This window comes from Kribbella sp. NPDC056345 (assembly GCF_042262745.1).
Lineage (GTDB): Bacteria > Actinomycetota > Actinomycetes > Propionibacteriales > Kribbellaceae > Kribbella.
In genome coordinates, this window is sequence record NZ_JBHJQQ010000020.1 from 1 (window position 1) to 56,892 (window position 56,892).

General features: G+C 66.8%; 48 protein-coding genes and 1 pseudogene (1 of these 49 only partly in view). 18 read left to right on the forward strand and 31 right to left on the reverse strand.

Annotated features, from left to right (window positions below; genetic code table 11):
• Positions 1–529: 529 nt before the first annotated feature.
• Genes ACFCV3_RS39250 through ACFCV3_RS39260 form a run of 3 tightly spaced genes read right to left on the reverse strand, consistent with a single transcriptional unit; the run spans position 530 to position 3,452 of the window.
• Entirely contained in the window at positions 530–2,233 is a 1,704-nt protein-coding gene (locus ACFCV3_RS39250) for a hypothetical protein (RefSeq protein ID WP_376039622.1), read from the reverse strand.
• Entirely contained in the window at positions 2,233–2,454 is a 222-nt protein-coding gene (locus ACFCV3_RS39255; RefSeq protein WP_376039624.1) for a hypothetical protein, read from the reverse strand. The genes ACFCV3_RS39250 and ACFCV3_RS39255 overlap by 1 nt, the downstream gene beginning before the upstream one ends.
• Positions 2,455–2,507: 53 nt before the next feature.
• Positions 2,508–3,452, reverse strand: coding sequence for a glycoside hydrolase family 6 protein (locus ACFCV3_RS39260; protein ID WP_376039626.1), 945 nt, complete (start codon positions 3,450–3,452; stop codon positions 2,508–2,510).
• A gap of 181 nt (positions 3,453–3,633) precedes the next feature.
• Between ACFCV3_RS39260 and ACFCV3_RS39265 the strand changes: the two genes are divergently transcribed.
• Positions 3,634–4,434 (forward strand): glycoside hydrolase family protein, encoded by an 801-nt coding sequence (locus ACFCV3_RS39265; protein ID WP_376039627.1) that lies wholly within the window; start codon positions 3,634–3,636, stop codon positions 4,432–4,434.
• Positions 4,435–4,446: 12 nt separating this feature from the next.
• Here ACFCV3_RS39265 and ACFCV3_RS39270 read toward each other — a convergent pair whose 3' ends face one another.
• The 6 genes from ACFCV3_RS39270 to ACFCV3_RS39295 all read right to left on the reverse strand — a co-directional run bounded on the left by ACFCV3_RS39270 (position 4,447) and on the right by ACFCV3_RS39295 (position 10,922).
• A complete protein-coding gene (locus ACFCV3_RS39270; RefSeq protein ID WP_376039630.1) occupies positions 4,447–6,375 on the reverse strand; it encodes a glycosyl hydrolase family 8 in 1,929 nt (642 codons plus the stop codon).
• Between the two features lie 164 nt (positions 6,376–6,539).
• Positions 6,540–7,097, reverse strand: coding sequence for a vitamin K epoxide reductase family protein (locus ACFCV3_RS39275; RefSeq protein ID WP_376039633.1), 558 nt, complete (start codon positions 7,095–7,097; stop codon positions 6,540–6,542).
• On the reverse strand, positions 7,081–7,728 hold the full coding sequence (locus ACFCV3_RS39280) for a DsbA family protein (protein WP_376039635.1): 648 nt from the start codon (positions 7,726–7,728) through the stop codon (positions 7,081–7,083). Before ACFCV3_RS39280 ends, ACFCV3_RS39275 begins: the two co-directional genes overlap by 17 nt.
• A 61-nt stretch (positions 7,729–7,789) precedes the next feature.
• A complete protein-coding gene (locus ACFCV3_RS39285; protein WP_376039636.1) occupies positions 7,790–8,131 on the reverse strand; it encodes a hypothetical protein in 342 nt (113 codons plus the stop codon).
• 11 nt (positions 8,132–8,142) lie between these two features.
• On the reverse strand, positions 8,143–9,498 hold the full coding sequence (gabP, locus tag ACFCV3_RS39290) for a GABA permease (RefSeq protein WP_376039639.1): 1,356 nt from the start codon (positions 9,496–9,498) through the stop codon (positions 8,143–8,145).
• Between the two features lie 29 nt (positions 9,499–9,527).
• On the reverse strand, positions 9,528–10,922 hold the full coding sequence (locus tag ACFCV3_RS39295; RefSeq protein WP_376039641.1) for an FAD-dependent oxidoreductase: 1,395 nt from the start codon (positions 10,920–10,922) through the stop codon (positions 9,528–9,530).
• Between the two features lie 99 nt (positions 10,923–11,021).
• Here ACFCV3_RS39295 and ACFCV3_RS39300 point away from each other — a divergent pair, with 99 nt between their 5' ends.
• The gene (locus ACFCV3_RS39300) at positions 11,022–11,540 is read left to right on the forward strand and encodes a DUF6328 family protein (RefSeq protein ID WP_376039643.1); all 519 of its coding nucleotides are present in this window, start codon (positions 11,022–11,024) and stop codon (positions 11,538–11,540) included.
• Here ACFCV3_RS39300 and ACFCV3_RS39305 read toward each other — a convergent pair.
• Positions 11,502–13,175 carry an alpha-amylase family protein gene (locus ACFCV3_RS39305; RefSeq protein ID WP_376039645.1) on the reverse strand — a complete coding sequence of 558 codons (1,674 nt, stop codon included), beginning with the start codon at positions 13,173–13,175 and terminating at the stop codon, positions 11,502–11,504. The genes ACFCV3_RS39300 and ACFCV3_RS39305 overlap by 39 nt on opposite strands.
• Before the next feature lie 61 nt (positions 13,176–13,236).
• Here ACFCV3_RS39305 and ACFCV3_RS39310 point away from each other — a divergent pair, with 61 nt between their 5' ends.
• The 5 genes from ACFCV3_RS39310 to ACFCV3_RS39330 are packed head-to-tail and all read left to right on the forward strand — an operon-like array spanning position 13,237 to position 17,893.
• Positions 13,237–14,238: an SDR family oxidoreductase gene (locus tag ACFCV3_RS39310; RefSeq protein WP_376039648.1), complete on the forward strand. Its 1,002-nt coding sequence runs from the start codon at positions 13,237–13,239 to the stop codon at positions 14,236–14,238.
• A gap of 60 nt (positions 14,239–14,298) precedes the next feature.
• Positions 14,299–15,372, forward strand: coding sequence for a FecCD family ABC transporter permease (locus tag ACFCV3_RS39315; RefSeq protein WP_376039651.1), 1,074 nt, complete (start codon positions 14,299–14,301; stop codon positions 15,370–15,372).
• A 12-nt stretch (positions 15,373–15,384) separates the two neighbouring features.
• Positions 15,385–16,353, forward strand: a complete 969-nt coding sequence (locus tag ACFCV3_RS39320) for an ABC transporter substrate-binding protein (protein WP_376039655.1) — start codon at positions 15,385–15,387, stop codon at positions 16,351–16,353.
• 5 nt (positions 16,354–16,358) lie between these two features.
• Positions 16,359–17,129 carry an ABC transporter ATP-binding protein gene (locus ACFCV3_RS39325; RefSeq protein ID WP_376039658.1) on the forward strand — a complete coding sequence of 257 codons (771 nt, stop codon included), beginning with the start codon at positions 16,359–16,361 and terminating at the stop codon, positions 17,127–17,129.
• Positions 17,126–17,893, forward strand: a complete 768-nt coding sequence (locus ACFCV3_RS39330; RefSeq protein ID WP_376039661.1) for a class I SAM-dependent methyltransferase — start codon at positions 17,126–17,128, stop codon at positions 17,891–17,893. Before ACFCV3_RS39325 ends, ACFCV3_RS39330 begins: the two co-directional genes overlap by 4 nt.
• Here ACFCV3_RS39330 and ACFCV3_RS39335 read toward each other — a convergent pair.
• From ACFCV3_RS39335 to ACFCV3_RS39360, 6 genes are all read right to left on the reverse strand, one after another.
• Positions 17,878–19,263, reverse strand: coding sequence for an MATE family efflux transporter (locus ACFCV3_RS39335; protein WP_376039663.1), 1,386 nt, complete (start codon positions 19,261–19,263; stop codon positions 17,878–17,880). The genes ACFCV3_RS39330 and ACFCV3_RS39335 overlap by 16 nt on opposite strands.
• Complete coding sequence (locus ACFCV3_RS39340; RefSeq protein WP_376039666.1) at positions 19,260–20,318, reverse strand: PLP-dependent cysteine synthase family protein; 1,059 nt, start codon at positions 20,316–20,318, stop codon at positions 19,260–19,262. The genes ACFCV3_RS39335 and ACFCV3_RS39340 overlap by 4 nt, the downstream gene beginning before the upstream one ends.
• On the reverse strand, positions 20,315–21,664 hold the full coding sequence (locus ACFCV3_RS39345; protein WP_376039669.1) for an alanine racemase: 1,350 nt from the start codon (positions 21,662–21,664) through the stop codon (positions 20,315–20,317). Before ACFCV3_RS39345 ends, ACFCV3_RS39340 begins: the two co-directional genes overlap by 4 nt.
• Complete coding sequence (locus ACFCV3_RS39350) at positions 21,661–22,644, reverse strand: ornithine cyclodeaminase family protein (RefSeq protein ID WP_376039670.1); 984 nt, start codon at positions 22,642–22,644, stop codon at positions 21,661–21,663. The genes ACFCV3_RS39345 and ACFCV3_RS39350 overlap by 4 nt, the downstream gene beginning before the upstream one ends.
• A gap of 79 nt (positions 22,645–22,723) precedes the next feature.
• A complete protein-coding gene (locus ACFCV3_RS39355) occupies positions 22,724–23,527 on the reverse strand; it encodes a hypothetical protein (RefSeq protein WP_376039673.1) in 804 nt (267 codons plus the stop codon).
• Positions 23,528–23,589: 62 nt separating this feature from the next.
• Positions 23,590–29,193, reverse strand: a complete 5,604-nt coding sequence (locus tag ACFCV3_RS39360; protein WP_376039675.1) for an RHS repeat-associated core domain-containing protein — start codon at positions 29,191–29,193, stop codon at positions 23,590–23,592.
• Positions 29,194–29,371: 178 nt separating this feature from the next.
• Between ACFCV3_RS39360 and ACFCV3_RS39365 the strand changes: the two genes are divergently transcribed.
• From ACFCV3_RS39365 to ACFCV3_RS39380, 4 genes are read left to right on the forward strand one after another with little or no spacing between them, the layout of a single operon-like run.
• Positions 29,372–30,274, forward strand: coding sequence for a metal ABC transporter substrate-binding protein (locus ACFCV3_RS39365; protein WP_376039679.1), 903 nt, complete (start codon positions 29,372–29,374; stop codon positions 30,272–30,274).
• Positions 30,271–31,011 (forward strand): metal ABC transporter ATP-binding protein, encoded by a 741-nt coding sequence (locus ACFCV3_RS39370; RefSeq protein WP_376039682.1) that lies wholly within the window; start codon positions 30,271–30,273, stop codon positions 31,009–31,011. The genes ACFCV3_RS39365 and ACFCV3_RS39370 overlap by 4 nt, the downstream gene beginning before the upstream one ends.
• Positions 31,008–31,877 (forward strand): metal ABC transporter permease, encoded by an 870-nt coding sequence (locus ACFCV3_RS39375; protein ID WP_376039684.1) that lies wholly within the window; start codon positions 31,008–31,010, stop codon positions 31,875–31,877. Before ACFCV3_RS39370 ends, ACFCV3_RS39375 begins: the two co-directional genes overlap by 4 nt.
• A gap of 14 nt (positions 31,878–31,891) precedes the next feature.
• Positions 31,892–32,551: a metal-dependent transcriptional regulator gene (locus ACFCV3_RS39380; protein ID WP_376039687.1), complete on the forward strand. Its 660-nt coding sequence runs from the start codon at positions 31,892–31,894 to the stop codon at positions 32,549–32,551.
• Between the two features lie 2 nt (positions 32,552–32,553).
• On the opposite strand, the gene ACFCV3_RS39385 is transcribed toward ACFCV3_RS39380, so the two are convergent.
• The 9 genes and pseudogenes from ACFCV3_RS39385 to ACFCV3_RS39425 form a co-directional block, all read right to left on the reverse strand.
• The gene (locus tag ACFCV3_RS39385; protein ID WP_376039690.1) at positions 32,554–32,997 is read right to left on the reverse strand and encodes a hypothetical protein; all 444 of its coding nucleotides are present in this window, start codon (positions 32,995–32,997) and stop codon (positions 32,554–32,556) included.
• Positions 32,998–33,022: 25 nt separating this feature from the next.
• On the reverse strand, positions 33,023–33,889 hold the full coding sequence (locus tag ACFCV3_RS39390) for a hypothetical protein (protein ID WP_376039692.1): 867 nt from the start codon (positions 33,887–33,889) through the stop codon (positions 33,023–33,025).
• Between the two features lie 90 nt (positions 33,890–33,979).
• Complete coding sequence (locus ACFCV3_RS39395) at positions 33,980–37,312, reverse strand: sugar-binding protein (RefSeq protein WP_376039694.1); 3,333 nt, start codon at positions 37,310–37,312, stop codon at positions 33,980–33,982.
• Positions 37,313–37,407: 95 nt separating this feature from the next.
• The gene (locus ACFCV3_RS39400) at positions 37,408–39,396 is read right to left on the reverse strand and encodes an alpha-galactosidase (protein ID WP_376039696.1); all 1,989 of its coding nucleotides are present in this window, start codon (positions 39,394–39,396) and stop codon (positions 37,408–37,410) included.
• Between the two features lies 1 nt (position 39,397).
• Positions 39,398–39,751, reverse strand: coding sequence for an alpha-L-fucosidase C-terminal domain-containing protein (locus ACFCV3_RS39405; protein ID WP_376039859.1), 354 nt, complete (start codon positions 39,749–39,751; stop codon positions 39,398–39,400).
• Positions 39,746–40,837: pseudogene (locus ACFCV3_RS39410) on the reverse strand (alpha-L-fucosidase); the annotation flags it as partial. The pseudogene ACFCV3_RS39410 and the gene ACFCV3_RS39405, both read right to left, overlap by 6 nt.
• A gap of 13 nt (positions 40,838–40,850) precedes the next feature.
• Complete coding sequence (locus ACFCV3_RS39415; protein ID WP_376039699.1) at positions 40,851–42,536, reverse strand: ABC transporter substrate-binding protein; 1,686 nt, start codon at positions 42,534–42,536, stop codon at positions 40,851–40,853.
• Between the two features lie 34 nt (positions 42,537–42,570).
• A complete protein-coding gene (locus tag ACFCV3_RS39420; RefSeq protein WP_376039702.1) occupies positions 42,571–43,464 on the reverse strand; it encodes a carbohydrate ABC transporter permease in 894 nt (297 codons plus the stop codon).
• Positions 43,461–44,375, reverse strand: coding sequence for an ABC transporter permease (locus tag ACFCV3_RS39425; RefSeq protein ID WP_376039704.1), 915 nt, complete (start codon positions 44,373–44,375; stop codon positions 43,461–43,463). Before ACFCV3_RS39425 ends, ACFCV3_RS39420 begins: the two co-directional genes overlap by 4 nt.
• A 138-nt stretch (positions 44,376–44,513) precedes the next feature.
• Here ACFCV3_RS39425 and ACFCV3_RS39430 point away from each other — a divergent pair, with 138 nt between their 5' ends.
• Both ACFCV3_RS39430 and ACFCV3_RS39435 read left to right on the forward strand, forming a co-directional pair.
• Positions 44,514–45,815: an L-fuconate dehydratase gene (locus ACFCV3_RS39430; RefSeq protein ID WP_376039707.1), complete on the forward strand. Its 1,302-nt coding sequence runs from the start codon at positions 44,514–44,516 to the stop codon at positions 45,813–45,815.
• Positions 45,812–46,540: a FadR/GntR family transcriptional regulator gene (locus ACFCV3_RS39435; RefSeq protein ID WP_376039710.1), complete on the forward strand. Its 729-nt coding sequence runs from the start codon at positions 45,812–45,814 to the stop codon at positions 46,538–46,540. The genes ACFCV3_RS39430 and ACFCV3_RS39435 overlap by 4 nt, the downstream gene beginning before the upstream one ends.
• Here ACFCV3_RS39435 and ACFCV3_RS39440 read toward each other — a convergent pair.
• From ACFCV3_RS39440 to ACFCV3_RS39455, 4 genes are all read right to left on the reverse strand, one after another.
• Positions 46,537–47,142 (reverse strand): hypothetical protein, encoded by a 606-nt coding sequence (locus tag ACFCV3_RS39440; RefSeq protein ID WP_376039712.1) that lies wholly within the window; start codon positions 47,140–47,142, stop codon positions 46,537–46,539. The two genes, ACFCV3_RS39435 and ACFCV3_RS39440, sit on opposite strands and share 4 nt — an antisense overlap.
• 78 nt (positions 47,143–47,220) lie before the next feature.
• Positions 47,221–48,603 (reverse strand): hypothetical protein, encoded by a 1,383-nt coding sequence (locus ACFCV3_RS39445; RefSeq protein WP_376039715.1) that lies wholly within the window; start codon positions 48,601–48,603, stop codon positions 47,221–47,223.
• The gene (locus tag ACFCV3_RS39450; RefSeq protein WP_376039717.1) at positions 48,600–50,441 is read right to left on the reverse strand and encodes a BTAD domain-containing putative transcriptional regulator; all 1,842 of its coding nucleotides are present in this window, start codon (positions 50,439–50,441) and stop codon (positions 48,600–48,602) included. Before ACFCV3_RS39450 ends, ACFCV3_RS39445 begins: the two co-directional genes overlap by 4 nt.
• Before the next feature lie 110 nt (positions 50,442–50,551).
• Positions 50,552–51,154, reverse strand: a complete 603-nt coding sequence (locus tag ACFCV3_RS39455) for a TetR/AcrR family transcriptional regulator (RefSeq protein WP_376039720.1) — start codon at positions 51,152–51,154, stop codon at positions 50,552–50,554.
• A gap of 55 nt (positions 51,155–51,209) precedes the next feature.
• On the opposite strand from ACFCV3_RS39455, the gene ACFCV3_RS39460 reads away from it, so the two are divergent.
• Together ACFCV3_RS39460 and ACFCV3_RS39465 are read left to right on the forward strand one after the other, a co-directional pair.
• The gene (locus tag ACFCV3_RS39460; RefSeq protein WP_376039722.1) at positions 51,210–52,067 is read left to right on the forward strand and encodes an alpha/beta fold hydrolase; all 858 of its coding nucleotides are present in this window, start codon (positions 51,210–51,212) and stop codon (positions 52,065–52,067) included.
• A gap of 41 nt (positions 52,068–52,108) precedes the next feature.
• Positions 52,109–53,053 carry a hypothetical protein gene (locus ACFCV3_RS39465; protein WP_376039725.1) on the forward strand — a complete coding sequence of 315 codons (945 nt, stop codon included), beginning with the start codon at positions 52,109–52,111 and terminating at the stop codon, positions 53,051–53,053.
• On the opposite strand, the gene ACFCV3_RS39470 is transcribed toward ACFCV3_RS39465, so the two are convergent.
• A complete protein-coding gene (locus tag ACFCV3_RS39470) occupies positions 53,023–53,814 on the reverse strand; it encodes an endonuclease/exonuclease/phosphatase family protein (protein ID WP_376039728.1) in 792 nt (263 codons plus the stop codon). The genes ACFCV3_RS39465 and ACFCV3_RS39470 overlap by 31 nt on opposite strands.
• Positions 53,815–53,912: 98 nt before the next feature.
• Here ACFCV3_RS39470 and ACFCV3_RS39475 point away from each other — a divergent pair, with 98 nt between their 5' ends.
• The gene (locus ACFCV3_RS39475; protein ID WP_376039730.1) at positions 53,913–54,464 is read left to right on the forward strand and encodes a TetR/AcrR family transcriptional regulator; all 552 of its coding nucleotides are present in this window, start codon (positions 53,913–53,915) and stop codon (positions 54,462–54,464) included.
• Between the two features lie 31 nt (positions 54,465–54,495).
• Complete coding sequence (locus ACFCV3_RS39480) at positions 54,496–55,437, forward strand: DUF2207 domain-containing protein (RefSeq protein ID WP_376039732.1); 942 nt, start codon at positions 54,496–54,498, stop codon at positions 55,435–55,437.
• Here the strand turns inward: ACFCV3_RS39480 and ACFCV3_RS39485 are convergent.
• Positions 55,434–55,949: a hypothetical protein gene (locus tag ACFCV3_RS39485; protein WP_376039734.1), complete on the reverse strand. Its 516-nt coding sequence runs from the start codon at positions 55,947–55,949 to the stop codon at positions 55,434–55,436. The genes ACFCV3_RS39480 and ACFCV3_RS39485 overlap by 4 nt on opposite strands.
• Positions 55,950–56,083: 134 nt before the next feature.
• On the opposite strand from ACFCV3_RS39485, the gene ACFCV3_RS39490 reads away from it, so the two are divergent.
• Positions 56,084–56,892: the 5' portion of a glycoside hydrolase family 43 protein gene (locus tag ACFCV3_RS39490; RefSeq protein ID WP_376039737.1), read on the forward strand. Its footprint extends 556 nt past the window's final position; the window shows 809 of its 1,365 coding nt (coding positions 1–809); the start codon lies at positions 56,084–56,086; its stop codon lies off the right edge, out of view.

Below are 56,892 nucleotides of genomic sequence, written 5' to 3' on the forward strand. Positions count from 1 at the left end.
TGTGTTAAGCACGCCGCCAGCGTTCGTCCTGAGCCAGGATCAAACTCTCCGTTGAAAAATATAGACAACCTAGCCGAAGCTAGAGAGTCAACAACTTTGAACTGACCCTTTGAACATCAGAGACAATCAAACTGACTGAATCCAGAAATTACATTCAAAGGAATCCGAACACAGACAAAACAAAACCCGCACCCACAAGTCGAAGACCAGGGGCTAGGAGGATCGCCTAATGCCTGTGTACGGGGTTAATGCTAAATTTCGGCATTGACTTTCGGCACGCTGTTGAGTTCTCAAGAATCGGACGCACACCGCGCTGCAAACTCTCGTTTTCAGCTCCGGGGCAACCCACCAAACATTACTGTTTCGTTCGCAGCCGGTCAAATCGGCCACTTTCGTCCCAGTCACCCCGTGTTTCAGCGACCGACCCGAGTCCGAAGACACGATCCGGCCACGAAAGCCTTAGAGGATGGTCAGGAGGTCCGGCCGCTTCCGCGTCCTGCACTCGCTCCCAACAAGAAGAACATTACTGTCATTCACCGCGACGATGCAAATCGGGGTCCCCTACCGATCGCGGTACGGCGGCCGGCGCGTTGAACCGTGGGTTTGCAGCGACCGTGACGCGTTGAACCGCCGCGGGAGTCGGGTTGAGGCCGGCAGTCATGGCCTGGGTCAGTTCGCTGGTATTGCGCTCATGGTCGTTCGTTGCCTTCACCACCATGGTGAGGCCTTTGACCACCTTCGGATCGGGTGCTGGGTTCTCGAGGACCTGTTGCAGGGCCGCTCGCGCCTCGGTGCGCATCTCGTTCCTGGTCTCGGGGCTGACGAGGTGCATCCAAGCGGTCAGCGATGGGGTCGCCTTCGAGATGTTGAGCGGAGTCTCCTGCCATGGCTGCGAACTGCTCGCGGCCAGCACGACAGGGGTCATGCACTCCGGCATGCTGTGCTCCCCACTGACCACCATGTCCGCGACGGCGAAGGCCATCAGGTCCTGGGCCTCGTCGAGTGCGAGCCGGTCTTCGTGCACGAGCATCGTCGCCGCCGTCATATAGAGCGTCGAGCTGCTCGATCGGCCGCCGACGAACCGGTCCGGCATCGCATTCGTGACGTCGTAGTACCAGTTGGGGTCGTTGACATCGACCGTGCCAGGCACGGGCAGGTTGGCGTCGTACGGCGCGGGCTCCGGATGCGCGGCCTCCGTGAACATCGCGTCGCCACCGAGCCGCCGGTACGGCGGTATGTTCACGTCCCACCCTGCTTCGTTGAAGTTCAGGCGGGTCCTGGTCGGTCCGAGGGTCCGGGCGTAACCACGCTCCGGATCCTCCACGTTCGTATAGAGGTCGCGGATCCGCTCGAACAAGACATCGTCGACCGCCAGCCGCGGCCCACGGTTCCGAGCCTCGGGAGTACCAGCGCCAGGCACATGCATACCGGCCCCTTCGTTCACCCGGGTCCGTCCCTGGTGGTAGCCGAAGGTCTCGAACGACGCGCTCCACGCACCCGCGTCCTGCCCATCGATCGTCAGCGAACCGGTCGACTCGTTCTTCTGGAGTTCGACCGTCGCCCCGACGGACAGCCCGCGATTGCCAACCGGCCCCTCGAGCACCGTCCCGCGCATCGTCAGGTTGCCCGCGCCATCGTCGACGACCCCGGTCACCCGCAGTCGGAGCTCGTCGGCCTCTGCCTGTACCCGGACCACGTGATCGATCCAGCCTGCAGCGGCGTCGGCCGTCGTACCGGAGTCGAAGGTGCCGGTATGCCGGGAGATCGCTCCGTCGGGCAGCATCGCGTACATGGTGTCGCGCTGGTAGGTGATGCCGAGCTGCTGCTGCGGGTCGTCGCGCGGCGGGCGCTCCCGAGCGGCGGCGATCGCGTTGAGCTCGTCCTGGTTCGTGCCGGTGACCTGATAGCCGTCAGCCTGCAGGAACCACACCGGCTGCGCGCGCTCGACCTCGGGAACGAAGGCGTCCATCTCACGCTGGAAGGCCTCCCACCCCGCTCGTTGCGGCGGGTTGCCCGCGTCCCGGCCGGCCAGCTCAGCGCGCCAGTTGCGTTTCATCACCTGGAGGTAGCTCGCCGCACCGGCGATCTCGGCCGCCTCGTCGCTCCCGGGATGGAGTCCGTATGCGAGCTCCGGCGCGTGGCTGCGCTCGAGTGCCGCCAGCCGTTCCGCGGGCGTCCGATGCTGCGCGAGGATCCTCGCGACGGCCGCGTCCTGCTCCCCCGCGTCCTGCATTACGCCTCGTCGAGTGCCCGGCGGACCTCGCGTTCGACGTAGTCCCAGGCGTAGTTCGCGGCGATCTGGTCGGTGTAGTACTCGGCCAGTGCCTCCTCGGTCAGCTTGCGGACCAGGGCTTCACCCTCCAGTACGGCGAGGTCGGCGCGCCGCGATTGCAGCTTGGCCAGCGTGCTCGCCCGGATGGCGTCGTACCGGTCCTGTTCGTTCGCGTACTGCATCACAGCCCCTTCCGCATGCGCGGAGTCTAGGGTCGGAAGGGGCCGTGATCGGGTCAGGTGCCGTCGATCAGGCGGGTGGCGAGGTCGGGGTTGAACTGGCCGGCCGGGGTCGTGGGTGCGGTTCCGCAGGGGCCGTCCGAGACACCGGGGGTCTTCACCCACAGGAGCAGCTCGGCGCCGCCGCCGGTCTGTGCGGTCACACCGAGTTTGCGGCCGGCTGGGTTGCACCAGCCGTCGCCGTGGCCCTTGCCGTTGCGGCTGGTGTCGATCACGAACGGTTTCGCCGTACCGAGGTAGCTGTTCACCGAGTTCGCGTAGGTGATCGACTCACTCGTCCAGTAGAAGTTCGAGACGTTGACGGCGAACCCGCGGATGTTGCCGATACCAGCCTGTCCCAGCCGGTAGGCGATGGTCGAGGCCGCGGTCCAGCCGGCGTTGCCTGCGTCGAGGTAGGCGTAGGTGTTCGGTGCCTTCTGCTGCAGCATCTGGGTGGCGTAGAGGAGCATGCCGAGGCGTTCGTCGCGCTGGGCCTGGGTCATGCAGTCCAGGCCGTTGAGCGCATCCGGTTCGATGATCACCACGGCGGGTTTGGTGCCGATCCCGGCCGCGAAGCTCGAGATCCAGGTCCGGTACGCACTCACGCTGCCGGCGCCGCCGCCGGAGTGCCCGGCGCAGATGTCGCGGCCGGGGATGTTGTAGGCGACCAGGACCGGCAGTTTGTCCTGGCCATCGGCTGCTCCGGTGTAGTTCGCGACGGTGGTGCCGATGTTGGCGTCGTTGCCGAACCAGCGGGCGATCGGCTTCGACCCGATCGAGCTCTGGATCCGCACGGCCCGGGGATCACCTGAGTTGTTGCGTGCCCAGGCGGCGGGTAACGAGTCGGGGTTGACGTAGAAACCACTGGTCAGACTGATCGGACTTGCCGCGCGAGCAGGTACCGACGGCAACAGAACCACTGCTGCGGCGACCGCAGCCACCAGGGACTTGAGAACGAACATTCCGGAGCCCTCTCTGAGCGAAGGGAAGCACTTCTGGAAGCGCTCCCAGCGTAAAACCGCTTCTAGTGCTCGACAACAGCCAACAACTCCCCAGACTTCTTGGAAGCGCTACCACCGGTCGCCGCAGGGTGTCTGCCAAGCTGGAGGGAACCGCCCCCGGTATTCGATCGGAGTTCTACCGATGCGAAAACTCGTCCTGTTGTTTCTGCCTGTCCTGCTGTCGTTCACGCTCGCCGCTCCGTCGCAGGCCGCGACGAGCAAGAAGGGCGTCAGCACCAACAATGTCTCCGGTGCCTCGCAGGCCTTGAGCGCTGTCGGCGCGAGCTGGTTCTACTCCTGGGCCACAAATCCCCAGGGTGTTGCGAAGCCGGCCGGAGTCGAGTTCGTCCCGATGATCTGGGGACGCGGCTCGGTCAACTCCGCCGCCCTCAACGACGCAAAGGCCAACGGCAGCACGCTGCTCGGCTTCAACGAACCTGACATGGCCGGCCAGGCCAACATGTCCGTCGACGAGGCGCTGAATCTGTGGCCGCAGCTTCAGGCGACCGGGATGCGGCTCGGCGCACCGGCAGTCGCGTACGGCGGCGACGTACCAGGCGGCTGGCTGGACCGCTTCATGGCCGGCGCGGCCCAGCGCGGCTACCGCGTCGACTTCATTCCCATCCACTGGTACGGCTCGGACTTCTCCACCGCGGCCACCGGACATCTTGAGAACTACGTGAACGCGGTTCGAGCCCGCTACAACAAGCCGGTCTGGGTGACCGAGTATGCGCTGGTCGACTGGTCGACCGGTACGGCGCGCTTCCCGAGCGAGGCCCAGCAGGTCGACTTCATCAAGAGGTCGACCGCGATGCTGGCGGGGAAGAGCTTCGTCGAGCGCTTCGCGTGGTTCACGCTCTCGACTCAGGTCTTCCCCACCGGCTTGTACAACGGCGCTACCCCGAACGCCTCCGGTACTGCCTACCGAACTGCCCAGGGCTGATCGCCGTCGGGATCAGGGCACCCAGTGGTTGTGGGTCGCGGTGATCATGACCTGGAGCTGGATGCTGGCGGCGTAGTAGCTGCTGGTGTCGACCGGGGTCACGAGCATCTTGTTCCACAGCGCGTCCAGCCAGGCCTGGCTGCCGGAGTCCGTCATGGCCGGGATGGTGAACGGTGCGAAGAAGGCGGCGTCGCTGCCGGACTGGATCGCGGTGCCGTTCAACTGGTAACCGGTAGCGATGTTGTTCGCATTGCCGCCGGTCTTCGACTTGATCCAGCTGTTGAGCTTGCGGGCGGAGGTGAGGGAGGCGCTGTCGCCGCTGGTCACCGCGTCGGCGCCGATCCGCCACGGGTCACGGCAGGCGTTCCACCAGAACTGTCCGTCCTTCGGGTCCTCCAGAACCTTGCCGGTGGCCGGCCGCGGGCTGGAGTTGGTGTTGATGACGAAGTCGGGCAGCAGGCCGGTGCTGGCCGCGTAGTTGTTCTGCAAAGAGGTGGTCACGCTCTGGTGCTTGGCCCGGATCGTGTCCCAGGCCGAGTCCCCGGTGGCCGTCCGGAAGGCACGGAAGTGGTCGGCCATCCAGTCCGACGTACGGGACATGTTCCAGTGCTCGCCGCCGGCGCTGCTCCAGTCGCCGAAGGTCAGCATGTTGGTACTCGGGTTCAGCTCGCTCGCCTTGATCGCGTTGATGTGCCGGATCGCGAGCTGCTTGTAGTTGTAGGTACCGGAGCTGCCCCACTGCTTGTCGGCGAGCAGGAGGCCGTAGGCAACGTCCATGTCGCCGTCCGTCGCGCTGTCGGAGCCGTTGACGCTCTGACAGGACGTGTTCTGCTCGGCGGCCAGCAGATCGGGGTTGATCACCGACGGGTGGGCCAGCATGTACTTGACCAGTCCGTCGAAGATCGTCTTGGCCGCCGGGTCGGCACCGGCCATCGTCGCGGTGATGACCATCCCGTACCCCTGAGCCTCGGCGACGTACGGGTGATCGGCGTCCGGCGAGATGATCTGGTACCAGCCGTTGCCGCAGTTCTGCTTGACGAAGGCGGCCTTCCAGCGCTGGTAGTAGTCGATCACCTTCTGGTCGAGGGTGGCCTGGCTCCCCGTCGGCTTGAGGATTCCGGCGGCGTACGGGAACCGGTGGCTGCCGAACGGAACAGCAGGTCCGCTGCCACCGGCTTGAGTGGTGGCCGTGATGGCGTTGCTCGCGGCAGACAAGTTGCCGGCGGCATCACGTGCCTTGACGGTGTACGTGTAGCTGGTCGACGCCGTACGGCCGGTGTCGGTGAAGGTGGTACCGGCACTGGTGGTGACCTCGGTGCCGTTGCGGTACACGACGTACCCGGTCACACCGACGTTGTCCGTCGACGCGTTCCACGCCAGCGACACACTGCTCGACGTGGTCCCCGTCGCCGCGAGACCGGTCGGCGTACTCGGCGGGGTGGTGTCGCCCGGGTCGCTGCCGGTCGTGCCGTAGACCTCGAGATCGAACAGCGAGTACCCGTACGTCGTCCCGCGCGCGGTGCCGTGGACGCGAACGTACCGGCCGCTGCCCGACACCGTCAGGTCGTCGATCGCGCCGTTCCCGGTCGTGGTCGAGAAGACGTCGGTCCACCCCGTCGAACCGTCGGCCGAGGTCTGGATCTTGTACGACTTCCCGTACGCCGCCTCCCAGTTCAGCTTGACCCGCGTGATGCTCGCGGTGCTCCCCAGGTCGACCCGGATCCACTCGGGATCATGTCCTTCGGCGCTGGCCCACCGGGTGGACGAGTTGCCGTCCACGGCCTTGGCCGCCTCGAAACCGCTCCCCTCGATCGACGATGCGGTCGCGGGCTTTCCCTGCGAGAGCAGGGTCTCGGCGGCCGAGGCGGACAGGGCGTTTGGCACGAACAAAGCAGAGGCGACAACCGCGGCAGCGGTCAGCCCACGTAGTAGATAAGACATCAGCGGTGTCCTCCGGGCGGTGAAAAGGAAGCTGCAACAGTTAGGAAAGTTTCCTAACTGTTGTCCGCAAAGTAGAGCCCTCCCCGACGAAACGCAAGATGTCGGACCCGGATCAATCGCTTGTTTCGCACCCGGCCATTAGTTGTCGGCCGCTGCCTGTGAAATTACAGCAGGGTTTTCCAGTAGGGCCAGAACTGTTCGGTGATGAGGGTGAGGACTGTGACGGCCCAGATTGCCAGTGGAACCGGGTGATAGCGGGTGAAGCGGTTCAGGTTGTGGAGGGTGACGTACCAGAAGATCGGGATCGTCACGGCCCAGACGGCCATGCAGTAGGGGCACAGGGCCTGGATGCGGTAGAGGCTCTGGAAGATCAGCCAGTGCACGAAGACCGCGCCGAGGGTGGTGCCGATCTGCAGCCCGATCCAGAACCAGCGGCGGAACGCCGCACCCGCGAGGAGTGCGGCGCCGACGGTGGTGACGACCGCGAAGCCGGCGATGCCGAGGAGCGGATTGGGGAATCCGAAGACCTCGGCCTGCGGTTTGGTCATCACCGAGCCGCAGGACAGCACCGGGTTGATGCTGCAGGACGGTACGTAGGTGGGATCGCGCAGCAGCGCGATCTTCTCCACCGTCAGTACGCCGGCCGCCAGCAGCCCGATCGCCCCGCCGATCAGCAGCAGCCACGGCAACAGCCGCGGGAAGGGGCTACTTGAGGGCGGCATCGATACTCGCAACCAGGTCCTGCGCGGACTGCGGCTGGAGCTTCTGCCCGTTCAGGAAGAAGGTCGGCGTACCGGTGACACCGAGCGCCTCGCCGTCGGCGACGTCCTTCTTGATCCGCTCGAGCGTCGCCGGGTCCTGATAGGCCTTGTCGTACGCCGCCAGGTCGAGCCCGAGGTCCTTCGCATAACCCCGGAAGCGCTCGTCGGCCGGGACCTGCTGCTCGCCCCATTCCGACTGGGTCTCGTACATCTTCTGGTACATCTGCTCGAACTTGCCCTGCCCGGCCGCCGCCTCGACGGCGCGCGCAGCCCGTTCGGCGTTGAAGTGCGACGGGATCGGGAAGTACCGCACCACAAAGGTGACCTTGCCGGCGTAATCCTTGCGGAGCTGCTCGACGGCCGGGTAGGCCGCGCGGCACGACTCGCATTCGAAGTCCAGGAACTCGACAAAGGTCGCTTTGCCGTCGGCCGCCGGGCCGAGTTTGTGGCTGTCCGGGCGGACCAGCCGCTCGTTCGTGACGTTGGGCTGGGCTTCGGAACCGCCGGAGTTCACCGCCAGCAGTACGCCGACCGCGACCGCGAAGGCGGCCACGATACCGATGGAGATTCGGGCAGGGGTGGATAGCTTCATCTACTGCAACCTCGCTTGATCTGATCCGGGGAATGGGCTGAGCGCACTGCGTCAGCGCAGATCAGGTCCGAAGTACACAGAGTTGTGTCAGGCGAGGGGTGGTCCAGTGAGCAGGGACCAGGAGCGGCACCACACCACCACGCACAAGCGCACGCAGCAGGTCACCGAAACGCTGCCGCCGACGTAACACCAGCCACGCCGACAACAGCAACAGCGAACCCGCCAGGATGGCCGCGCACGGAGCCGGGTGGTCGTGACCGACCGGGTCCGCCGTCTTCGGCGACACCGTCATCGCGGTGGTCAGCGTCGACTGGCTCGCCACGGTCTCCGCCGTGAACGAGTGCAGAACGAACACGCCGAGCAGCGCCCCAAGAACCATGAGGAAACGCAGCGGCCTGTTCATCATCCGACAGCCTAGCCAACCGGCACACGCGTGCGTCTGGTCGACAGTACGGCGACGATGAGGACGGCGACCGCGATCACCGCGGTGGCGGCGATGTTGAGCCGCTGGCCCGGCTGAGTCGCCATGTAGAGGAGCATCGCGGGAATCACCACGATCACCGCCCACGTCAGGTACGGGTAGAACCACATCCGCACCGGCATCGGCGTACCGGAGTCGTCGAGTTTGGCGCGCAACCGGAGTTGCGAGACCGCGATGACGAGATACACCAGCAGGGCAACGGCTCCCGAGGTGGCGAGCAGTACGCCGAAGACGTCGTCGGGGAACAGGTAGTTGCAGATGACCGCCAGGAAGCCGACGGCGGTCGAGGCGAGGACGGCGACCCGTGGCACACCCCGGTGCGTGGTCTGCGTGACGATCGCGGGTGCCTGGCCGCGCTTGCCGAGCGAGTAGATCATCCGCGACGCCGTGTAGAGGGCCGAGTTCAGGCAGCTCGCCACCGCGACCAGTACGACGAGATCCACGATCACCTTGGCGCCCGGAACGCCGAGCGCCTCCAGCGCGACCTGGTACGAACCGTCCGTCGCCAGCCGCGGCTCGTTCCACGGCACGATCACGACCACCAGCAGGATCGAGGCCAGGTAGAAGATGCCGATCCGCCAGATCACCGACCGGGTGGCCTGGCCGATCTTCTCGTCCGGGTGGTCCGACTCGGCCGCCGCGATCGTCACGATCTCGGTCCCCATGAAGCTGAACATGGTCACCAGTACGGCGGCCACGACCGCGCCGAACCCGTTCGGCAGGAAGCCGCCGGTGTCCCACAGATGCGAAACGCCACTCCGGGTGTCGCCGAAGAAGCCCAGCACCGCGAGCACCCCGACCACGATGAAACCGACGATCGCGATCACCTTCAGCAACGCGAACCAGAACTCGAACTCCCCGTAGTTCGCCACGCTGAACAGGTTCGTCACGGTGAGCACCAGCGTCACCGCCAGCGCCCACACCCACTGCGGCGCGCCCGTCCAGCTCTCCAGGATCGTTGCCGCGGCCGTCGCCTCGACCGGAATCACCAGCACCCAGAACCACCAGTACAACCACCCCACCGTGAACCCGGCCCACGGCCCGATCGCGCGATCGGCGTACGTCGAGAACGACCCCGTATCAGGGTTGGCGGCCGCCATCTCCCCGAGCATCCGCATCACCAGTACGACGAGCGCCCCGGCGAACGCATAAGCGATCAGCACGCCCGGCCCCGCCTGGGTGATCGCCGTACCGGAACCGACGAACAGCCCCGCACCGATCACCCCCGCGATGCTGACCATCGTGACGTGCCGGCTCTTCAGCCCTGCCGACAGCTCGTTGCCCGCCATCCAGCTCCTCCCGGAGAGTAGTCAGGCAACTACCCTAACCGCGCCGCCAGATCGGTCCGGTTGGCGGCCAGTGCCCGGTCGAGGAAGGCCGGGTCGGCGAGGATCCCCGGGTGGGCGTCCATGAAGGTGACGGCGGCAAAAACCTCGGTGACGGCGGGATCGGTGAGGGTGGCCTGGATGATCTGGTTCATCGCCCACCGCTGCTGCTCGACCTCGGCGGAGGCTTTGGTGCCCGTGATGGCGTCGTGGCGGGCCGCATCGGCGCCTGCGGACAGGGTCCAGGCTGCGTCGGTGATGACCTGCTGGAGGGCGAAGAAGTCGGTGGCGGGGCTGCTGAGGTCGGGGTCGGTGGTCAGGTACTCGGACAGGCAGGAGGCGTGGAGTGCGGCCGAGCTGATCCCTTGCCCGTAGATCGGGTTGAAGGAGGCGACGGCGTCACCGACGGCGACCAGACCGGCCGGGAAATCAGTGAGGCCGGCGAAGTCCCGGCGTCTGCTGTCGGCCTGGTGGTAGGTCTCGAGGCCGCGGGTCGGCTCGCCGCTCGTCGCCTGCCGGAAGATCGGGGGCAGGCCGTCGCAGACCGAGCGGAAGGCGTCGAGCGAACGCGCGGCGGGCTGCTCCTCGTACGACATGAACATCACCAGCCACTGGTCGTCCTCGATCACGTTGACGCTCGCGACGGTGAGGTCGAACGGCATCGTCCGCGGCGAGATCAGGTCGAGTACGCAGGCCTCCTCGAGACTTCCCGCGCTCTTGGTCCGCTCGAAAAGTCCTGTCACGTAATGGATACCGGTCGGCATCCGCTCCAGAACCGGCCGTTGATAGCCCGCCTGCTCGAGCCAGGACGACAGCCTGGACGCTCGCCCCATCGCATCCACCACGAAGTCGGCGGCCACCGACTCGCTCCCGACCTGCACGCCCCCGACCCGGCCGTCGTCGGTGTAGACGAGGCCGGTCGCGAGACCGGTGACCGTGGACACGTTGGGCAGCGCGAGCACGCGGTTGCGGATCCGCGCCTCGAGGAAGGGACGGCTGCCCAGCAGCAGCTTGGCATCGCCGCCCTGGGCTCGCGGCCGACCGTCGTAGTAGACGCCCTGCTGGTCGATCGGGGCCAGATGACCGCCCAGTGCCTGGACCTCGTCGACCACTCCCGGCAGCCAGCGTTCGAGCTGCTTCAGCCCACCCGGCAGCAGGGCATGCCCGTGCCGATCCTGCGGTACGCCGGCCCGCGGCCGCCCGGTCGTCTCGGGCTCATCACGTTCGACGATCACGACCTCGCTCGCGTGATCGGCCAGGACGCGGGCAGCCAGCAGCCCGGCGATGCTTCCGCCGAGCACACAGGCAGTTCCGAACAACTTCGGCGTACGGGCTGGTAAGTCGGTCCGGACCAGCCGGTTGAAGGTCTCGATCGACGAATCGGTCATCACACCATGCTCAGCTGCTGCTCCGGCGGGTGTCCTGCCCTTTCAACCCAATCTGAGGGCAGTGCTTGGTTGCTTCGAACGACGGGTACCTGAGCCGTCATGAACCGCGAATCCGCCAACTACACCCGCGACGACGAGGACTCCGGCGAGCGCCTCGACCGGCATTGGAACGAGCTGCTCCAGGAACTGCGCCTCGCGCAGACCGGAACCCAGATCCTGTTCGCCTTCCTGCTCAGCATCGGGTTCCAGAGCCAGTTCCAGGCGGCCGACCAGTTCACCCACCATGTGTACGCCGCCACCCTGATCGCCTCGGCTCTGGCGGTCGCGCTCTTCCTCGCCCCGGTCTCGTTCCACCGCATCGTCCACCGCCAGGGCCTCCGGGACCGTCTCGTCACGATCACCGATCGGCTCACCCAGTGCGGGCTCGCGTTCCTGGTCGTCGCCATGGCAGGCGGCGTACTGCTCGCCCTCGACGTCGTCCTCTCCCGCCCGGTTGCCCTCGGCATCGTGGGCGGCATCCTGATCTGGTTCGTGGTCTTCTGGTGGCTGATCCCGCTCCTGGTCCGCAGCAACTCGGATTCAGATGAGGTAGCGGTCACCCGGCCGGACGAGACGTAGCCAGCGGGCGTCGTACGGTTCGAGCTCCAACGACAGCTCTCCGCTAGATGTGACCTCCGTGCTGCCGTCGCGGAGCAGGTCGACCGCGCGGAGCTCGGCGCCCGAGTCGGCCACCTGGAGGGTGACCCGAGTGGCTTCCGGGCTGAAGTTGTGCGCGGTGACGATGGCACCGTCCTCGTGTTCGGAGCGATGTGCGAACACGGTCGGTGCGTCGTGGTCGAGGATCGTGCAGTTACCCCAGGACAACTCCGGGCACTCCCGATAACGCCGTACGAGCAGCTTGATCCAGTTCAGCAAAGAGTCCGGGTCACGGCGTTGCGCAGCGACATTGACGTGCTCCGGGCCGAACTCTCCCTGGGTGACGGCAGCCGCGAGGTGTGGCGGGGCAGCCGTGGAGAAGCCACCGTTCGGGCCGTCCGTCCACTGCATCGGGGAGCGAACCGCCGCGCGGCCCTCGATGGCCAGGTTCTCGCCCATGCCGATCTCTTCGCCATAGAAGAGCACCGGCGTGCCGGGCAGGGAGAACAGCAGGCTGTAGACCATCTTCAAGCGGGCCTGGTCGTTGCCGAGCATCGGCGGCAGCCGCCGGCGCAGGCCGCGGCCATAGAGCTGCATGTCCTTGTCGGGACCGAAGGCGTCGAACACCTCCTGCCGCTCGGCGTCGGACAGCTTGTCCAGCGTCAACTCGTCATGGTTGCGCACAAAGGTGCCCCACTGCCCCTGTTCCGCAGCAGGCGGACGTTGCCGCAGGGCCTGCACCAGCTCGGCCGGGTCGTTGCGTGCCAGCGAGAGATACAGCCGCTGCATCCCGATGAAGTCGAAACACATCGTGAGTTCGTCGCCGTCCTCGTCACCGAAGAAGCGCCGTACGTCGGGATACTTCAGATTGACCTCGCCGAGCAGCATCGACTGCGGATGCCGCCGGTCCAGGAAGGCGCGCAGATCGCGCAGGTAGTCGTGCGGATCCGGCAGGTTGCCCGCGTCGACGGCACCGGTGGTGTCCAGCAGGAACGGTACGGCGTCCACCCGGAAGCCGGAGATCCCGAGCTCTGCCCAGAAGCCGATCACGCGCTGGATCTCCTCCCGCACCTCGGCCTTCGCAATGTTGAGATCCGGCTGGTGCTTGTAGAACTGGTGCAGGTAGTACTGACCCGCCTCCTCGTCGTACTCCCACAGGCTCGTCTCCTGATCGGGGAACACGATGCCCTCGTGCTGGTTCGCCGGCGCTTCGTCCTGCCAGACGTACCAGCCCCGGTACGGCGACTCCCGCGACGCGCGCGCACTTCGGAACCATGGGTGCTGGTCCGAGGTGTGGTTGACGACCAGATCCACGATCACCCGGATCCCGCGGTCGCGGGCGAGCGTGATGAGCTCGACCAGATCGCCGTGCGTACCCAGGCGCGGATCGACGCCGTAGAAGTCGGTGATGTCGTACCCGTCGTCGCGATCCGGCGTCGGGTAGAACGGCATCAGCCACAGGCACGTCACGCCCAGATCCGCCAGGTGGTCGATCCGCTGACCGACACCGCGCAGATCACCCGAGCCGTCACCGTCGGTGTCGAAGAACGTCTCGACATCGAGGCAGTAGATCACCGCGTTCTTCCACCACACATCAGCCGTTTCCGTCAGTCGCATGGACTCCCCGTGCCCTGGCCGCGCCCGGCGTACACCCGATGGGCCTGGGTACTGGTCGACCATGACCCAGGTTGTGGTGGTGACAGGTGCCAGTGCGGGAATCGGCCGCGCGAGTGCGATCGCGTTTGCCCGGCGCGGTGCGAAGGTGGCGCTGCTGGCGCGCGGCGAGGAAGGTTTGCGCGCCGCGGCGCGTGATGTCGAGGCCGCCGGGGGTACGGCGCTGGCGATCCCGGTGGATGTCGCCGAGTACGACGAGGTCGAGGCGGCCGCGGCCCGGGTCGAGGACGAACTGGGGCCGATCGATGTCTGGGTCAATGTCGCGTTCGCGACGATCTTCGCGCCGTTCACCGAGATCGAGCCGCGAGAGTTCAAACGGGCGACCGAGGTGTCCTACCTCGGTTACGTCTACGGCACCCGGGCCGCGCTCGACCGGATGAAACCGCGGGACCGCGGGACGATCGTCCAGGTCGGTTCGGCGCTGGCCTATCGCGGGATCCCGCTGCAATCGGCGTACTGCGGAGCCAAGCACGCGATCCAGGGCTTCCACGACTCACTGCGGTCGGAACTCCTGCACGACAAGGCGAATGTGCACGTCACCATGGTGCAGATGCCGGCCGTCAACACCCCACAGTTCTCCTGGGTGCTGTCCCGGCTCCCCCATCACCCGCAGCCCGTGCCGCCGATCTTCCAGCCGGAGGTCGCAGCGGACGCCGTACTGTTCGCCGCCGATCATCCCCAGCGCCGCGAGTACTGGATCGGTGGCCCGACGATGGCCACGCTGATCGCCAACAAGTTCGTGCCCGGCCTCCTCGACCACTACCTGGGGCGCACCGGCTACAAGTCCCAGCAGACCGACCGGCTCAGCAAGCCGGACGCCGAGAACCTCTGGCATCCCGCCGACACCGACCGCGACTTCGGCTCCCACGGCGCCTTCGACGACCGGGCCACCACCCGCAGCTACGAGTTCTGGACCTCCCGCCACCGCAACGCCCTCGCGGCCGCCACCGCCACCGCCCTGACCGCCGCCGGCGTACTGCTCCTCCGCGCGGCCCGTAGGACCTAGCCCTCATGTGACCAGGCAGACATTGCCGCGGCCCGTCCGGGCTTGATAGAAACGATAACTATGTTCAATAAGCGCCGCGGGGTGCTCCTGCCACCCGCGGTGCTGGCAGTGCGAGCAGTCCGGCGGCGTGCGCGGGTCTGGATCTTCGGATTGCTGGTGGCGCTGGCCGTCGGGATGGCGGTCGCGCTGGGGATCGGGCCGGTGCGGATTCCGCCGGCCGACGTACTGGAGATCGTTGGGAACAAGCTGTTCGGGCGCCCCAGCACCGGAAGCACGGCACAGATCGTTTGGGGGACCCGGCTTCCGCGGGTGCTGATGGCTACCCTCGCGGGCGCCTGCCTGTCGGTTGCGGGAGCCGTACTGCAGGCCGTGGCCCGGAACGGGCTGGCCGATCCGTACCTGCTCGGCGTCAACGCCGGCGCCTCAACCGGTGTCGCCTTCGTCGCACTGGTGGCCGGCGCAGGTGGCGCGATGGTGCTGGCCGGAGCGGCCCTGGCCGGCGCGGTCTGCGCCGTCGCACTGGTGGTGACGTTGGGCGGTCTGGCCGGTCAGCGCGGGCCGTTCCGGTTGATTCTGGCCGGGCTCGCCGTCGGCTACATGCTGACTGCCGTCACGAACTTCCTCATCTTCTGGTCCGACTCCCCCGAAGCCGCGCGATCAGTCATGTTCTGGCTGCTCGGCTCACTGAGCGCGGTGCAACCCGCCGTCCTCAGTACGGCGGCCATCGCGACCCTGATCGGAATCGGCGCCCTGATCGCGGTGGCGCCGATCCTCGACGCTCTTGCCTCCGGCGACGACTCCACACGTGCGGCCGGGCTGAACCCGGAACGCGCCAGGTTCCTCGTCCTGATCGGTACGTCGGCCATGGTCGGTGTGATCGTCGCGGGTGTCGGCGGCATCGGCTTCGTCGGACTGGTCGTCCCGCACCTGGCTCGTCGACTGGTCGGTGGCCGGCATCGCGCCGTACTGCCGGTCAGTGCATTGCTCGGCGGCGGGCTGCTGCTCGCCGCCGACACGATCGCCCGCACCGCGGTGGCACCACAGGAGATCCCGGTCGGTGTCGTGACCGGAATCCTGGGCGCACCGGTTCTGGTCCTGCTGCTCCGCCGCGCCATCGCGGCACCGACCTCCTAAGAAAGCTGTCTCATGCTGAAACCCGGACTTCTGCTCGTCGGCCTAGCGCTAGTGGCCGGTTGCTCCAGCACGCCCTCGAGCGGCGCTGAGCCGTCCGGATCACCCATCACCGTGCAGAGCTGCGGCCAGGATCTGCAGCTGAAGGCCCCGGCCCGCCGGATCTTTGTCGTCGACAACGATCCGGTGGCGAACCTGGAGGCGCTCGGTGCCGTGGATCGCGTGGTCGGTGCCACCTCCCGGCTCGACCCCGGGCTGTACGAGCAGTCGACGTACCAGTTCTTCGAGAAGCTCGGGACCACCGTCGCGGAGAAGAACGCCACCGGCGGATCGGTCGTCTCGCAGGAGTCGATCCTCGCGACCGAGCCCGATCTGGTGATCGCTGCCGACGTCACGGTGGACAGGCCTGCACTCGAGGCGGCCGGTGTCCCGGTCTACATTCCGGCCGCGTACTGCGGCACCCGTGGCGCGAAGCTCGCCGGGCGGGCGACCTTCGACCGGGTCTGGGACGAGCTGCGGACCTACGGCCGCATGCTCGGCACGGAGACCCAGGCCGAGCAGACCATCAAGGCAGCCACCGGGAAGATCACGGGCTTGAAGCCGCCGGCGCGCGGCACCGCGGCCGCGATCTACGTCTCGTCCGGCGGCAAGGTGCTTTCGCCGTACGGCGGCCCGAGCATGGTCACGCCGATCTTCGAGTCGGTCGGTCTCAGCAACGTGTACGCCGACGTGGACAAGCGGGTCTTCGACGTCAGCAGCGAAGACCTCGTGTCCCGCAACCCACAGACGATCGTCCTGCTCTACTCCGGCGACAAACCCCAGGAGACGCTGAAGGCCTTCACCTCGGCAACCGGCGTGGCCGGGCTCGCCGCGGTGCGCGAGAAGCGCGTGATCACCCTGCCGTTCCCCTACACCGACCCGCCCTCGGCGCTGACCACCCGGGCACCGGAACAGCTGACTCGCCTGCTGACCGGCCTCGAATGATTCGCGTGACCGGACTGGCGGTCCACGCCGGACCGAAGCAGTTGCTCGGCGAGATCGACGTCACCATCCCGACCGGCTCGACGACCGCGATCGTCGGTCCCAACGGCAGCGGCAAAACCACGTTGCTCCGCAGCCTGAACGGCGTACTGACACCGACCGCCGGCCGGGTCGAGATCGACGGCACCGACATCCACCGGCGTTCGCGACGTTGGATGGCGCAGCGGGTCGCGTACGTCGGGCAGCGGCTGCAGCCCGACCCGTCGCTGACGGTCGCCGACGAGGTCGCCCTGGGTGCGCTCGCGCGCCGCGGTCCATTGGCCGGCGGCGGCCGCGAGGTCGACGAGGCAGTGGCCGAGGCGCTCGCGGTCGTGGAGATGGAGGATCGCGTGACCGCCCGGCTGGCCATCCTGTCCGGCGGCGAGCTCCAGCGGGTCGCGATCGCCCGCGCGCTGGTGCAGCGTGCCGATCACGTCCTGCTCGACGAACCCACCAACCACCTCGACCCGCGGCATCGCCTGGAGATCTTCGAGCTGGTACGGCGGATCGCTCCGACCGCGGTCGTCGTACTGCACGACCTGGAGTTCGCCACCCGGTCGTGTGATCAGGTCGTCGTCCTGGACCACGGCCGGGTCGTCGCCGGCGGCTCACCGCAGGACGTCCTGGTCCCGTCGACCCTTGATCCGGTTTACCAGGTGCGGACCCATCTCCTGCGTGGCCCGGACGACGTCGCGCACTTCGCGTTCACTCTGCCACCAACCCCGGAAGGTCAGCTATGACGACTCCGCAGGAACTCGCCCAGCGCTGGGATGCCCAGCAGACCGCCTACGTCCGGCATCGCGCCGAACGCTTCGCGACCATCGCACGGGTGGTCGCCCGCATCTGCGCCGACACGGCATCGCCCCGCGTGCTCGATCTCGCGGGCGGTTTTGGCTCGCTCGGCCTCGCAGTGATCGAGCAGCTCCCCCAAGCCCGGCTGGTGATCGCGGACAAGGATCCCGTCCTCCTTGCTATCGGCAACGACCTGACCCGGGACCGGCCGGAGGTCGAGGTCGTCGACGTCGATCTCGATGATCCGGACTGGCATCAGCACCCGGTGATCGCCGCCGAGCCGTTCGACGCAGTCGTCAGCTCGACGGCCCTGCACTGGTTGCAGCCGGAGATCCTGACCGCCGTCTACTGGCGACTCGGTGAACTCGTCCGGCCCGGTGGCATCGTCCTGAACGGCGACAACCTGGCATACGACGAGCACAGCGAACCCACGCTGCACAGGATCACGGCCGAGGACGACCAGGCCGTCCAGCAGGCCGCCTTCGAGGCCGGTACCGACACCTGGGACGACTGGTGGAAGGCCGCCGAGTCCGTCCCGGAGTACGCCGACGCTGCCGAACTGCGGGGTCGTCGGTGGGGCGCCAGCCTGCACACACCGCCTCCGAAGGTCACCCTCGGTTTCCACCAGGAAGCCTTACGGAGCGCGGGTTTCCGCGAAGTCGGTACCGTCTGGCGCCACTTGGACGACCACGTCGTCTACGCCGTGCGCTGAGCGTTGCGGAAGCGGCGACCGAGCAGGACCGCGGTGGCTGCGAAGCCGCAGCACAGGCCCGCCCAGACTCCCCAGCCATCCCAGCCGAACCCGTAGGCGCAAAGAACCATCGCCGGTACGCCGACGAGCCAGTAGCCGACGAGTGTCGACCGCAGCCCCGACTTGGTGTCGCCGAGACCGCGCAGCAGCCCGACCAGGATGTTCTGGGTCCCCTTGCTGTACTGCTGCGCGACGGCGAAGAACAACAAGGTCGACGCGGTGGCCAGCACGGCCGCGTCGGCCTCACTCGACAGGAACGGCGACAGCACGACCTGCGGGACCACGACGTAGATCAGGCTCACCACGGCCATGAACGTCCACGACACGGTGAACGCCTGGCGTGCGATCGTCCTGGCCCGGTCCGGCTCGTCGCGGGCGACCGCACGGCTGACCAGAATGGATGAGCCCTGTGAGAGCCCGATGTTGACCTGATACACGATGTAGGCCAGCTGGTTCGCCAGGTTCGAGGCGGCGAGCATGACGGGACCGAACAGGCCCATCAACACCGTCGCGATCGAGGTGATCGCAGCCTCGGAACCGTACGTGAAACAGATCGGCGTCCCGTGCCGGACGATGTGCCGGACGACAGCGGGATCGGCGCGCCACGCCGCGAGCGAGACCATCGGCCGCAGGACCGCATCCCGCCGTACAGCGGTGGCAAACACCGCCAGCGTGAAGAACTGCACCACGGTCGTCGACAAACCGACTCCGGCGACTCCCAGCTCCGGCATCCCCAGCCAGCCGTGGATGAAGACCAGATTCAGTACGGCGTTCACTGCGATCGACACCAGGGTCACCGCCAGCAGGGAACCGGGCCGCCGCAGTCCGACCGCGAACTGGCGCAGTACGTTCAGCCAGATCATCGGGAACAGGCCGCCCGCCAGGGCGAACATCATGGCCCGGGCGAGCGTCACGATCTCCGGACGCTGTCCCAGCAGCGGCAGCGCCTGTGCGAGACCGCACAGAACGCCCGCCCCGACCGCCGCGGTCAGCGTCGCCACCAGCAGCGCAGACCGCAGCAGCGTCCGAATCTCCTGCCGCACCTGCTCATCCGGTTCGCCTGTGCCGGTACGGCGTTCGCCCGCGCCGGCTGCGGTCGCCACCAGGTTGCCGACGCCGGTGACCATGCCGACGCACATCGTCCGAATCTGGTTGTAGAGCAGGATCGCCAGCCCACCCGCCGCCACCGCGGAGACACCGAGCAGGCCCAGCATGGCCAAGTCGACGCTGGTGAGCGCGACCTGGGCCAGCTGGATACCCGCGATCGGAGCGGCCAGGGCGACGAGCGTGCGGTAGCCGTCCGTCGTACGGACCTTCTCCAGCGTGCTCACACGCCCACCGCCACGGGCGTGCGCATTGCCCACCTGTCCCGGGTTGCCACCCGCACCGACGCTTCGTACGTCGTGAACCACCGCTCGACCCGGCGGTGCGCAAGCTCGTCGAGCACGTCGCGTTCGCGCAGCCAGCCGTCGTCGAACACCGAGTCCAAGTACTTCTCGCCGGTGTCGTTGGACAGCACGACCACCGTGCTTCCAGCCGGATGACCGAGCAGCCCTCTGAGCGCTACGTGAATGGCACCACCAGTGGTACCGCCGACCAGCGCACCGGTCCGGCGCGCCACAACCCGAGCACCGGCGAAAGCATCGGCATCGGAGACGCGGTGGGCTTCGTCGATGACCGTACGGTCGACGTTCGCGCCGATCGGAAATCCTTCGGGACTGCCCGCCCCGGTCTGGTGGTAGACGCCGGGAGCACCGCCGAAGATGATCGATCCGATCGGTTCGACCGCGACCGAGCGGGTCCGCGAACCGGCCGCGCGGAGCGCCCGGACCGTGCCGCACAACGACCCGCCGGTCCCGATCGCCGCGACCAGGACATCCACCGCACCGAGCTGCCGGCGCAGCTCCACCGCGAGATCTGTGTAGCCGGCGCCGTTCCCGGGGTTGTTGTGTTGATCTGGATGGAAAGCTCCGGTGGCCGCAGCGATCTCAGCAGCAACCCGCCTGCGCAGCACCGAGCCGACACCACCACCAGGTGGGATGTCGACGAGCACCAGCTCCGCTCCCAGCGCGGTCAGCATCCGGAGCTTCTCTCGGGCGGCGTGCCGGTCGACCACGGCAGTGAAGCGGTACCCGCGTTCCAGAGCGACCAGCGCGAGACCGCAGCCGGTGTTGCCGGAGGTGGGCTCGACGATATGGCCGCCGGGCCGGAGCAGGCCGTCCCGTTCGGCGTCGTCGACCATCCGCTGGGCCATCCGCACCTTGCACGATCCGGTGGGGTTGAGGTGGTCGAGCTTGAGCAACAGACGGGTTCCGGTCCCGGTCCGCGCGAGCTCGAGCAACGGCGTGTTCCCGATCAGTTCGGACACACGCTGGACGACGGTCATCGGATCTCCTGGATCGGGTAGTCGGTGTCGACCTGCCAACGGTCTCCGTCGACCACCACCTTGGGCGGCAGCGGCAGCTGGTGGAATCCGCTTTCGTTCTTGTCCATCTGGTAGCCAGCGGTGTTGGGGTACAGCAGCAGATCCCCCGGAACCGGCCGGGCCGGCAACTGGATCGTGCGCCACGTCAGCACGTCGTACTCCATACAGCTGGAGCCGCCGACGGTGGTGCGCACGGGGTCGCCGGCGCGATCGGTCCGGCGGATCAGGATCGGATCGGGCAGGAACTCGCTGCCCTTCCACTGTTCGGACAGACTCATCGACAGCCCGGCGACGGTGGTGATCAGGTGCTCGTCGCCGTCCTTGCAACCCAGCACCGGGAAGACGGTGAATCCGGCGCCGTCGACCAGTGCGCGGCCGGGTTCCAGCAGCAGCTCGATCCCGTCAGCCCGCAGGCGATCTGCCAACGGGCGTCCGTCGATCTCGTGCCGCAGGATTGCGGTGACCATGTCCGCGCCGATCGGCGACTGGTGGTACGGATAGGTCCGAGCCGGATTGCGTCCGGCATGGAACCACTCGTCAGACCGGCCGGCTTCGAACCGCGCCCAGTCCTCGGCCTCCACATAGGACACCGCAATCCCGCCACCGATGCTGATCTTCGTCGCGGAATGCCCCAAAGCCCGTGCATCCCGGCAATGCCCGACCAGCTGCGCGGCGAGTTCGGCTCGCGGTACCGGGTCATACCCATCCAGGTGAAACGAGAACCCGTGCAGTACGACGGGCGCCCCGGGCTCGGCGCATCGCCGTACCGCTGCCTTGAGTGCCTCGGGCGCGAACCCGAACCTACTGTCGGGAGCGGCCGGCGGTCGGACCCGCAGCAAGATCTCAGCCGGCTCGCCGAGCTCGCTCGCCAGCTGCAGCACGCGTTCCAGCTCGTCGGCTGCGTCGACAGCGATCAGGCAGTGGTGCCGCAACGCAAGCCAGAGCAGGCCGTCCGGTTTCGCAGCACCGGTCACCCCAATCGCTTCACCGCGTACTCCGTTGCCTAGGGCATGGACCAGTTCGGGGACACTCGCGACGTCGACACCACTGCCCAGCCGAGCGCACTCGCGCAGCCAGGCCGAGGCCTTGTTGGCCTTCTTTCCGTAGTAGACGGTGCCGGCCGCTCCTTCGGCAGCGAGTGCAGCGGTCATCCGCTCGAGGTTCTCCGCGAACGTAGCCGGATGGACGACGTGGAACGGCCCGCCACCGATCGCGTGCGCGATCTCCCAGATGGTCCGTGAGGTACGTACAGCGAGAGCCCAGGGTCGTTCGATTGCGGGAAGCGGCGGGGACAGAGTCTCCGTCATGACCACAGGGCAACCTCTTGGCCGCGACCCGCAGCGATCGCCCGCGCGGCCAGCGTGTGGGCTACCGGGATGTCGGTGATGATCATGCCGCTGCTGAACGCAAACACACGGTCGTCGTCGGTACGGCGACCTGGCGCGCGCCCGGCGAGGATGTCGGGGAGCTCGGCGTCGATCCGGAAGACACCGTCCGGACCGGCCATCCGCTGACCGGTGACCTCGACCTGCGCGGCACTGGTGGCCACGGTGTAGTCGGCCTCGGCGAGCGTGCCTTCCTGAACGCCCTTGCTGGCAACCGAAACCAGCAACCCACCCTTCGGCAACCAACCCAGCTGGATCTTCGGGTGTGCTGCCCGGCCAGATGCAGCCACGACGATGTCAGCTTCACGGGCGGCGGCTTCGACGTCGTCGATCAGTTCGACCTCACGGTCAGGGAACCGTTCGGCCACCGCCGCGACGCTGTCCCGGAGCCCATCGGGGTGAGTGCCGAACAGCTGCAACTTCTCCAACTCCGGCAGCGCGGTCAGCAGGTAGGGCAGGGTCCGGATCCCCTGCACGCCAGTGCCGACCATGAGCGCCGTTCGCGCACCCGGCCGAGCGCAGGACCGAGCGATCAGGGCGGTGGTAGCCGGTGTCCGGGTCGCTCCGACGCGCTGACAGTCCATCAGGGCGAACGGCAGTCCGGTGGTGTCGTCGTACAGCGTGATGGTCGTGTAGTACTTCTCGGCGGAGGTGCTGCCCTGTCGGTAGCTCGTCTTGAAGGCGGCCTGTTCGAGCGATCCGTCGTACCCGAGCATCGAGTACGTGACGGCGTCACGCTCGGGGTCGGGCAGCGGCACCATCAGCTTGGCCGGGTTGCGTGAACGGCCGGCGGCGTAGGCCAGATAACCGTCCTCGACCAGCGTGATCGCTTCGGCGGGCGAGAGTTCGAGGTTGTGCAGATCGGTCCGGCTGAGCACATGCAATCGGGGGCGGGGATTCATGACAGCAACTTATTGAAAATGGATGTCATTATCAACCCCATGTGAGCCCCCTCACCACCACTTGTCACGCGACGGAACCTCAACCTACGACCAGCGCAGGCGGGCACACGATAAACGGGATACCGAACGCGATCGCCAGGCCCGCTTCACCAACGGAGGCCGGAAGCAGCTCGAGACCGAACGCCAGCAGCCCGGAGAGCAGGCAGAAGACAATGGTCGCGACCGGCACCAGCGAGACCATCGCGAGCAGCAGTACCTGCTGGCGGTTCTCCCGAGTCGTCCGGGCCAGCGACCGCCAGATGATGGCGGGACCGACAACCACCGTCGCCATCCACGGAGTGGCCGCCAGCCAGCTCCACGCCTCGACGCCGTCGGGACGCCACAGCGGCGCCATCCCTTCGTACGGACCGACCTCGGTCGTCATCAGCTCGAACAGCAGATACGCGGCCGAGTACGCCGTCACCCCGATGATGATCCGTCGCACGCGAACACCGCTCAGGTGGGCGAGCGCCACCAGGAAAGTTGCCTCGAGCAACCCCACTGGCAGGATGTGCCCGGTCGCCTGCAGCAGGACGGCAGCCCAGGCCACCACGTCCCGCTGTCCCCCGATCCCTGCCTGGCTCACGGCCACGGCGGTCGCCGCGAGATAGATCCACAGCAGTACGGCGATCACCAGCAGCCGGCGCCCGACCACCCGGGCCTGCCGGTGCACCAGGAACGCGCCCACCGAACACGCGACCACCGCAATGGTGATCGACAGGACGAACGGCGGCGCGTCGCCGCCGTACCGGAAACCCTGCCGGTACCCACCGAGCGTCACCAGGGCAGCGCCGGCCGCCGTGCCGGTCAGCACGCTCCCCGCGGCCAGCGCCTTCCACCCCATCGGCCCATGATGACAGCCCGGATCCGGCCTGGATATCCGTGTCACCACGGATATCCAGGGTCCTACAGGTCCCGCCAGCGGAACATGTAGCCGTAGTTGGTGGTGGTGCCGTCAAAGGTCCACTTCGGTCCGACCGCTCCCTTCAGCCCCCAGGAGACATTCGCGCTCAACGTCGAGTTCGTCCCGTGCCGCTCCACCTCGTAGTCCACGCCGCCGCCGAACACCGGCACGATCTCGACACCGACCGAGACGGTCTGGCTGAAGGAACTGTTCACCTGGTCGGCCCGTTCGGTGTGGAACTTCAGCGAGGCGCCGGCTCTGACCCCGCCGCTCAGCTGGAAGCTCGTCTTGTCGCCCACGTTGAACGTCATCCCGTAGTTGTCGCCGGTGACGCACATCTCGGAATCGAACTGGACGATGAAACCGGCTGATGCCGTGGCGCAGAGCGATACCGACTCGGTGCCCTCGTTCAGATGCCCGGACATCTTGTCCTGGAACTGCTTGAGGAAGTCCTTGTTCTGCGGACCGGCGCGCTTCTCGAGCTCGCGCGCCATCGCCGCCGCCTGCCGTTCCCGTCGCTCCCGCGCCAGCCGCTGTTCCTGCGCCGGTGCACCCGGTTGCGCGATCTTCGAGGTGTCACGGCGGTTGGTTCCATGACCCTTCACCGCGCCGGCGGAGCCGATGACCGTCTGTTGCCCGCCCATGTAGCTGATCCCGTACTGGTTCCCCAGATCGTCCTCGCCGCCGATCATGTACAACCCGGAAGCGTCGTTGAAGGTAACTGGACTGTTGTTGGCGTAGGCGTAGCCGTGGATCTGCTGCGGGTCGCCCGCGTCCATCACCTTGTCGACGGAGATGAACCGGCCCTGCGCCGCGTCGTACTCGCGGGCGCCGAGGTGGGTCAGGCCGGTGTCCTCGTCAGTGGTTCCGCCGACGAAGCCCTTCTCGCCGGGGAAGGGTTGCACTACACCGCGCGCTTCACCGAACGGCAACTGCTGCCGTCGTACGACGGACTGGTTCGCAGCGTCGATCGCGGTCGTCGGGGTGTCCTGCTGGTCCGTGGCCAGCCAGTTCAACCCCGCACTGCGGACTCCGATCGTCCGGCCACCATGCTGGTAGTAACGAGTGGCGTCGAGCGCACCGGTGGTTCGATCCAGTTCGAGCTCTTGGCCCGGCAGGTAGACGGTCGCGGTGTCCGCGTCGCTGCGAACCAGCCGCTCGCCCTCTGCCGAGTACTGGAACCTGGTCGTCTGACCACCTTCGCTCACTGCGGTCAGCCGTCCGTCGATGTCCCAGTCGAGCTGCTGATCGTTCCGGCCGGTGGTGTTGCCGGCCGCGTCGTACCGGAAGGTGCTCTCCGTCGCGGCCTTGGCGGCACCCACCGGCGCAGTGCTCACCGTGGTCGCCGCGTGCGGACGCGGCTGGCCCGCGGCCGGGTAGCTGTAACGCCTGACCACAGCGCTCTTGTGGTCGGTCTCGGTCAACCGGTTGCCGATCCCGTTGTAGGTCCAGCCCTGCCAGTACGGCGCCGGTCCGGCAAGTGCTGCCGTCGACGGCTCGGTCTGGCAACCGTTCCCTGGCGTCCAGGCAGCGGTGAGCCGGCGCAGATGGTCGTAGCGGAAGCACTGCCGGTCAGCGGGCCGATCCAGCGCAGTGTCGGCAATAGAGGTGATGTTGCCGGCCGGATCGTAGCCATAGTTCACGTCAGCCTGCATCGGGCGCGGCAGTTCGGCATCCACGATGGCACGACTGAGCTGCCGGGTGTGGTCGTCGTAGTAGAACGACAGCCAGGCCCGCTTGCCGTTCTCACCCAGATGGAGCCGCTGGGTTTCGCCGTACGACGTGTAGTCCGTCTGCTGCACGTAGTCGGTGGTGCCGCTGCCGTCCGGACCGCCGTACGTCTTCAGCGGCCGGCCGTGATCGTCGTACGTGTGGAAGATCGATTCACTGGGAAGCTCACCGATCGCAGGCAGCGTCTCGCTGGCCACGCTGCCGTCGACGTTGTACTTCTTGCTGGTCACGTAGGTGGCGGCCAGCCGGTCGTCACCCGCCGCGCCGTCCTCCGGCACCGTGACAGCTGTCTTCAAAGGCTGGTTCAGCTGGTTGTAGGCCAGCACATTGGTCGTGTAGGCCTTGCCGGTCGCGTCGTAGGTGACGGCCGACGCCTGCAAACCCTTTGCCTCCAAGCCATTCACGAGCCGGTCATAGGTCCACTCGGCCCGTTTCGGTCCGGTGGTCGAGCCCAGGTGACCGGCGAGCCGACGGCCCAGGTCGTCATAGGTGTAGGTGATGGTCTGGTTCCGCGCATCGGTCTTGGTCTTGAGGTCACCGGCGACGTCGTACGTCGAGGTGCTGGTGCCGAGATCCGGGTCCTTCGTCTGAACCTGCCGACCGCGCAGGTCGTACCGGTAGTCCCAACGGTTGCCAGGGGCATCGGCCACGGAGGCGAGCTGGCCGGCCGGGGTGTAGGTGTAGGCGGTCTCGTCGTACGCACCGGACGGTGTGCCGCCGTGATACTGGCGGAACGCGGTCGTCCGGCCCTGCGCGTCGACGATCGTGGTGGTGGCGGTGCTGCCGTCCGGTGGGTCGACATGAACGCGGTCGCCCTCGTAGCGGGTGCTCGTCCGCCACTTCTCGGCACCGGCTCCCTTGTAGATCGACTCGACCGCTCGCCCGGCACCGTCGTACTCGGTGACCGTGAGCCCCGGTATCTGGTTGTCATTGGCAACAGACAGCGTCTTGTCCACCGCCGCATCGTTGAAATAGGCCCCGGTGGTCTTCGTCACCCGGCTGTGCGAGTCGTAGCGGGTATCGGTGATCAGCCGCCCGCCACCCGGCGCGGGCGTCTGGGTCTGCCGTGCGCGCAGCAACCCGTCGTACAGGGTGTGACTGCTGGTGTAGCGGCCGGTCGGGCCGAGCTTGGTGGTCGTGACGACGGTGGGCGCGTCGTTGTGGATCTCGTAGCTGAAGCGGAAGTTCGGCGACTGTGGCTGGCTGCCACCGCGAGGACGGTTCGGCAACCAGACCTCGAGGGAGCGACCGAGGGCGTCGTAGCTGGTCTCGGTCACCCGGCCGTTGGCATCGGTGGCCAGCGTCGGCTGTCCGTACGACGGGTCGAGGGTGGTGCTGGTCGTGTGCCCGAGCGGGTTGGTCACGGTGACCTTGGTGACCGGTCCCCCGGTCGCGGGGAGGTAGGCGGTCCGGGTGATCTTCCCCAGCGCGTTCGCGCTTTCGATCACGCGACCGTGTACGTCGTACTTCGTGGTCCCGACCGTCGTGTAGACCGGGCCTGCGGACGGCCGCTGCTCCAACTGCCGGTTCGTGGTGATGTCCCCCGTTGTCGGCGCCGCTCCCGGCTGCTGCGAGTCGAACCCGGCCTCGACATCGGTGATCGCGTCCGTGGGGAAGCTCGGCGTCGTCCCGCACGCAGTGGCGACGGTCTCCTCCCGGGCTGCGAAGTCGATCAGGTACTTGGCCGTGTTCCGGGCGTACGTCGTGGTGATGCAGCGATCGTCGGCCGCCGTACCGAGATCGCCCTTGTCGTCGACCGTCTTCGCCAGGCCGTACTCGTCGTACTTCGTTTCGCTCTCGGTCTTGCGCCGCCCACCGGCCGCCAGCGTGGTGTAGGTGCTCACGATGGCCGGGTTGACGAGGTGGGCGTTGAAGCTGCCCTGGGTCGCGGTCGGCGCCGACACGACGGACTGCGTGATGGTCTTCGTGACGACACCGGCGCCGGTGCCGTCGTACGTGATGGTCTCGAACTCCTTGCCGGCCAGCGCTTGGTCGTCGTTGCGCTTCACGTGCTCGGAATCCTCGGCCTGGACGACCTTGGTGCCGCCCTGCCGGTTGAGCCGGTCGCCGTGCATCCCGCGGAAGAAGCGCTTCTCGGTCAGGGTCACCGGGCCGGCCGGATCGTTCGCGGCACCGCCGCGGATCTTGACCACGGCGAAACCGCGGTACTCGTTCCAGTTCTTCTTGTCCGGCGGGGTGAACTCCGAGCGGTCGTAGTGCCAGGCGGCATCGCCGTACTCGTAGTGGGTCTCCTGCTGCGGGTTGGAGCTGATCCGGTCGGACTGGATCACGGACGCGACCACGTACTTGTGGAAGTAGTCGGTGCGTTCGGCGAAGTTCTTGCCGGCCCAGGTCGCCGGGAAGCAGCGCTTGGTGTTCGACTCCGGGTTCGCCGGAGCCGTGGTGCAGTCGACGCTCGCATAGTTGATCGACGTGACTCCGCCGTACTCCGAAACGATGCCGGTGATCCGGTAGCGCAGGATCGGCGACAGGCTGTCGGCCAGGTGCACGCGGTTGGCGAGTTTCGAGCCTTCGAAGGTGACCGGGGGCAGGGTGATCGGCGTACCCGTGGCTAGACCGGTGTGAGTGATCGACTGCAGCCACAGAGCGGCGTTCTCGCCACTACCAGGCGCTGGGAACTGCTGGTGGAGGTTCCAGCGCTCCACATCGGAGTACTGACCGTTCTTCAGCACCTGGGTCGTGATCGCGTCCAGGCGCTTGGTCGTCCAGAAGCTGGGTGAGTAGTGGTCCTTGCACGTGGCAGCGTCACAGAGTTCATCCAGCGGTACGTCGGGAAAGCTCTCCTTCTTGCTGTAGGCACAGGTACTGCCGGGCACGCAGCGCTCCGCCGTACTGAACTCGACCCGGCCCGTTGCCTGGCCGGCGACGGCCGCGTTCAGCCCGTACTCGATCCGGGTCAGCCAGCCGCCCCGGATGTAGGTGACCGCAGTGTCCTTGCCGTTCTGGCCGTACTTGTTCGTCTCGGTCACGTAGTTGTACTGCACCGTGTTGCCGTGCCGGTCGACGATCTTGTCCAGGTTCCATCGCCAGGCCTGGGTACACGCCGACTCGGCGAAAGTCGCTGCGTGACAGGGCTCGTTCACGTCATCGCCGTACACCGGGACAGTCCAGGTGGACTTCGCGTCGGGGCGGGAACCGAAGAAGTACTGCGTCCCGTCGACCGTGGTGATCTTCCAGTACTCACCGTCCTTGGCCCCGTTGCCCGCACCTGGCAGCCGCTCGATCTTGGCGGCGTTGTCGTGCTCCTGGCGCCAGCCGTCCTTGCCGAGGACCAACCGTCCACCACCGGCCGGGTAGGACGCGGTGGCGTTCTCACTGCGCCAGCAGAGGTCGCCGACCTTCTCACCCGGGTTGCTGCCCTCCTTGTCCGCCGCGCAACCGCCGTAGGTGCGCTCGACGAAACCAGGGTTCAGATCCCACCCGTCCCCTACCCAGGACGGCTGGTTGTTCGTGGCACTGGTCCGGCCGTCCACCGCCGAGGAGGTGTACGACAGCGCCAACTGGGGTTGCAGACCGCCTGGGGCCGGCGGCACTCGGAGCGGGTAGGACCAGCTGAAGTCACCCGTCTGCGCCGACACGTCCCACGTCGACGAGGGCGACAGCGGCGTGGCCGACGGCGTACCGGCGCCTTCGCCTGCCTCGCTGCCACCGGGGTCTGGGTCGCCGTGCAATGCGTCGAGGCTCGCGGAGTCCGCTGGGCGGGATCCCATCGACTGGCCTGACACGGGGACCGATGAGGTGTTCGGTAGCGGGACCGACGGTCCCGAGGCGGCCATGACGGCTGCGGTGGGTGTCGCCTGGACAAGGGTGGCCACGAGGGTGGCGGAGACGAGCGTCGCGATGACACGCCGCATGATTCCTCCTGGGACAGGACGGTGGGCCGACCCGGCCCGTCGCGCCACCATCTCGGTCGGCCCCTGTCAGCGACCTGTCAGCAGCCGACCTTTCGAATGTCGCGGAAACCTGCGGTCCGAGATTTTTTCGACAGGCGGAATACTTGTTTTCGGTCCACCGAACTCTTAGATTCGGAGGATGAGGACAAGGTCGCTGTCGCTCGTGGTTGCCGTGCTGCTGCTGGCGGGGTGCACGCTGCCCGGTCAGGCGCGGTCCGACGGCAGGCCGGTCGTGCTGACGACGTTCACGGTGCTGGCCGATATCGCCCGGAACGTGGCGGGCGATCACCTGGCGGTCGAGTCGATCACCAAGGTCGGCGCCGAGATCCACGGGTACGAGCCGACCCCGGGTGATATCGCGAAGGCCTCGAAGGCCGATCTGATCCTGGACAACGGGCTGAACCTGGAGTCGTGGTTCGCGAAGTTCGTCGAGAGCGCGAAGGCGCCACATGCGGTGGTCTCGGACGGGGTCAAGGTCCTCGACATCACCCAGGACGCGTACGCCGGTAAGCCGAACCCGCACGCCTGGATGAGCCCGCTCAACGTCCGCACGTACGTCGACAACATCGTCACGGCCTTCAGCAAACTCGACCCCGCGCACGCGGCGGATTACGCGGCCAACGGCAAGGCGTACCAAGCAAAACTGCAGGACGTGCAGAACGAACTGGTCACCGGTCTGGCCGGACTGCCGAAGAACGAGCGCGCCCTGGTCACCTGCGAGGGAGCGTTCTCGTATCTGGCCCGCGACGCCGGCCTGACCGAGAAGTACATCTGGCCGGTCAACGCCGAGCAGCAGGCCACACCGCAGCAGATCTCGTCCACGATCGAGTTCGTCCGCGCGGGCAAGGTCCCCGCGGTGTTCTGTGAATCCACCGTCTCCGACAAGCCGATGCAGCGGGTGGTCGACGCCACCGGCGCGAAGTACGGCGGTGTCCTGTACGTCGATTCCCTGTCCGAGACGGATGGCCCGGTGCCGACGTACCTCGATCTCATCCGGCACGACGCGGCGACGATCATCGCCGGTCTGACAGGTCGCCCGTGAGTGCCGCGATCGAGGTCAGCGATCTCACTGTCCGGTACGGCGAGATCGTCGCCCTGGAAGGGGTCGACCTGCGCCTGGAGTCGGGGCGGGTCACCGGACTGATCGGGATGAACGGGTCCGGCAAGTCGACGTTGTTCAAGGCGATGCTGGGGATCGTCCGCCCGGACCAGGGCGAGATCCGGATCGCCGGGCGCACGGCCGCCGAGGCTCGGCGGCACGGCACGATCGCCTACGTCCCGCAGAGCGAGGACGTCGACTGGAACTTCCCGGTATCGGTCCACGACGTCGTGATGATGGGCCGCTACAGCCGGCTCGGCCCCACCCGGCGCCCCGGGCGAGCCGACCGGGCCGCCGTCGCGGAGGCACTCGACCGGGTCGAGCTGAGCGAGTACACGCACCGGCAGATCGGGCAGCTGTCCGGTGGCCAGCGGCGGCGGGCGTTCGTGGCCCGCGGGATCGCGCAGGAGGCCGGCATCATGTTCCTGGACGAGCCGTTCGCCGGCGTCGACAAACGCTCCGAAGCCACCATCGTCCGGCTGCTCCGCGAACTGGCCGCCGACCAGCGGACGATCCTGGTCTCCACCCATGACCTGCACGCACTGCCCGACCTGGCCGACGAGGCGATCCTGCTTCTGCGGCGAATCCTGTTCCAGGGCTCGGTTTCCGAGGCACTGCGTCCCGAGAGCCTGGCCCGCTGCTTCGGCCTGGACCCCCTCGAACAGGACACCATCTCATGACTCTTATGGACTTCCTGCTCGAGCCGCTCTCGTACGACTTCATGGTGCGGGCTCTCGTCACCACGGTCGTGGCGGCGGTGGTCTGCGCCGTACTGTCCTGCTGGCTCGTCCTGATCGGCTGGTCCCTGCTGGGCGATGCCGTGTCGCACGCCGTACTGCCTGGTGTCGTGCTCGCCTACCTGCTCGGCCTGCCGTTCGGGATCGGCGCGGTGGTGTTCGGGTTCCTGGCAGTCGGGCTGATCGGCGCGATCCGCAGTACCAGCCGGATCAAGGAGGACGCGGTGATCGGGATCGTGTTCACGACCCTGTTCGCCCTCGGCCTCGTCCTCATCTCGGTCGTCCCGAGCCAGACCGACCTGAACCACATCATCTTCGGCAACATCCTCGGTATCTCGCAGTCCGACCAGCTGCAGATCGGCGTACTGGCCGCAGTGGCGTTGGTGCTCCTGCTGTTCAAACGCCGTGACCTCACCCTGTACGCGTTCGACCCGGTCCACGCCCACGCCATCGGGCTGTCCCCGCGACGGCTCGGCGGACTGCTCCTCGGCGTACTCGCCCTGACCGCTGTGGTGGCGCTGCAGGTCGTCGGCGTCATCCTGGTCGTCGCGATGCTGATCATCCCCGGGGCAACGGCGTACCTGCTGACGGACCGGTTCACCCGCATGCTGGTGATCGCGCCAGCCCTGTCAGCGACCAGTTCGGTCGTCGGCATCTACCTCAGCTACTGGCTCGACGCCGCGTCCGGCGGACTGGTCGTGGTCACCCAGGGTGTGACGTTCGCCCTGGTCCACCTCTTCGGTCCACGCCGGGGTCTGGTGAGCACGTATCTGGCAAGCTGGTCCCGGCGAGCGGTCGCGAACGGATGACGGGGAGGCGAGCGGTGGCAGAAACACAGGTGACCGAGAACTACCTGAAGGTCGTCTGGAACGCCCGCGAGTGGTCGGATGGCCCGGTCACCGTCGGCGTCCTCGCGACCCGCCTCGGTCTGGCACCTTCCTCGGTGTCGGGCGCCGTACGCAAGCTCACCGAGCGCGGTCTGCTCACCCACGCCAAGTACGGCGACATCGAGCTGACCGACGATGGCCAGCGACTGGCGCTGGCCACCGTGCGCAAACACCGACTGATCGAGACCTTCCTGGTGGAGTACCTCGGCTACACCTGGGACGAGGTCCACGACGAGGCGGAGGTACTGGAGCACGCGGTCTCCGACACCTTCGCCGACCGCCTCGCCGCGAAACTCGGTGAACCCGACCACGACCCGCACGGCGACCCGATCCCCCGCGCCGACGGCACCGTCACCCTCGTGGAGCAAGCAGCCCTCGACACCATCGAGCCCGGCCGCCACGTCCGCGTCGCCCGCGTCTCCGACGAGGACCCAGACCTCCTGCGGCACCTGGCCGAGCTCGGCATCACCATCGGCACCGCCCTGGAGGTCCACCGCCGCCAGGACGCCATCGGCACCATCGACGTCGACTACAACGGCGCCTGCCACATCCTCGGCCTCACCGCCGCCCGCTCCATCCGAGTCTCCCCCAACTGACTTCAGCAGCTGGAAACCCACAGGTGTGAGCTGATCCTGTTCTCCATCGGGTAGTTGTGCCCTGCGCCGCCACCTCTGGTGAAGCGCTGGTTCCTCAGGTCCGGCCAGTAATCTCCCTTGCTGAGACAGGCCCAAGCGCCCCCGCGATTGATGTCGTTGTAGAAGTTCACAGCCCAGGAGTACCCCCTGTTCTGGACCGAGCTGGCCCTGTCCTGCATGTTGCGCGCAACGCCGTTCCAGTCCGTGCAGGTGGACCAGTTGTCATCGTTGCCCACCCATCGGCAGTGGTAGAACTCACCGGCATTGATGTCCAGCCAGGCGTAGACGTGCCCATCCGGCGGTGGCGCGGTCACCGCTGCTGACGCTGAGGTCGTGCTCACGACCGCGCCACCCATGGCCGCGACGAGAATCGCACCTGCCGCTGCTGCCTTCTTCAGGAATCGCATTTTCTTCTCCTCGTTAGGTTGGGATTTACAGCGCTCGCGCCTTCGGAAGCGCGCGCCGCTGCAGGTCGACGCGTGTGGAGAGCAGCGACTGATGCTGCTCACGCAACTGCGCGTCATAACTGGTGTCGAGCTCTCGAACCAGCGCGCCGAGGCCGGTACTGCTCGCACACCGGGCCTCCGCGCCGGCCTGCCGGAGCTCGACGGCTTGGGACAACTTCTCGGCGCGCGCCGCGTCCGGTGACGCGAACCGGTAGCCCCGGTCTCGCATGCACGCCGACCACGCCGGCAGCGCCGCCTGGTACCGCGGATCGCCAAGCACCATCCCGAACCGGTGACCCTTCAGGTTCTCGATCACCTTGGTGGACGCGTACCAGGTCGGCAGGTCGCCGTAGAGCTCGCGTTGTGCCTCGGACTGGCAGCCCTTGTCGCTGTGCTGGACGACCTGGCCGCCGGGAAGGGTGGCAGTCAGACCGGTCGGTTCGGGTCCGTTGAGGGCGGTCGCCACGGCCTGTTGTCTGGTGGGCGGGAGCGAACGGAAGTACCGCTCGTTCGGATCGACCTTCGCCTCGGCCTGCCGGCGCAACGCCGTACCGTAGCCGTGCTTGTCCGCCCACCCGACGTCGTCCACCACATACCTGAAGGTGAACGGCACCGGGTCCACGAACCGCGGGACGATCGTGTACTGGAAGCCCGCCCGCTCGATGCACCGCTGGATCAGGATCTGTTCGGCCCGCTCCAGCTCGTCGACCTCATCGACCGAAATCTGCGCCGGGCCACCCGCCTGCTCCGCCTCCGCCGCACCGAGCTGCGGCCGTACGACGGTCACCCCGACCACCGCAACCAGCCCCGCTGCCGCCATCAGAACCGCGCCACGGCGCCCTGTCCTCGTCATCTCGTTCCCCTTCGATGCTCGATGGGAACGAGACTGCAGCCCGCCGCTGACAGGCCGCCTTCAGGCCGCTTTCAATCGGCTGACAGCGCCCTAGTTCTTGAGGGTGATGGTGGCTGTGTGGGTGCCGGGTGGGAGCTTGATGGTTCCGGCTGTCTGGTTGATCGTGGCGCCTCGCACCGAGACGTGGGCGATGTTGTTTCGGAGGGTCGGTAGTTCGAGGCTGTAGGTGGTGGGTGGGCCGGTGAAGCGGATGGTTACGCGCTTGCCGGTGGTGGTCAGCTGGTAGCCGAGGCGGGTTCCGTTGCGGGCGGGGTAGCGGTTGAGGCCGATCTTCTGGTGGTCGCGGATCCATTCGGTGGGTACGCCGCGGCCGATGATGACGGTGCCGTCGGACTTCTCGGAGATCAGCGAGTCGAAGAGGACCTTGGTGGCGGTGGACTGTCCCCACATGTGCTGGTTCGAGCCGCCGCCACCGCGGGCGTGGTCGATGTCCCACGGCGAGTCCGCGCTCGGGTAGTCGACACCTTCCCACCAGCCGAACGGCCCGCTCATCGCGTGGGAGATCATGAACTGGTAGGCCTTGATCCCGAGGTCGCGGTACTGCTCACCGCGCAGGGCCGCGCTTCCGTAGCCGGCGTTGTAGGCGCTGGAGAAGTAGCCGTGCGGATAGCCACCGAAGTTGTAGATCGTGTCCGAGATGTCCTTGCGACGCTCGAAACCGCGTGTGTACGTCGCATCGATCGTGTCGAGCATGGTTCCGCTCTGCTCCGCGCCGAACAGGTAGCCGTCCCAGGCCCAGCGCCCGAACAGGAACATCGAGGCCCAGTTCGCATCGCGTGGATCCGCACGCGGTCCGGTCTCGTTCGGCTCGACCATCGAGATCGGCAGGTAGTCCAGGTGGTGCTCCCGCATCGTCTGCTCGATCCGGGCCGTTGCCACGCGCAACAGGTCGTCGTACTCCGCTTTCGCCCACGCGGCCTCCGCGGTCTCGCCGAGCGCGGTCGCGAGATACCGGTACGTCGTGAGCCCGGTCAGCGCGGACCAGTTGTCGATGGTCCAGTAGCCGAGCGAGTCGATCGCGAAGGTCTGCTTGATGATCCCGGTGCCACCGTCGATCCGGTCGGTCTCGATCGTGTGCGTGTTCTTCTTGATCACCTCGAACCGGCTGCGGACGAAGTCCTTGTCACCGGTCCGCTGCAGGTAGACGGCGTACGGCCAGCTGTACTTCCACTTCGCGTCGTCGTACTGCAGCTGCGCAGGCAACGTCGACAGGTAGTCCTTCGCATACCTGAAGTCGCCGATCGTGAGCAGCGTCGACACGATCCCGATCGTGTCGTGGTCGAACATCTCGTCGTACCCGTTCTCACCGACGTGCAGTTGTTTCGCGCCGGCGATGTCGTCGCGGATGATCAACGTGTAGATGTAGCCGGCCTTGTACGCGTTGATCAGCCGCTTGTCCGGGAGATCCGTGATGTCCGCAATCGCCGCCAGGCGCGTGTTCCAGTACTGCCGCATGTGCGCGTAATGCTTGCCGAAATCACCGGCCGCCTGCAACTGCGCCCCGGTCGGCCACTCGTACGTACCGCCGAACCGATCGGCAGCGATGGCATAGTCCCGTACGACGGTCTGCCCCGCCCCCACCGTGGTCCCGGCGGCGGTCAACGGGGTGAGCGCCGCCGACACCCGCGGCAGCCGGGCCTCGGTGGTGGTCGTGTTCGTCACCGTCATCCGCGAGTAGGCCACCTCGAACCGGTTGCCGCCGACAACGACCAGGTCGGCGAAGTTCTCGATCTTCACCGCGAGACCGTCCTTGGCGTACTCGCTGACAAAGGCCGGCAGGTACCCCTCGGCATTGGTCCACTTGATCTTCCCCGGGATGTCCGGGACCCCGAACGTGACCATCAGATTGCCTCGGCTGCGCAACCGGTAGCTGCCGTCGATATAGGCGATCGGTGCGTTGAGATCACCTTCCCACCCGAACGATGACGTCAGTCCCGGGTTCGTCACGCTCGTGTACTCCGCACTCGCCGCAGACGACACCGCCTCGTCGAACGCAGCCTTCAGCAACAGGTACGCGATCCGGAGATCACCACCGCCGGCCAGCACGTCCCGGGCCGACGCGATCTCGCGGTCGAGCTGCTGCGTCGCCGGGTCACTCGCCGCGGTGACATCGGTCGCGGCAATCTGCGTGAGCAGATCCTGCGCGAGCCGTCGATAGCCGTCGGCCGAGGTGTCAGCGACAGTCACCCCGGCCAGCGTCACGTTGCCGGAGTCATGGGACTTCCGCAGGAGTTGCGCGCTGATCCGGGCCGAGTCGCCGGCGGCGAGCGTGAGCTCGAACAGCCTGGTGACCGGCGCATCGGTGCTGACCAGATCAGTACTCACGGCAGCCGGCGTACTGCTGCCGTTGAGGAAGACCGAGATCTTCGCCGTCGCGCGCCAGGCACCGGAAACGAAGCGCACGGCCCGCCCGCCCGCGGCCGCCGGGATCGTCAAGTCGTAGCCATAGGCATCGGTGAGGTCGGCGTTCACCGGGGCTCCGTCGGCGAAGAAGATGCCGCCCTGCCGCGTCCCCGGTTGACTCTGCATCGGTACGCCGTTCGTCCAGGAATACGTCACCGGGTTGTCGTTCTGCGCGCCGATCGTGGCCCCGGACTGCTTGTTCGCGACGGTAAGGTTCCCGCCGGTACGCCGATTGGTCGTGGAACCGTCGACGTGCAGCCAGTCGTCGGGCCCCTCGGTGGTCAGGTTCATCGTGATCGGCGGCGCGGTCGCGGCGAAGGGTCCGACCGGCGACAGGGCAGCCGCGGACAACGACAGATTGCCACTCGGATTGAGCTTCTCCGTGAGGTTGCCCGTGACAACAATCCCCTCCCCCGGGCGGATCGTCACGCTGTAACGCTTCACGGCCGCCGTCGCGTCCGCGGCAGCCTTGACCGGATACGCGCCCCGGCCGTCGAGCCCCGCGACAGTGACAGTCCCCCGCGCCTGCCAAGCCCCCGCGACGAACACCAGCCGCCGCAGCGAATCGGCCGCCGGCACCGTGATCCGGTACCCGCCCTGCTGGAAGACACCGCCAGTCGTGACACCCGGCGTCGACGCCGTACCGGTCCCGTCGGACCACGAGAACCGCAGCGGGCTGTCGGTGAGCGTGTCCGGTCCGCCGCCGAGACTCTCGACCGAGATCGCAGGCGAGACACCGGCCTTCCGCTCGGTTCCGCTCCCGGTCACGTGCACCCAGTCCAGTTCGCCGTACGACGTCAGGTCCAGCTGCCCCGCCGTACCAGCACCGCCGCTCAGGTTCGCCACGTTCACGACAAACGAACTCGCCGCCAGAACCGGCGCAGCCGGCGACGGCGTCACCGCGGACGACACAAGCACACCGGCAACGAGCGCCGCCAACAGCCTCACGTGGCTCTTCATCGACGCCCTCCAGCGGAATTAGAACGTTAAAAACGTGTCGCGAACGCTACTGAGCCACCCGCCCGGCCGTCAAGACTCCACGAACAAGCGAACCGTCAGCTGAGGCGGAGGACGCGGGCGGAGGGCTCGGAGGCGTTGGTGGTGATGGTCAGTGAGTCACCGGTCCAGGTGTAGCTCCAGTCGCCCAGGTCGGTGGGAAAGTGCGGCTCGACTGCTGACCGGGCGAGCGGAAGGGTGACTGTGGCTGGGCCGGCTGCCCGATGCCAGACGGTGAGGTAGGAGGCCGAAGGCCCAGTCAGGCAGAGTGCGACCCACTCGTCGGTCCAGGCAGGCAGCCCGAGCGGCCAGCTGGGCACCAGAGTGTCGAGATCCTCCAGTACGACGCGATGCGCGGCGAGCGCGGACCGCACCAGATCGAGCTCCTCGGGGCTCATGCGGTTGAGGTGGCCGGAGAGGTAGAGCCGACCCGGAATGCCGTTGACCAGTGCGAAGGTGAACTCTTCGCGCGTGCTGCCGGCGATCGGATAGGCCCAGTGACCGGCCTGTTCCGGCAGTACGGCGGCCGGGGCGGCTGCGGTGATCGTTGCGTAGAGCAACGGGTGCTCCTGGTCCGACGTGGACTGCAGGTGCAGACGGGACAGCAGCGCGTAGTCCATCCGCATCGCTCCGGATGCGCAGTTCTCGATCAGCAGGTCGGGGTGCCGGGCCTGGATGTCGTCGAGCCAGCTGAGCAGGGCCCGGTTGTGTTCGAGCAATCCGTGGCCCAGCGACGTACCGGCCTTGTCCGTTCCGGGCCCGGTCACCGTGTTGTTGTCGAACTTGAAGAACCCCAGGCCGAACTCGCTGATCAAGCGATCGACCGTGTCGTTCAGGTGCTTGCGGGCGGCGGCGCTGCGGAGGTCCAGCAGGTAGCGACCGGACTCGGCGACCCGCGCACCACGGCGCGTGAGGAAGGCTTCGTCCGGTAGTTCCTGAGCGACTGGCGAGCGGACCCCGATCACCTCGGGCTCGAGCCAGATCCCCGGGACCATGCCGCGCGCGTGGATCCGGTCGATCACCTCGCCGAGACCGTTCGGGAAACGGGTGGTCGATGGTTGCCAGGCACCGACGGTGTTCCACCAGTCGCCCTCGGCGTACCAGCCGGCGTCGATGCAGAAGTAGTCCGCTCCGACCTCCGACGCCGCATCGATCAGCGGCAGCAGCTTCTCCGTCGTCGGGACACCCAGCAGGGTGTTCATGAAGTCGTTGAAGATGACCGGCATCTGGTCGTCGGCAGGCCGCCGTCGGCGCACGGCTCGTCGCTGGCGGGTGAGTGCGGCGAAGGTGCTGTCGCGATCCGTCCCGGCCACCAGCGAGACCGGCACAGTGGTCAGCGGCTTGGCGGCTGTGAGCTCGAAACTCCACTGGTGCTCCTGGTCGGTCGGGCCGCTCAGCAGGAGATAGCCGCCGTACCGGCACTCCCCCAGTTCGTAGTGCCAGCCACCGTTGTGCTCGATCTGCCAGCCGAACGCATCCGGCCCGACCAGCACACCCACCGGCAGTCGCTCGCCCGACGACCACGACCCCGTGCTCGTGACGGCGTACCGACTTCTCGCGACATGCCGATGCTCATCGCGCACGATGTCCGCCAGCTCCGACCGCAAGGGCCGCGCTGACCATCTACTCTCCGCCATCCAGCTGTTAGCGGCGGTGTACAGCTCGAAGTCGACCGACGGCAGCCCAATGACCAGCGACGACAGGAAGGTCAGCTCCAGCCTTCCGGCTCCAACCATCGACGCCTCGGTCCAGGCCTGTACGCCGGCCCCGGCCACGAACACGCTGGTCACCCGCAACTCCGACTCCGGGTCCTCCTGAACAATTCGCAACGTCTGCCCGGTGTCCTGGTGGCCGACGTAGCGAAGCCGTTGCCCAAGGATGGTGTCGATGTGCCGATGACTGCTCGACAAGTGCCCATGGCCAACAGCCGTCACCGCCACCAACGCCGGTCCGGCAGGCCCCGGCTCTCCGGCGGTCGCCCGTACCGGCCCGTCGTCGAGGACGAACGTCAGGCTCAGGTCAGGCGTGTCCCAACGCAGCAAGGCCATCTCAGGCGGATCGCAGCTCAAGGGCAAGGCAGTTGGCGACCGCAACCGGCGGCACCTCAGGCAGTCTGACCACCAAGACCCCGTGGCTCTGCTCGAACGGGACCGGGCCGTGACCGAGGAGGCGGACACCGGTGACCGTTTCGTGGTCTGCAAGGGTGCGGATCACGCTGCGTCCGTCCTCGGGCCAGGCCAGCTGGAACGCGTACACGGTGTTGTCCCGGCGGGTGAACCGGTAGTCGGAAGCGGTCCAGTCGACGCGGTCCTCGGTGAATCCGGCGATGGTCACACTCGACGGCCCCTCACCGAACACCCGGAATGGCCTGGTGCCATGAATGCCTTCACCGCACACGCGCATCCAGGCACCGAGTTCGTCGAGCAACTGTGAGCACTCGACATCGAGCGTGCCGTCCGGCAACTGCGGGATATTGAGCAACAGGTTGCCGTTCTTCGACACGATGTCGACCAGCAGCTCGACGACGTGCTCGGGCGTCTTGTAGACGTCGCGGACGTTGTAGAACCAGTCGCCGACCGAGGTGTCGGTCTGCCAGGGCGCAGGCTGGATCTCAGGGGTCTGGCTGCGTTCGATGTCCATCACACCGACCACACTGATCTCGGGCCGGCGATCCTTCTGCTGATAGACGGCCCGATTCGTCCCATGCATGCGCGCACTCGTGTTGTAGAGGTGAGCGACCGCTTGCAGACCCGGCGTGTAGTCCGATTCACCGAACGGCAGCGGACCATCGGAGTACAGGAGGTCAGGCTGGTAGCGATCGACCATCTCGGTCACGGCCTCGAGCCAGTAGCGGTGCCACTCGGGATCGCTGCTGTACCACGGCTCGTGGACCTCGATGTCCTGGGCAGGCAGATACCCCCGGTTGTCGAGGTAGAAATCCCGGTACGCCGGATCGTTGCCGTCGTACGGAATACCGGCGTACCGCCCGCGCTGGTCGCTGCCCTTGTTGACCGCTGTCCAGCCGAGCGTGGCCCCGAGGTGCTCGGTGATGCCGAACGGGAGGCCGCGCTGCTCCGCGGCCTCCTTCCAGAGCGCGACGATGTCCTTGCCCGGACCGACCTTGACCGAGTTCCAGGGGTGGATCGCCGACTCGTAGTTGAAGAAGTTGTCGTGATGCACGGCCTGCGCCACGAAGTACCGGGCGCCGGCCGCGACGAACTGGTCCATCACCGCGTGCGGATCGAACCGTTCGGCCTTCCACAGCTGGACGATGTCCTTGTAGCCGAACTGCGACGGGTGACCGTAGGTCCGCAGATGGTAGCGATACTGGTCGCTCCCCTCGCGGTACATGTTGCGGGCGTACCAGTCGCCGTACCGCGGCACGGACTGTGGTCCCCAGTGCGACCAGATGCCGAGTTTCGCGTCCCGGAACCAGTCCGGACACTCGAATGTGGCCAAGGACTCGAAGGTTGCGTCGTACGGCACTGGTCGCTCCTCAGCGTTACTTGTTGGGGATCTTGTCGTAGGCGGCCTGCTGGATCTCGAGGTACCGCTTCAGGCCGAGGCCCTCGAGTCCCTTGACGTAGCTGTCCCAGTCGCTGTCGATGTTCTTCGAGCCGGTGACGAACTGCAGGGCGTTCTGCTGGACGTAGTTGTCGATATTGGTCTGCAGGGTCGCCACCTCGCCGGCCAGCGACGGATCGATCCACACCTTCCAGTACGGGTAGATCTTGGACTTGTCCTCCTTACCGGCGTAGAGCTTGGTCGCCTCGTACAGCCGGCGCTCGTAGCCCGCTTGCGAGTAGATGTCGGTGGCGATCGCCTCGGAGTTCCGGAAGGTCGCGGTGTTGTTGTACTGCGCCAGCGCCTGCCACCCGGAGTTCGGCGGGGCCGCACCGGGCTTCTGCGGGATCTGCGCGTACGACGGCTTCAGCGACTTGTCGAGCGCGACGTCACCAGCCTCGGGCTTGCGCCAAGTCTTGCCTTCCTTCCCCCAGAAGGCGTTGATCTGGCCCTCGTCGGTGAAGATGTAGTCGAGCAGCTTGATCGCCTGGATCTGCTCCTCCGGCGTCGCCTTGCTGGTCAGCACGAAGGTGGCGCCGGGCGCGCTCGGGAAGTTGTAGCCGGTGAAGTTCGCGCCATCCGGGCCGGTCAGCGGCGGTACGGCGTCGTACACCTTGTCGCGGCCGTCCGCCGAACCGATGTCCACGAAGATGCCCGAGTGCAGCGCGGTCGCGGCACCGAGAATCACCGTGCCGGCGTGATTGCCCTGCTGGCTCAGCGCGTCCGGGTTCTGGGTGAACGCACCCTTGTCGATCAGGCCTTCCTTGTACAGCGAGTTCAGGTAGGCGAGACCCTTCTTCCAGCCGTCCTTGTCCGCCTGGATGTCGACCTTGCCGTCGTTCAGCACCAGGGTCGAGTTGTTGTTACCACTGGTGCCCTGCGGGTTGTAGATGAAGGCGTTCATGAAGTACGGAATCAGAACGTCCCGTACGTCGGCGCTCAGCGGGATCTCGTCGGCCTTGCCGTTACCGTTGGGATCCTGGGTCTTGAAGGCCTGCAGCACCTTCCGCATGTCCTCGGTGGTCTTCGGCTGCTCCAGCCCGAGCTTCTTCAGCCAGGCAGAGTTCATCCACAACTTGGCCTGGTAGGAGCAGTGGAAGCAGTCCACCCACTGCGGCATCCCGTAGATCTTGCCGTCCGGCGCGGTCGCCATCTCCTTGTAGCCGGGCGAGGCGTCGAGCGCCTTCTTGATGTTCGGTGCGTATTGATCGATCAACTGGTTCAGCGGTACGACGACGCCCTGGTTCGACAGCTTCAGCAGATCCGACGGGCTGAACTGGTCGACCCACGGGATCAGCAGATACAGGTCCGGGTAGTCGCCACTGGCCAGCGAGATCTGCCGCTTCTCCTTGGCCGGGCCGCCGTCGAACGTCGTGGTCTGCCACTTGATCGTCAGGTTGAACTTCTTCTTCACCTCCTGGGTGAAGTCGTTCGTGGCCAGGTTCCAGTCGGCCGCCTGCGGTGCGAACACGTCGAGGGTGACCGCGGGATTACCGGTGATCGTGGGCAACGGCTTGCCCTGCTCGGCGTCCGGTCCGCTACTGGTGCAGGCCGCGAGCGCGAGTCCCAGGAGACCGATGCCGGCGATCGCGGCACGCCTCCGCCTGGTGAACTGTACAGACATAGATCCCTCACAGGGGTTGGGGTGATGCGGAGGATCAGCCCTTCACGGCGCCGATCATGATTCCCTTGGTGAAGTAGCGGGCGACGAACGGATAGATGAGCAGCACCGGCACACTGGCCACGACGATCAGCGAGTACTTGAGCAGGTCGGCCAGTTGCTGGCGTTGCAGGACGACGGACGCGTCGACCGCGCCACCGCCGGTGGTATTGAGGATCAGGATGTTGCGCAGCACCAGCTGCAGCGGGAACAGGTCCGGGTTCTTGAGGTAGATCAGGGCGTCGAAGTACGAGTTCCACTGCGTGATCGCGTACATCAGCGCCACCACGGCGATCATCGGTTTGGCCAGTGGAATCACCACCGACCAGAGGAACCGCAGGTCGCCGCAGCCGTCGAGCTGGGAGGCCTCGACCAGTTCGTCGGGGATCGCGGTCCGGAAGTAGGTGCGGGCGATAATCACCTGCCAGACCCCGATCGCCTGCGGAACGATCAACGCCCAGCGGGTGTCCAGCAGCCCCGCCGACTGCACCACCAGGTACGTCGGGATCAGGCCGCCGGTGAACAGCATCGTGAACAGGATCAGGGTCATCACGGTGTTGCGGCCGACCAGCGTCCGGCGCGACATCGGATAGGCGATCGCGATCGTCATCGTGACGCTGACGATCGTGCCGACGACCGTGTAGAACAACGAGTTGAGGTAACCCTGGACGATCTGCGGATTCTGGAACACAGCGTTGTAACCACGCAGTGAGAAGTCCACCGGCCAGAACAGCACCCGGCCGGACGACACCGCCTCCGGACTGCTGAACGAGCTGGCCACGATGTAGAGCAGCGGCAGCAGGACAACCGCGAGGAAGACACTCAGCAACAGATAGACACAGACGAGGAAGATGCGGTCTGTCCTGGGCTCCCGGATCCGGCGCGCCTTCATGACCACAGTCCGTTCCCGGTCACGCGCTTGGCGACCCAGTTGACGGCGAGCAGCAGCACTAAGTTGATCACCGAGTTGAACAGCCCGACCGCTGTCGCCAGGCTGAAGTCGGCGTTCAGCAGACCGGTTTTGTAGACATAGGTGGCGATGATCTCGGACTCACTCAGATTCAGTGGGTTCTGCAACAGGAACGCCTTCTCGAAGCCGATGGCCATGATGTTGCCGACAGCAAGCACCAGGATGATGACCGCGGTCGGCATGATGCCGGGCAGGTCGACGTGCCGGATCCGTTGCAGCCGGCTCGCCCCGTCGATCCGGGCCGACTCGTGCAGCGCCGGATCGATCCCGGACAACGCGGCCAGGTAGATCACCGCGGAGTAGCCGGTGGTCTGCCAGACGTCGGACCAGACGTAGATGTGCCGGAAGTAGTCCGGGTTGCCGAGGAAGTCGATCGCCGGCACCCCGAAGAAGCCCAGGCCTTCGTTGACGATCCCGAGCCGCGGTGACAGCACCAGGATCGTCATCGAAACGACCACCACGGTGGAGATGAAGTACGGCGCGTAGGTCACCATCTGGACCGTCCGCTTGAACAGGCCGTTGCGGATCTCGTTCAGCCCCAGGGCGAGCGCGATCGCCAGCGGGAAACTGGCGGCGACCGTGTACACCGACAGCAGGAACGTGTTCTTCACCAGGTTCCAGAACACGGGGTTGGCGAAGAACAGCTCGAAGTTCTGCCAACCGACCCAGGGGCTACCCCAGATGCCCTTGATCACGTTGAAGTTCTTGAACGCCAGGACGGCGTTCGACATCGGGATGTACTTGAAGACCGCGAACCAGATCAGCGGTACGACCATCAGCAAGTACAGGGTCCAGTGCCGTTGGAAACTGCGCCTCAGCCCGTCGATTGCCATCACACCCTCCTGGCCTGAGCCAGCGGATTCATAATATGAATTGCCGGGATCGTAGCGAGCATGTCGACATTGGTCCATACTGAACGGCATCTGAATCCAGAAAGATCATATCTATCGCTGCTTGGGAGAGGGCCCGCCATGCCACGTATCACCTCGGTGGAGGTCATCGACGTCCGCTTCCCGACGTCGCTGACCCGCGATGGGTCCGACGCGATGAACAAGGACGGTGACCACTCCGCGGCGTACGTCGTCCTGCACACCGACGAGCCGGCGCTAGCCGGGTACGGGTTCACGTTCACGATCGGGCGCGGCACCGACCTGTGCGTAGCCGCCGCCACTCAGCGCGCTGCCCCGCTCATCGGCCGAGAGGTCGACGACCTGTGCGAGAACCTCGGTGCGATCTACCGCGAGCTCCAGGCGGACAGCCAGATGCGATGGCTCGGTCCGGACAAGGGAGTCATCCACCTGGCCTTGGCCGCGGTGATGAACGCGGTCTGGGACCTGGCCGCCCGCCGGGCCGGCGTACCCCTGTGGCGACTGCTGACCGACATGTCACCCCAGCAACTCGTCGAGGCCGCCGACCTGCGCTACCTCGCCGACGTACTGACGCCGGAACAAGCTGTCGCGCTGCTGGAGGAGAAGGAATCGGGCCGTAAGCAGCGGATCGAGCAGCTGGAGGCATCCGGCTACCCCTGCTACACCACCTCCGCCGGGTGGCTCGGTTACTCCGACGACAAACTGCGGCAGCTGTGCGAGGAAGCCGTTGCCGCAGGCTACAAACACGTCAAACTCAAGGTCGGCGCGAATCTGGCCGACGACATCCGGCGCTGTGGGATCGCGCGCGAGGTCATCGGGGCGGACGGCCATCTGATGATCGATGCGAACCAGGTCTGGGAGGTGCCGCAGGCGATCGAGTGGGTCAAGGCACTGGCCGAGTTCGACCCGCTGTGGATCGAGGAGCCGACCAGCCCCGACGACATCCTCGGTCACGCGGCCATCCGCAAGGCGGTCGCCCCGATCGGTGTCGCCACCGGTGAGCACGGGATGAACCGGGTGCTGTTCAAGCAGCTGTTCCAAGCCGGCGCCATCGACTACTGCCAGCTCGACGCCGCTCGCCTGGGCAGCGTCAACGAGGTGCTCGCGGTCTACCTGCTAGCGGCCAAGTTCGACGTACCAGTCTGTCCGCACGCGGGGGGCGTCGGCTTGTGCGAACTCGTCCAGCACCTGGCGATCTTCGACTACGTGGCAGTCTCCGGCAGTCTCGACGGGCGGGTCACGGAGTACGTCGACCACCTGCACGAACACTTCGTCGAACCCTGCGTGGTGCGGAACGGTGCCTACGTCGTTCCGGTCGCGCCCGGATACAGTGCCGAGATGCACAGGGAGTCGCTTCAGACCTACCAGTACCCGCACGGGTCCTACTGGGCTGCGCTGCCATGACCGGCGGCAAGCTGACCGAGCCGACGGTTTCCCAGACGGATGTGGTCGTCGAGAGCATCCGGCAGATGATCATCGACGGCCGCCTCCGCCCAGGCGGCCGGCTGCCGGTCGAGAACGATCTCGCGGCCGCCCTCGGCGTCTCGAGAACCCCGCTCCGCGAGGGCGTCCGCGCGCTGTCCATGATGGGCATCCTCGAAACCCGCCGCGGCGACGGCACCTACGTCACCAAACTCGACCCCACCATGCTGCTCGCGCCACTCGGGTTCGTCGTCGACCTCCAGGACGGCAGCGCGACCCACCACCTGCACGCGGTCCGCCGGATCCTCGAAACAGAAGCCGCCGCCGCTGCCGCGCTGCACATCAGCTCGCCGAGCCTCGAGGCCGCGGCGGAACTGCTACGCCACAACGAGGCCGAACTCGCCCTCGCCGAGCCGAACCACGAAACAGTGATCGAGAACGACATAGCCTTCCACCGAATCATCGCCGAGGCGGGCGGCAATCCCGTCCTGGCCGCCCTCGTCGCAGCCCTGGGCGGACGCACGATGCGCGACCGGCTCCGCCGATCCATCTCCCAGCCCGGCGCCGACGAAACAGCCCACCGCGAACACCTCTCGATCCTCGCCGCCCTCACCGCCCAGGACCCCGACCGCGCCCGCACCCGGATGGCCGCCCACCTGTTCACCGTCGAGGACTACCTCGTCGAACAAGCGACAGATGCCGGTTAGTCCTCCGGTTCCTCAGCCAACTGAACCACCCAGCGGATCGCGGTCGGGGAGGTTTCTGTTTCGATGACGTGTTGCAGGGCTTGTTCGGAGAGTAGGGCTTCGAGGTCGGCTTCGTACTGCGCGAAGGCCTGAGCGGTGTCTTGCGGTCCGAGTCCGGGCGGCAGTTCCCTGGTGATGATGAAGGAGTCACCACGTTGTTCGGCGCCGGTGGTGCCGGCGACTGGGAGCTTGCCGAGGGCTTTGCGTTCTCCGACCAGGTCCAGCGCCTCCAGCACTGTGGGCTTCAGGTGGGCGTGGATCTGCTCGACTGTGGCGGTTTCGAGCTCCGGCCAGACCATCGAGAAGTCTGCGTTCACCAGGTGGCCGATTTCGTCGACCCGTCGCAGCGCGCTGCCCTTGGTGCTCACGCGAAACTCGAGTCCCAGGCTCACTCGCTCGTAGCCGCCCTGTGCCAGCCACGCCGCGCCGTCGTACTCGCGCATGATCTCGGCTGCGAGCTCTGGGTAGACCTGCGCCGCCCGACTCTCAGCAGCACCCGAGATGACCCTGCCAGAGGCTCCCCAGAAAGACCCGCCAACCAGCTGGAACCACGAGATCGCCACGGTCCGTCCCCTTTCGTCGCGCCGCAGAGCTAGTCCACCACGAGCCGCCAGGTGGTTGCCTGGCGGCTCGCTGTGTTGTCAGGAGGCGGTGATGACGTGGAGGTTCTGGCTCGGGTCGGTGGCGGTGGAGAGGGCGTTGGCGTTGCCGGGGTTACCGACGTGACCCCAGGGGGTCCAGGTGCCGTCGGTACGGCGGAGCCGGTGGTGGATCTGGTTGTTGTAGATGGCCGTCAGATGGAGGGTGGCGGTCTTGGGGTCGGCTGAGGCGGCGAGTTGGGTGAAGTTGCCGGCGGCTTCGCCGACTGGGCCCCAGCCGGTCCACTGGCCGGTCGTCGGGTTGCCGAGGCGGTGGTAGGGCTGGCCGTTGATCGTTGCGGCGACGTGGACATTTCCGCTCGGATCGATGGCGGCAGTGACGGCTGATGCGGTGCCGGTGTTGGCGAGCAGGGCCCAGGGGGTCCAGCTGCCGTCGACCTGGCGAACGCGGTGGTGTGCTTGTCCGTTGAAGACACCGGTGAGGTGAAACTGCTTGCGGGTCTTGTCGATGGCAGCGCCGATAGCGGTGAAGGTCCCACCTGCGAGGCCGATGCTGCCCCAGTTGGACCAGGTGCCGTCGGTGTAGCGGATCCGGTGCACGGTCTGGCCGTCGGCAATTGCGGCCACCTGGAGGTTCCCACCGTCGTCGGTCGCGGCGGTGACCCCGGTCGCCGTACCGGGAGTGCCGATCGCGGCCCACCCCGTCCAGGATCCATCGGAACGCCTGACGCGGTGCTGGATCTGGCCACCGGTGATCACCAAGGCGTGCGTGAGGTCCGGGGCCGCGGCGATCGCGGTATGGCTCACCGACGTGATCCCCAACTCGCCGTACGGTGTCCAGCCTCCGTCCGCAGTACGCAGCCGGTGCCTGACGATGCCACCGTCGGCCGCGATGTTGTCGTAGCGGATCGGCGTGAACGTGTTGGCTCGCTCAACCGACCACACATTCTGTTCAGGTGGCGTGCCGGTCGGTCCGGTGTGCTCCCGCACGATCGGCCGGGTCTTGGCCGCGTCGGCCCAGCCCACGAACAGGCCCATGTGTGACCCCGGCTTGTTCAGCGCATCGCCGGGTTGGAGGTCAGCGCGAGCGATCGTGTGCGACACGAGGTGGATGTCGCTGGTCGTGTACGACTGCCGCAAGCCCCAGGCCATGGAGACCATGCCCGAACAGTCAGTCCGGTACGAGCCGTACTGATTGGCATGGCACGCACTCTGGCTGTACGGAACCCGGGCATCGATCCAGCTCTGCGCACGGATCAGCGCCTGGCTGCGCGGCATGGACTGGTTGGTGGGATAGGTCGCGCAGTTGAAGAGCGGACCGAACTCTCCTGGTGAGGGTGATGGCGGTTCTGCGGCCGCTGCTGGTGCGACGAGCAGAACGGCAGCAGAAACGGCCGCTGCGAAGGCCGAACGAGTTCGTTTCATGCACGGAGGCTAGAAACGGCCACATTCCGTTCCCTGTCATTCCGCTGTCCTACGCTTTCACCCCACTTGTCGTCGACCTGGGTCGCCAGTTCGGCTGCATAGGTGCGGACCAGATCATGCATCTGGTACTGGCCAGGGTGAATCCGGCTCACCAGATGACATGCTTCGAGCTGGTCCAGCCGGCGTTCGGCGCCGTACACGGTGCTGTCGACGAGCGCCGCCGCCACAGGCGCACTGATCGAGCCCGCCGGCAGTAGACCGAGCCGCCTGAAGAGCCGCGCGTTCTCCGGCTCCAGTGCTTGGTACGACCACGACAAGACCTGCCGCAGATCGCCTTGCTCGTCGTCGGGGTCGGCGAAGACATCGAGTCTTCGTTTCTCGTCCCTGAGCGCGCTGACCAGCTGCGTGAACGGACGTCCAGGAATGCGGCCGGCGGCTTCGGCCGCGATGGCCAGAGCCAGCGGCAGGCCTGCGCACCGCGCGGTCAGCTCGGTGACCGCGGCCGTCTCGGCGGCGACGCGGTCGGCGCCGACCGCGTCGATCAGCAGATCGACGGCGTGACCGGCCGGGAGCGGCTCGATCGGTAGCCGGACAGCGCCGGCCGGTCCGAGCGATCGCAACTGGTTTCGGCTGGTGATCAGTGTCAGGCTGCCGGACGCAGGCAGCAGCGGCCGGACCTGCTCGGCGTTGCGGGCGTTGTCGAGGATCAGCAGCAGACGCCGGTCAGCTGTCATCGTCCTGAACAGAGCCGCCCGATCGCTGGTCTCCGGCGGAATCTCGTTCGCCGGCACCTGAAGCGATCGCAGAAAGGCCGCCAGCGCTTCGCCCGGCAGCACCGGTACGTCGGTCGCGAACCCGCGCAGGTCGACGAACAACTGACCGTCCGGGAACTGATCCCGGACCGTGTTGGCCCACCGGACGGACAAGGAGGTTTTGCCCACACCACCAGGCCCGGTCAGGGTGACGATGGTCGGCCGGTCAGCCCGAGCGTCCGTCAGTAGTTCGTCCAGCCGCTGCTGCTCCACCGCCCGGCCGGTGAACGTGCGCAGGTACGGCGGGAGCTGCCGTGGCGCACCGTTGTCCACCAGGACGGCAGGGGTGGCGGGCTGGGCGGTTCGGGGCGCAACCAGGAGGGCGAACTCCTGCTGGAGGGCCGGCGCTGGGTCGACACCGAGTTCGTCGGCCACGATGGTGCGGACCTGTTCGTAGCATTCCAGAGCTTGGGCGGTGCGTCCGGTCAGCCGCAGTACCGTGAGCAGCCGAACCCACAAGGGCTCCCGCAACGGGTGCCGCGCGGTGAGCTCCTGCAGCTCGGTCGGCAGACCGCCGTACCGGCCGGCGGCGAGGTCGAGGTCGATCCGCTGCTCAAGGGCGGACAGGTACAACTCGGTAAGTCGGGCCGCCTCGCCACTGGTGAGCCAGTCCGGAGCCTCCACGCCAGCGAAAGGAACATCCCGCCAAAGCCCGGCCGCGGTCTCGAGCATCCTCCGCTTGCGTGTGTCGTCGCTCTGGTACTGCGCCTCGCGGACCAGGGTCGCCAGGCGGATCGCGTCGACCTGATCGGGCTCGACCCGCAACCGGTACCCGTACGGCAGGGTTTCGAAGGCGTCGTCACCCAGAAGCCGCCGCAGCCGGGCGATGTAGGTGTGGAGGGTCGGCTTCGCCCGGTGCGGCAACTGCTCGCCCCACAACCGGTCCGCGATCACCTCGACCGGGATCGGGGTGCTGGGCGACAGCGCCAGAATCGTCATCAGGGCGGCCAGCCGGCGCCCCGGCAGCTTCGTCATGCGCCCGTCCAGAACGATCTCCAACGGACCGAGCAACCGGATCTCCAGCACTGGACCACCCCCACTCTCAGCCGCCTGACCGGAGTCGTCTCCGAGTGCCGGCGGAGAGTTACGGACAGGTTGTATCCAACTTACGGACAGCCTGTATGTAAGTCAACCGATTAGCGAATCAGGAGCCCGGCGACCAGTGCGCGGAGCGCTCCGCGGGCCTCCTCGACCGCGGCATCACGGTCGCCGGCCCGAGCGGCGTACAGGGCAGCCTCGTCGAGAGCGCCGGCCACGACGTGAGCCAGTGGCCGCACCGGCTGGTCGGCCACGAGTCCGGCATCGATGAGGGATTGGAGCACTCTCTCGACATTGCCGACGCCGTAGCGGAAGCAGATCTCCCGCCATCGCTCCCAGCCGAGCGCCGCCGGGGCCTCGATGAGCGCGATGCGATGCACCTCGGGCTCGGCGCAGGCCGCGAGAAAGGCGTCGATGTTGGCGCCGATCATCGCGTCGACATCGGTCGGGGCCGCGGCCTCGATCTCGGCGGCGATTCGCGTCTGAATCTCCTCCTCGACCTGCTCGACCACAGCCGCGAACAACTCCTCCTTGCCCGCGAACTGGTGATAGAGCGCGCCCCGGGTCACCCCCGCGGCACGGGCGATCTGATCGGTCGAGATCGCGGCGTACCCGTACTCGGCGAAGAGTGGGCGGGCAGCCACGACCAGCGCCGCGCGCGTCGCAGCGGTGCGCTGGGCCTGAGTTCTCTTGACTTCCATACAACCTGTCCGTAAGTTGGATACAACCTGTTCGTAACCTTACCTCGGAGGAGCCATGGGGGCCCGTACGACGTACCGCGAGGCCGAACTTTTCGCCGGCCCGATCACCTACCGGCAGTGCGGGCCCGACGACGGCCGGCCGGTCGTCTTCGTGCACGGATTCCTCGTCGACGAGACGATGTGGGCCGATGTGCCCGAACGACTCGGCGACCAGGGTTTCCGGGCCATTGCGCCGACCTGGCCGCTGGGATCGCACCGGACGGCCATGAAGCCGGACGCCGACCTCTCCCCACGGGGCATCGCGCGGGTCGTGCTGTCGTTCCTCGACGAACTGGATCTCCAGGACGTCGTACTGGTCGGCAACGACACCGGCGGGGCGGTCTGCCAGTTCCTGCTCGATACCGATGCCAGCCGCATCGGCGCTGTCGTACTGTCCAACTGCGACGCCTTCACCACGTTCCCGCCCGCCCAGTTCAAGGCGGTGTTCAGCGCGGGGAAACATCCCTGGCTCGCGGGCCTGATCCTCAAGTCGATGCGCTGGCCCGCGCTGCGGCACTCACCGCTCGGGATCGGGCCGCTGGCCAAGACCTTCAACCCCGACCAGACCGCCGGGTGGTTCGCGCCGAGCATCGGCAACCCCGCGATCCGGCAGGACATCGCGCGGTTCCTGCGGCACGTCAGCCCTGCCGAACTGGATGGCGTCTCCACCCGTCTCGACCAGTTCGAGGGACCAGTGGCTGTCGTCTGGGGCGAAGACGACCGGGCGTTCCCACCGAAGCTGGGCCAACGGCTCGCCGCGGCCTTCCGCGACGCCCGCTTCGTAGCCGTTCCAGACGCCAGAACCCTGCTGTCCCTCGACGCACCGGCACGCTTCGCGACCGAGATCGCCAAGCTGGCCACCCGCCCGGCCTGACAACACCGAGGCTTTCCATACCCTTTGGTATGGTACTGGGTATGAGGCTCACGGCGTGGCGGCTCGTTGTCGGTTATCTGGCGATGGTCGCCACCGTGCCGTACCTGGCGCTGAAGATCAGCTGGGTGAGCGGGGGCACGATCGGGATGAACGATCCGGCGTACTTCGACACCACGACCTATCAGATCGGCAACCTGGTGACCATCGGTATGGATGCCGTCGCGGTGGCCGTCGCCGCGGCGTTGACCTTCCGCTGGGGGCAGCGCATTCCGGCCTGGCTGGTGCTCTTCCCGATCTGGGTGGCGACCGGCTTCCTGGCTCCGATCGCCGTACTGACCTTGTTGCCCTCGGCATCGAGCAGTGCGACCACGCAGGCGGTCGAACCGTTGGCGAACTGGGTCTTCACAGTGGTTTACGCGGGCTTCGCCATCCAGGGTGTGCTGCTGATGACGGCGTTCGTGCTGGCGGCAGTCACTCGCTGGCCGAGCGTGTTCAGCCAACGCCTCGCCGGCGCACCTCGCAGTACGGCGCAGACCTTGTTGCTGCTGATCACCGCGGCAGCCGTCTTGCTCGCGACTGTGGTGGCCGGATTTCAATGGGCATGGGCATTCGGGGTCCGGACCGGGCTGCCGGATCAGCTACTGAAGGACGGTGACGTCACTGCACGGCTGTCCTACTTCGGCGGGTACGGCGTGTTCACACTCACCAGCATCGTCGGCGTCACCCTCTTGGCGGTCAGGAAGCCGGAGCGGACGCGGTTGTGGATCCCGCTGGCGGCGACCTGGCTAGGGTCGAGCGCCATGTTCGCCTGGGGTTCCTGGCAACTGGCCACGATGACCGCACAGGCCGAGATCACCACCCCCGGCTACCAGCTACTGACCTTCCTCCAGGTGCTGGCCGGCGTACTGATGGCGATCGTCGTAGCCTTCATCATGAACGAACGCTACGGCGCGGATCACCCCAGTTCCACCAGCACGGCTGCGTGATCCGAAGGCCAGACACCGGCAACCGGCTCATCCGCGACCACTGCGGCGGACCTGATGCAACCGAGTTGGCCGTTGCGGGGTAGCCCTACGTGCACGTAGTCGATGCGGGCGTCCGGCTCCATGGTGGCGGCCACGTGTGGATTTCGGCGCTGCCAGGTCAGGCCGGGGTCAGCTCTGTCGGCGTAGCGCCAGGCGTCGACGAGCACGAGCCCAGGAACGACCGGTGCAGTGAGATGACCGCCGAGCAGCCGCAGCTCGTCGGACTCGGGCTCAGCATTCAGGTCGCCGGTCAGCACCGGCGGGTACGCACAGTCCCCCGACCGCTCGGCGATCAGTCTGCTGATCACCGCGACCTGCTCACACCGGTCAGCCGACGCACCGACGGTCGAGGTGAGCTGCGTGGTGAAGAACGGCATCGTTCCGCCCGCGCATTCGATCCTCGCGAAGAGCGCCGTACGGCCATCATCACCAGGCAGGTCAACAGCTGCCGTCTCCGCGATCGGCCAGCGGCTGAGAACAGCGTTGCCGAAGCCGACGTTCGAAGCGCCGATCCTGCGCTGCCACGCTTCGGGCGCCGGAGATGGTGCATACGCCCAGTGGTAGCCGAGGTCGGCCGCCAGCCAGCCGGCGAGGTTCGCACTTCCGTCGTCCCAGACTTCCTGGAGCCCGCAGATATCGGGCTGCGCCTGGTCCAGCACCTGACGGATGGCATCGCGACGGCTCTGCCAGTCACCGAAACGCCACCAGAGATTCCACGTCATCACCTGAACCACGTACCGCTCCGATCCACCTGGGCGCGCCGAACCATACGGTACCGTCTTGTCTTGTCGGCGATGGACTCTTGATCCTCTGAGGAACGATGGCAAGCAAACGGGACTGGCTGGACGCGGGATTGTCGATCCTTACCGAGGACGGTGCACCGGCCCTGACGATCGAGCGGCTGGTGGGCATGCTCGGTCTGACCAAGGGTTCGTTCTACCACCACTTCGGCGGTATGCCGGGCTACAAGACGGCCTTGCTGGACCTCTACGAGCAGGAGTTCACCAGTCGCTTCGTCGAGGCTGTCGACGACGCTGCGGCCACGCCGCGGGCGAGACTGGACGCCCTGATGAAGCTCGTCGTGAACGATCGCCGGCCCGATCCTGAAGTCGCTATCCGCGCGTGGGCGATGCAGGACGCCGAGGTCGAGCAGGTGCAACGCAGGATCGACAACACCAGGATGAAATACCTGCGGGCCCAATGGCTGGAGCACAGCGGAGACGCGACCGAGGCCAAGTTCATGAGCCAGCTGCTCTATCTCTCCCTCATCGGAGCGTTCCACGTTGTCCCACCGATCAAAGGACGGGCCTTGCGCCAGCTGTTCGAGTTCGCCATGAACGAGGTCCCGGCCAGGCAGCCGAAGAGTTCGTGAGCACTGGCCCTGTCGGCTGAGATATTCAGGTGTGCGGAAAAGACTTGCGGCGCTGACAGTTCTCGGCCTCGCGCTCGTCGGATTGGGCATCGCCACGAAGAAGGCGGTGCCCTACTACCCGGGCGGTTCCGACATCGTCAGGCTCTCGGCGGACTACGACCTGAAGCCGGACGGCACCCTCGAGGTCACCGAGACCATCGACTACAACTACGGTCACCTCGGCGATCCCCTCGCCAGGGTGATTCAAGTACGCCGCCCTGCCACCGACGACCTGTACGACAGTGTGAAGACCCCGGGAACGGACCGGATCTGGAAGGTCTTCGACGTCACCGCCACCGATTCGACGGGAGCCGAGGTTGCCGTCGACCTGCGGGAGATGGATCCGTTGCTCCCGCCACTCACCCCCACCGGCATCGACGGCTGGAACAGCCGGCTGTCGGATCTCCACATCAAGGTCGGCGATTCACTCCCCTACGTCACCGTGCATGCCACCGATACCAAACCTGTGACCCGAATGGCGAGATTCGTCGTCCGCTACAAGGTCCGCGGTGCGCTGGAGCGGACGAGCAGCGGCTACGAACTGAACTGGCCGGACCGGCGCCGGGTGGCCTCAGGGCAGCAGCTCGACTACATCGGCGTACCAGTGGTCGACACCCGGCTGACGACTCCGACCGGTCCGATCAACCCGACGTGCTCAGGCTACCGAGACGATGGTCCCAAGTGGGCAGCGGCGCCTTGCTCGACGTCGACGAAGACCACCCGCGAGACCGTCTTCACCAACGGGCAGCAAGACGCCACGATGACCGTCGCGGCCGGCGTTGCCGGTGACGGCTTCGCCGAAGGCACCGCCTTGTACGACGACTCACCGGCACCCGTCTCCGTCTGGATCCGCTGGCTCCTTGTCGGCGCAATGCTGGTGACAGTCGTGGCGGTCGTCGTCATCTGGCGCCGGCGCAGCCGCCCCGAGGACTAGTCCGCTCGGTGCCGACGCCAGTAGTCGACCGTCACCGCGAGCAGCAACGGCCCCCAAGCCACGTGAGTCAGCAGGCCCACCAGTGCGATCGTCTCCCACCAGCCCGAGCTGAACTCCACCCGATCGCCAAGTAACCACCTGATCAGGTCGCTGATCCACAGCACCGAGAACGCGAGGCCCCCGATCGCGGCGGCGGCCGCGACCACCCGGGGATCCGCGCGGACGCCGCCGACCCACGGCAACCATCGCGGCACCGTTTCTCCCCAGGGTTCGACGAGGCCCACCGTCAGGACCGCAAGGACCTCGATGACCACGATCAGGCCGAGCGTGTACGGAACCGCCCACCAGGCCCAGGGCGGCGCCGATGGATCCACCATGCCCATCGAGAACCCGAACGCGAACGGAAGCCGCCACAGCGCGGTCGGCAGGATCATCCACGGTACGGCGTACGCGCAGCGCACCGCCCAGCGAGCCGGTGGCCGGGCGACAACCTGGAGCGGTGGGCGAGTCACCCCAATACCATACCCAATGGTTTGGTCGGCCGGGTCGCGCGGCGGATGTTCGCCAGGCCATTGCCAGCCGCGACGGCGTACCACACACTGTTAGCGCTAACTGTCCTGCGCCGCCCCACGTAAGGATTCCGTTGATGCGCTCGATTCCGCCCCGAACTGCGCGCGCCGGCCGGCGATTCTCGCTGACCGCTCTCGCCGCTGTACTTGTCTCAGTGGTCGGCATCGTCGCCGTTCCATCGGTCGCCTCGGCTGCTGGTCCTGCGCCGCACTACCTGATGACGGCGTTCACCAACAGCAGTGAGTCGAACATGTACGTGTACGACTCGGCCAACGCGACCAACTTCACCCAGGTCAGGGCCAACGCCTACACACCGCCTTCTGGGCTGATCCGCGATCCCAGCGTGATCAGGCACACCGACGGCTACTACTACATCGTCTACACGACGAACTGGACCGGCGACACGATCGGCTTCGCCCGCAGCGCGGACTACGTCAGCTGGTCGTTTCTGCGCAACGTCCGGGTCGGCCTCAACGGCGCCACCGGCAGCACGTGGGCGCCGGAGTGGTTCAAGGACTCCGACGGAAGCGTGCACGTGATCTTCTCCGCGTCCACGACCGGTACGGCGGGTCAGTTCCGGCCGTACCGGATCACCGCGACGAACTCGGACCTGTCGGCGTGGAGCAGCCCGGTCGCGCTCGGTATCCCGGCGAACTACATCGACAGCTTCGTGGTCAAGGTCGGCGGGACTTACCACAACTTCCTCAAGAACGAGACCACGAAGTACATCGAGCACGCCACGGCCACGTCGCTGAACGGGCCGTGGACGTTCGCCGGCACCAGCAACTGGGCGGGCTGGGGTTCCGGGCTGGAAGGGCCGGCGGTCGTGCGGCTACCCGACGGCCGCTGGCGGATCTACTTCGACCAGTACGGTCAGCGGCGGTA

Bases quoted from the DNA above. Each gene is read 5' to 3' on its own strand.
- ACFCV3_RS39250 (WP_376039622.1), bottom strand. From the start codon at position 2,233: ATGCAGGACGCGGGGGAGCAGGACGCGGCCGTCGCGAGGATCCTCGCG.
- ACFCV3_RS39255 (WP_376039624.1), bottom strand. From the start codon at position 2,454: ATGCAGTACGCGAACGAACAGGACCGGTACGACGCCATCCGGGCGAGC.
- ACFCV3_RS39260 (WP_376039626.1), bottom strand. From the start codon at position 3,452: ATGTTCGTTCTCAAGTCCCTGGTGGCTGCGGTCGCCGCAGCAGTGGTT.
- ACFCV3_RS39265 (WP_376039627.1), top strand. From the start codon at position 3,634: ATGCGAAAACTCGTCCTGTTGTTTCTGCCTGTCCTGCTGTCGTTCACG.
- ACFCV3_RS39270 (WP_376039630.1), bottom strand. From the start codon at position 6,375: ATGTCTTATCTACTACGTGGGCTGACCGCTGCCGCGGTTGTCGCCTCT.
- ACFCV3_RS39275 (WP_376039633.1), bottom strand. From the start codon at position 7,097: ATGCCGCCCTCAAGTAGCCCCTTCCCGCGGCTGTTGCCGTGGCTGCTG.
- ACFCV3_RS39280 (WP_376039635.1), bottom strand. From the start codon at position 7,728: ATGAAGCTATCCACCCCTGCCCGAATCTCCATCGGTATCGTGGCCGCC.
- ACFCV3_RS39285 (WP_376039636.1), bottom strand. From the start codon at position 8,131: ATGAACAGGCCGCTGCGTTTCCTCATGGTTCTTGGGGCGCTGCTCGGC.
- gabP (WP_376039639.1), bottom strand. From the start codon at position 9,498: ATGGCGGGCAACGAGCTGTCGGCAGGGCTGAAGAGCCGGCACGTCACG.
- ACFCV3_RS39295 (WP_376039641.1), bottom strand. From the start codon at position 10,922: ATGACCGATTCGTCGATCGAGACCTTCAACCGGCTGGTCCGGACCGAC.
- ACFCV3_RS39300 (WP_376039643.1), top strand. From the start codon at position 11,022: ATGAACCGCGAATCCGCCAACTACACCCGCGACGACGAGGACTCCGGC.
- ACFCV3_RS39305 (WP_376039645.1), bottom strand. From the start codon at position 13,175: ATGCGACTGACGGAAACGGCTGATGTGTGGTGGAAGAACGCGGTGATC.
- ACFCV3_RS39310 (WP_376039648.1), top strand. From the start codon at position 13,237: ATGACCCAGGTTGTGGTGGTGACAGGTGCCAGTGCGGGAATCGGCCGC.
- ACFCV3_RS39315 (WP_376039651.1), top strand. From the start codon at position 14,299: ATGTTCAATAAGCGCCGCGGGGTGCTCCTGCCACCCGCGGTGCTGGCA.
- ACFCV3_RS39320 (WP_376039655.1), top strand. From the start codon at position 15,385: ATGCTGAAACCCGGACTTCTGCTCGTCGGCCTAGCGCTAGTGGCCGGT.
- ACFCV3_RS39330 (WP_376039661.1), top strand. From the start codon at position 17,126: ATGACGACTCCGCAGGAACTCGCCCAGCGCTGGGATGCCCAGCAGACC.
- ACFCV3_RS39340 (WP_376039666.1), bottom strand. From the start codon at position 20,318: ATGACCGTCGTCCAGCGTGTGTCCGAACTGATCGGGAACACGCCGTTG.
- ACFCV3_RS39345 (WP_376039669.1), bottom strand. From the start codon at position 21,664: ATGACGGAGACTCTGTCCCCGCCGCTTCCCGCAATCGAACGACCCTGG.
- ACFCV3_RS39350 (WP_376039670.1), bottom strand. From the start codon at position 22,644: ATGAATCCCCGCCCCCGATTGCATGTGCTCAGCCGGACCGATCTGCAC.
- ACFCV3_RS39355 (WP_376039673.1), bottom strand. From the start codon at position 23,527: ATGGGGTGGAAGGCGCTGGCCGCGGGGAGCGTGCTGACCGGCACGGCG.
- ACFCV3_RS39360 (WP_376039675.1), bottom strand. From the start codon at position 29,193: ATGCGGCGTGTCATCGCGACGCTCGTCTCCGCCACCCTCGTGGCCACC.
- ACFCV3_RS39365 (WP_376039679.1), top strand. From the start codon at position 29,372: ATGAGGACAAGGTCGCTGTCGCTCGTGGTTGCCGTGCTGCTGCTGGCG.
- ACFCV3_RS39375 (WP_376039684.1), top strand. From the start codon at position 31,008: ATGACTCTTATGGACTTCCTGCTCGAGCCGCTCTCGTACGACTTCATG.
- ACFCV3_RS39385 (WP_376039690.1), bottom strand. From the start codon at position 32,997: ATGCGATTCCTGAAGAAGGCAGCAGCGGCAGGTGCGATTCTCGTCGCG.
- ACFCV3_RS39390 (WP_376039692.1), bottom strand. From the start codon at position 33,889: ATGACGAGGACAGGGCGCCGTGGCGCGGTTCTGATGGCGGCAGCGGGG.
- ACFCV3_RS39395 (WP_376039694.1), bottom strand. From the start codon at position 37,312: ATGAAGAGCCACGTGAGGCTGTTGGCGGCGCTCGTTGCCGGTGTGCTT.
- ACFCV3_RS39400 (WP_376039696.1), bottom strand. From the start codon at position 39,396: ATGGCCTTGCTGCGTTGGGACACGCCTGACCTGAGCCTGACGTTCGTC.
- ACFCV3_RS39405 (WP_376039859.1), bottom strand. From the start codon at position 39,751: ATGCGCGTGTGCGGTGAAGGCATTCATGGCACCAGGCCATTCCGGGTG.
- ACFCV3_RS39415 (WP_376039699.1), bottom strand. From the start codon at position 42,536: ATGTCTGTACAGTTCACCAGGCGGAGGCGTGCCGCGATCGCCGGCATC.
- ACFCV3_RS39420 (WP_376039702.1), bottom strand. From the start codon at position 43,464: ATGAAGGCGCGCCGGATCCGGGAGCCCAGGACAGACCGCATCTTCCTC.
- ACFCV3_RS39425 (WP_376039704.1), bottom strand. From the start codon at position 44,375: ATGGCAATCGACGGGCTGAGGCGCAGTTTCCAACGGCACTGGACCCTG.
- ACFCV3_RS39430 (WP_376039707.1), top strand. From the start codon at position 44,514: ATGCCACGTATCACCTCGGTGGAGGTCATCGACGTCCGCTTCCCGACG.
- ACFCV3_RS39435 (WP_376039710.1), top strand. From the start codon at position 45,812: ATGACCGGCGGCAAGCTGACCGAGCCGACGGTTTCCCAGACGGATGTG.
- ACFCV3_RS39445 (WP_376039715.1), bottom strand. From the start codon at position 48,603: ATGAAACGAACTCGTTCGGCCTTCGCAGCGGCCGTTTCTGCTGCCGTT.
- ACFCV3_RS39455 (WP_376039720.1), bottom strand. From the start codon at position 51,154: ATGGAAGTCAAGAGAACTCAGGCCCAGCGCACCGCTGCGACGCGCGCG.
- ACFCV3_RS39460 (WP_376039722.1), top strand. From the start codon at position 51,210: ATGGGGGCCCGTACGACGTACCGCGAGGCCGAACTTTTCGCCGGCCCG.
- ACFCV3_RS39465 (WP_376039725.1), top strand. From the start codon at position 52,109: ATGAGGCTCACGGCGTGGCGGCTCGTTGTCGGTTATCTGGCGATGGTC.
- ACFCV3_RS39470 (WP_376039728.1), bottom strand. From the start codon at position 53,814: ATGACGTGGAATCTCTGGTGGCGTTTCGGTGACTGGCAGAGCCGTCGC.
- ACFCV3_RS39475 (WP_376039730.1), top strand. From the start codon at position 53,913: ATGGCAAGCAAACGGGACTGGCTGGACGCGGGATTGTCGATCCTTACC.